A 57,671-nucleotide genomic window follows, 5' to 3' on the forward strand; every position below is an offset into this window, starting at 1 on the left:
GGGCCTGGGGGGCGCCGGGCGGCGGAGGGGGCGCCTGCGGGTAGCCGTACCCGGGCGCTGCCGGGGGCTGCTGCGCGGGAGGCCCCGGCGGCATGGCCGGCGGGGCGCCGAAGGCGGGTGCCGTCGGGGTGGGTCCCTGGGGCGCGCCGAAGCCGGGGGCGGCCGGGGGCGCGCCCTGCGGAGCGCCGAAACCGGGCACGGTCGGGGGCGGATCCTGCGGAGGGCCGAAACCCGGCGCCGTCGGGGAGGGTTCCTGGGGCGCGCCGAAGCCTCCGGCCGGCTTCTCCGGGGGCACCCCCTGCGGCGGCTGAGGCGGCTTGGGCGGCTGTGACATCAGCTTTCCTCATTTACGCGCGGAAGCCGCGGCCCGACCTGCCTCCCCCGCGATCCCGGTGGCGAACGGCCATCGGGAAGGAGCGCATCGGGTGCGGATCCCGCCAGTGAGCGGCAGGCGAGCGGGGGTTCTTTGTATCACTCTGCACCGACGGCGCACGGTTGGGCGGCGGGGGCACGGACCCACCGATACCGGGCTGTGACGAGACCGTTGTGCCTTCGATGAGGGGCATCCGATCGCCGGGATCGCCGCTCACGCGCGGCGGGGCGGGACGGTGGTCCGTCCCGCCCCGCCGTGCGAGGACCGCTCCGGGTCACGCCTCGTCGGCCAGCTCCAGCCAGCGCGTCTCCAGTTCCTCGCGCTCGGAGGCGAGTTCGCGCAGCTCGGCGTCGAGCTTGGCCACCGCCTCGAAATCGGTGGCCTGTTCGGCGATGCGCGCGTGGAGCTTCGCCTCCTGCTCGCTCACCTTGTCGAGCCGGCGCTCGATCTTCTGGAGCTCCTTCTTGGCCGCGCGGGCGTCGCCCGAACTCTTCTGCTTCGCCGCGGCCGCCGCCGCGACGGGGGCGGGCGGCGCGGCGGCGTCCAGGACGGCCTGCCGGCGCTCCAGGTACTCGTCCAGGCCGCGCGGCAGCATCCGCAGGAAGCGGTCGCCCAGCAGCGCGAACACCCGGTCCGTGGTGCGCTCGACGAAGTACCGGTCGTGGCTGATGACGACCATCGAGCCGGGCCAGCCGTCGAGCAGGTCCTCCAGCTGGGTCAGGGTCTCGATGTCGAGGTCGTTGGTGGGCTCGTCGAGGAAGAGGACGTTGGGCTCGTCCATCAGCAGCCGCAGCACCTGGAGCCGGCGGCGCTCACCACCGGAGAGGTCGCCGACGGGCGTCCACTGCTTCTCCTTGGTGAAGCCGAACTTCTCGCACAGCTGTCCCGCGGTCATCTCCCGGCCCTTGCCGAGGTCGACGCGGTCGCGCACCTGCTGGACGGCCTCCAGCACCCGCAGCGCGGGGTTGAGTTCGGTGACCTCCTGGGAGAGGTAGGCGAGCTTGACGGTCCTGCCGACCACGACCTTGCCGGCCGCGGGCTGCTTCTCGCCCTGTGTGCGGGCCGCCTCGGCGAGGGTGCGCAGCAGCGAGGTCTTGCCCGCGCCGTTGACGCCGACCAGGCCGATCCGGTCGCCGGGGCCCAACTGCCAGGTCAGGTGCTCGATGAGGACCTTCGGGCCGGCCTGGACGGTCACGTTCTCCAGGTCGAAGACGGTCTTGCCCAGCCGCGAGCTCGCGAACTTCATCAGCTCGGCGCTGTCACGCGGCGGCGGCACGTCCGCGATCAGCTCGTTGGCGGCCTCGATGCGGAAGCGCGGCTTGCTGGTGCGGGCCGGGGCGCCGCGGCGCAGCCAGGCGAGCTCCTTGCGCATCAGGTTCTGCCGCTTGGCCTCCTCGGTCGCGGCGATCCGCTCCCGCTCGGCCCGGGCGAAGACGTAGTCGCTGTAGCCGCCCTCGTAGTCGTGCACCGTGCCGCGCTGGACGTCCCACATCCGGGTGCACACCTGGTCGAGGAACCAGCGGTCGTGGGTGACGCAGACGAGCGCCGAGCGGCGGGCCCGCAGATGGCTCGCGAGCCAGGAGATGCCCTCGACGTCCAGGTGGTTGGTGGGCTCGTCGAGGACGATGAGGTCCTGCTCGGCGATCAGCAGCTTGGCGAGCGCGATGCGGCGGCGCTCGCCGCCGGAGAGCGGGCCGATGACGGTGTCCAGGCCCTGTGGGAAGCCGGGCAGGTCGAGGCCGCCGAAGAGGCCGGTGAGCACGTCCCGGATCTTGGCGTTGCCGGCCCACTCGTGGTCGGCGAGATCGCCGATCACCTCGTGCCGCACGGTGGCCTCGGGGTCGAGGGAGTCGTGCTGGGTGAGGACGCCGAGCCGCACGTGGCCCGCGTGGGTGACGCGGCCCTTGTCGGCGTCCTCCAGCTTGGCGAGGATGCGGATGAGTGTGGTCTTGCCGTCGCCGTTGCGGCCGACCACGCCGATCCGGTCGCCCTCGTTGACGCCGAGGGAGACGCCGTCGAGCAGCGCACGGGTGCCGTACACCTTGTCGACGGCTTCCAGATTGACCAGGTTGGCTGCCATTCCGCTCCTCGCTCCGCGGTCTCCCCGTCAGGAGTCCTGTGGTCCTCCCTTCAGGATCCCACGGCCGCCGGGAAGTCCGGCCGGGGCGTCGCTCCCCTCACGCCTTCGCCGCCTCCACCGGGCGGGCGCGCAGGGCGGCCCAGGTGGGGACGAGCGTCGAGGCGAGCGTCACGACCCCGGCGGCGGCCACCACCGTGAGGTAGATCGAGAGGGGCCCGGACGGCAGGCAGGTGTCCGAGACGGACAGGTTGAACGGCACGAGCGTCGTGGCCGCCGCTGCGGTGCCGAGGATCAGGCCGACCGCGGTGACGTACAGGCTCTCGACCGACATCATCCGCAGGACCTGGCCCTTGGTGGTGCCCGTGAGCCGCAGGAGGGCGAATTCCCGGCGGCGGTTGCCGACCGAGACGACCGTCGAGTTGATGACGGAGAGGGTGGTGTAGGCGACGAGCATGCCGACGATGAGGTAGTTCGCCCACATCTGGGTGCGGGTGTTCTCCTCGCGCTGGGCGTTCACCGCGTCCCGGTCGCTGACCTTCAGCCCGGGGTGCCGCGCGGCCAGCCGGTCCAGCTCGTCCATGAGCCGCTCGGCGGGGATGCCGGGCGCGGCCTTGACGAGGATCTGTGACGGCAGTCCCGCGGTGGTGTGCCGGGCGAGCAGTCCGGCGCTGGTGAGGGCCGTCTCGAAGCCCTCGCGGGCCGGGAAGAGGGCCACGATCCTGACCTTCACGGAAGCACCGTCGCCCATCCGCAGCCCGACGGTGTCGCCGATCCCGCGGTGCATCCGGCGGGCGGCGGCCTCGGGGAGCGCGATGGTGTTCCCCTTGAGGTCGGCGAGCCGGCCGGCGGTCGGCCGGGTCGCGAGGACCTGCTCGGCGCCCTCGGCGTCCACCCCCTGGAGAGTCGTGCCGCGCTTGTTCTCCCCGCCGTCGTGCGGGTGTTCGGTGTACGCGGTGCTGGTGACGGACGCGCTCGCGCCGGCGACGCCGGGCAGCCGGCGCACGGCGGTCACCAGCGACGGGTCGACGCCGCCGGCCGCCGAGGTGATCACCGCGTCGGCCCGCAGGTTCTCGGTGAACTCCCGGTCGGTGGCGGCGGCCACGCTGGTCTGGAGGTAGAGCATGCCGGTGGTGATGGCGGTCGCCAGCATCACCGGGGTGGCGACGGCCGCCGTACGGATCGCGCTGGACCGGCAGTTGAGGGCCGCCAGCCGGCCGGACGCGCCGGTCAGCAGGCGCACGGGCCAGTGCAGCAGGACGCTCACCAGCCTGGCGAACCACGGGCCCAGCAGCGAGAGGCCGATGACGCAGCACATCACCGTCGGGCCGGCGGTGCTCGCCGCCACCGGGCCGCGCAGGACGAGGGCGGTGACCAGCGCGAGGGCGGTGGCGCCGGCCAGGAACAGCAGCCCCAGGCCGAGCCGCACCGGATGGAACCAGCTCTGCCGCACGGCCGCCTCGCCCAGCGCCTCGACCGGCTTGGTGCGGACGGCCCGCAGGGTGCCGACGAGGGTGCCGACGACGGACGTCAGCAGGAGGGAGCCGTACGCGGGCATGGCCGGTATCCAGCCCTGGCTGAACTCGACGGTCTCCGGGATCAGACCGGTCGCGGCCATCCGCTCGAACAGCCACCGGCCGAGCGCGGGTCCCGCGGGCCAGGCGGCCGCCCCGGCCAGCGCGGCGACCGCCAGGGTCTCGCCGAGCAGCATCCGGCGGACCTGGCCCGTGGTGGTGCCGACCGCCCGCAGCAGGGCGAGCTCCCGGAACCGCTGCTGGGCGGAGAGCCCGACGGTTCCGGCCACGACGAACATCGCCACGGTGACGCCCAGCCCGCCGAAGACCCCGGAGATCGCCACCATGCCCTCGGCGCCCTCCACCGCCTCCGGGTGCTCCACCGCGCCCCGGTCGTCTCCGGTCAGCAGGGAGACCGGCTGCCCGTCGAGCGCCGCCTCCACGCCCTTGCGGACGGCGTCGACGTCCGCGCCGCGCTCGGTGACGACCGCGATGCCGGCAACCGTGCCCGGGTGGGCGGCGAGCCGGTCCGCGTCCGGCGCCGAGAAGAACAGCGTCCGCTGCGGCACCTCCCGCCCCGCGGCGGGCCGGGCCACACCGCTCACCCGGTACTCGGCCGCCCCGCCGTGGGCCGCCACCCGCACCCGGTCACCGGCCTTCACGTGCGCGCTCCGGGCGAGGGCCGCGTCGAGCACCACCTCGCCGCGGCGCGGTGCGCCGCCCTCGGCGAACGCGTACGGCGTCAGCGCCGCCGACTCCCAGGCATGCGCCTGCGCCGTCCCTCCCCCGTCCGGCAGCGCCACGTCGAACGTCCGCTCCCCCACGGCCGTGCGCACCCCCGGCACCGCCTCGACCTCGCCCGTCAGCGCCGCCGGCAGCTCGACCCGCTCCGCCAGCACCAGCTGCTTCTTCTTGCCCGGCTGGTGGTGAATCCGGTCGCCCGTGACCAGGATCTGCGCTCCGGCGAGGCGCTGCGGCGGGACCTTGTTGCGGATCCCCGTCTCCATCAGGCCGCCACAGGCCATGACGATGGTCGCCCCGATGAACAGGGCGAGGAAGGTGGCGAGGAAGCCGCCGGTTCTGTGGCGGAGGGAGCGCAGTGCGAGCTTGCCGATCATGTCCCCGACAGTAGGTTCGGGGGTGGGGGGCGGCCTATGGGAGCAGCGGGTGGGTGTGGGGTGGGGTTTTCCCCAGTCCCGCCCTTTCACCGCGCGCGTCCTCAAGCGCCGGACGGGCTGAAGTGCGGGCCCGGGCGCGAAATCCAGCCCGTCCGGCGCTTGAGGACAACCGCGCGGAGCGCGGTTTCAGGGGGCGCGGGGCCCTCCCCGCAGAAACGGTGAAAGGGCGGGCCCGGGGCCCACAACCCCCTCACCCCACCCGCAGCACCGCCGCCACCACCGGCCCCGCCGAATCACCCCCATGACCACCCCGCGGAACAACCGCCGCCGCGGCGACATCACCGCGGTAGCCGGTGAACCACCCATTGGGCCGCTCCTGATTGTCGACCTCCGCCGAACCGGTCTTGGCGCCCACGACCCCGCCGAGCCCGGCCATCGCGTTGCGGCCCGTGCCGGAGACCGCGGTGAGCCGCATCATGGCGCGGAGGTCGTCGGCGACGGGGGCGGGCAGGGAGCGGGAGGAGCGGGCCAGGCGGAGGCCGAACTTGTCGGGGTCGACGAAGTGGGGCTGGCGGAAGGTGCCGTCGCGGACGGTGGCGGCGACGGAGGCCATGGTGAGGGGGTTCATCTGCACCTGGCCCTGGCCGATCATCGCGGCCGCCTTGCCGGCGCCGCCGTCGGCGGGCACCTTGCCGTCGAAGGTGGTCACGCCGGTCTGCCAGTCGCCGCCGATGCCGAAGACGTCCCGGGATTCGGCGGCGAGGTCGCCGTCGGATATCCGGCCGGCGAGGGAGACGAAGGCGGTGTTGCAGGAGGCGGCGAAGTCCTGGGCAAAGGTGGCCCGTTCGTTCTCGCTGTCCTCCAGGTTGTGGAACTGCTTGCCGTAGGTGACGTACTTGGGACAGGGAAGGGGCTGGTTCGCCCGGGCCTTGCCCCGCTCCAGCAGCATCGCGGCGGTGACGACCTTCATGGTGGAGCCGGGCGCGGTCCGGCCCAGCAGGGCCGCGTTGAACCCGGCCTTCCGCGCGCCGGTGTCGGCGACGGCCAGGATCTCCCCGGTGCTCGGCCGGAGGACCACCACCGAGGCCTCGGGCCGCGCGGCCACGGCCGCCTCGGCAGCCCGCTGCACCCGCGCGTCCAGGGTCGTCCGCAGCTCGGCCTTGTCTCCTTCACTCACCACGTGCAGCGTCTTCCCGTCCCCCTGCGCGCCGGGCGCCTCCGCCCGCACCTCCACGTGCGGCCGCTTCCCGGTCGCCTTCTCGCCGAACCGCTTGCGCAGCTCGGGCAGGACGGCCGTGAGCGAGGGGTGGTCCTTGGGGTCGAGCGCCTTGCCGTCGCGGTCGGTGACGGTGATCCGGGACGCGGGGCCAGGACCGGTCGTCAGGGTCTCGCCGCGGGCGAGCCGGGGGTGCAGGACCGTCGGCTGCCAGTCCACGACGGCCCGTCCGCTCGTCCGGCCGCGCACGACGGCGAGCGAGGACGCGTACGTCCACGTCGAGGTCTGTTCCTTGTGGACGACCTCGGCGGTGACGGTGAACGGCACCTTCGACCCCGTGGCGGCCCCCTGCCCGAACGTGACCTTCCGTACGTGGGCATCGTCGCGGTACCCGGTCAGCGCGGCCGAGGCCGCCGGGGTGTTGTCGGTCAGGGCCGCGGCCTCGTCGACGTTCCCCCGGGACCACGCGGCGAGGAACTCCTTTGCCGTCCGCTCGACTTCCGACGCCTTCGGTGGACCGGTCTCCGCCGGGGCCGCCTCCCGGCGCGTGGTGCCCTCGACATCGTCCACCAGGGTGTACGCCGCGTACCCGGCGCCCCCCAGCACCGCCGCGGCCACCACGCCCACCACTGCCTTCGCTCTCGCACCCATCGCGGGTCCCCTCCCCTTCCGCGGCCCGGACGGCCGCGGATCCCTCTTGACTCAGCACAGTACGGGAGGGCACTGACAACGCACCCACAGTGACGGCGGTGAGTAGCGTCACGCAACTGACTTACGGGGAAGGGGAGATCGTCAGATCCAGGTGTCGAGCCACATCCGGTTGCGCCACGCGTCCAGGGGGATCGCCTGGCCCGTGTAGATGGGGAAGAAGTAGATGAAGTTCCAGGCGATGAGCAGGAACAGGGCGCCCGCCCCAACCACTCCCGCCACCCTCCGGCGTTCGGACGAGTTCCGTGGTCCCGCGATCACCCCGAGCATCATCGTCACCGCGAGACACAGGAAGGGCACGAACACGACGGTGTAGAAGTCGAAGATGGTCCGCTCCTGCCACTTGAACCACGGCAGCAGGCCCGCGGCCACTCCGCAGAGGATCGCGCCCCCGCGCCAGTCGCGGCGGAAGAACCAGCGGTAGAGCAGGTACACCAGCGCGAAGCAGGCGGCCCACCACAGGATCGGGGTGCCCAGCGCCAGGACCTCGCGCGCGCACTTGTCGCCGGCGTCCACCGGACAGCCGTCCGTGCCGGGGCTCGGCGACTCGTAGAAGTAGGAGACGGGACGGCCCTGGACCAGCCAGCTCCAGGGGTTCGACTGGTACGTGTGGGGCGAGGAGAGGGTGGTGTTGAAGTGCCACACCTCGTGCTCGTAGTGCCACAGGCTGCGCAGCGGGTTGAGGACGCCGTCGAGGAACCCGTCCGTTCCGTATCCGCCCTCGGTCTCCGCCCAGTGCCGGTAGTAGCCGCTGTGCTGCCACCCCTGCTCCTTGCTGTACGTACCGCTGTGGGCGAACCAGCCCGCCCAGGTGGCGAGGTAGGTCACGACCGCCACCGGCACGGTGGCGAGGAACGCCCACGGCGCGTCCCGCCGCAGCATCGCGCGCCACGGGCGGTGGGCCCCGGCCAGGCGGCGGGAGCCGACGTCCCAGAGGACGATCAGCACCCCGAACGCCGCCAGATAGACCGCGCCGTTCCACTTCGTGGCCGCCGCCAGGCCGAGGAACACCCCGGCGGCGATCCGCCACGGCCGCCACCCGAGCCGGAGACGGCCGCCGACCAGCGGGTCGGGGCGCACCTCGCCCTCCCCGAGCTCGGGCGCGTCCGGCAGCGCGGCGGCCAGCCGCGCCCGGGTCCGGTCCCGGTCGACCAGCACACAGCCGAACGCGGCCAGCACGAAGAACATCAGCACCAGGTCGAGCAGCGAGGTGCGGCTCATCACGAAGTGCATGCCGTCCATGGCCATCAGCGCGCCCGCGACACAGCCCAGGAGCGTGGAGCGGAAGAGCCGCCGGCCGATGCGGCACAGCATCAGCACGGACAGCGTGCCGAGCAGCGCGAGCATGAAGCGCCAGCCGAAGGGCGTCAGCCCGAAGAAGTGCTCGCCCAGACCGATGACCCACTTGCCCGCCGGCGGGTGGACCACGTACGAGGGCACGTCGGCGATGTGGTCGTAGCCCCGGATGATCCGGTCGTTGAGGTCCTTGTCCTCCGGCCACTTGGCCTCGTAGCCGTACTTCCAGAGCGCCCAGGCGTCCTTGGCGTAGTACGTCTCGTCGAATATCACCGCCCGGGGGCTGCCCAGGTTGTGGAACCGGGCCAGTCCGGCGAGCAGCGTGACCAGCAGCGGCCCGAGCCAGCCCAGGGAGCGCGCCAGCAGCCGGGCGGGCCCCGGCGGCACCCCCAGCGCCGCCCACACCCCGGCGCCCGGCTCGCGGTACGGCGGGACGAGCCGCTCCCGCACGCCGCCCGGGCGCTCGGGGGCCACGTAGCCGAAGCGGCGCAGCCGGTTCTGCCACGGGGGCGGCTGTCCGGCCGCCGTGCGGCTCGGCCGGCCTTGGGTAGCGGTGTCACTGGTCACCGCGCCATCGTAGGGAACCGGCCGGTGCGGACGCCGGGGAGCGCGCGGTGGCGGCCCGGCGCCCCGGGGCGCCCGGGGGGCGCCTGCGAGGATGGGGGCGTGACTGGAACGCTCGTACTCGCAGGAACCCCCATCGGCGACGTCGCCGACGCGCCGCCCCGGCTGGCCGCCGAACTCACCGCCGCCGAGGTCATCGCCGCGGAGGACACCCGCAGGCTGCGCCGCCTCACCCAGGCTCTGGGGGTGCACACCACCGGGCGGGTCGTCTCGTACTTCGAGGGCAACGAGGCGTCCCGGACGCCCGAGTTGGTGGAGGCGCTGACCGGCGGGGCGCGGGTGCTGCTGGTCACGGACGCCGGGATGCCGTCGGTCTCCGACCCCGGGTACCGCCTGGTGGCGGCCGCGGTCGAGCGGGGAGTGAAGGTGACGGCCGTCCCCGGACCGTCGGCGGTGCTGACCGCGCTCGCGGTGTCCGGGCTGCCGGTGGACCGGTTCTGCTTCGAGGGCTTCCTGCCGCGCAAGGCCGGGGAGCGGCTCGGACGGCTGCGCGAGGTGGCGGCCGAGCGCCGCACCCTCGTCTACTTCGAGGCCCCGCACCGCCTGGACGACACCCTGGCCGCCATGGCCGAGGTGTTCGGCGGGGAGCGCCGGGCCGCGGTCTGCCGGGAGCTGACCAAGACCTACGAGGAGGTCCGGCGCGGCCCCCTGGCGGAGCTGGCCGCCTGGGCCGCCGAGGGCGTCCGCGGCGAGATCACCGTCGTCGTGGAGGGTGCCGCGCCGCCCGGGCCGGAGGACACCGACGCGGCCGAGCTGGTCCGCCGGGTGCGGGTCCGCGAGGAGGCCGGGGAGCGCCGCAAGGAGGCGATCGCCGCGGTCGCGGCCGAGGCCGGGCTCCCCAAGCGGGAGGTCTTCGACGCGGTGGTCGCCGCGAAAACCGCCGGGAAATCCGCGCGAGCGGAACAGTAGGCGCCGGAAGAAGGCTCTCCGGGAACCGCGGGAGTGAAGCCCGGAATCCGCTCCGACAAGCGGTTCCCGCACTGGCACGGAGTAGCCGGTCCGTCACGAAATGCCGCCTGCCGCGTCCCGCCGTAAAGTAAAGGGCTGGAGCGAAAAGCAAAGGTCAGACCTCGCTCCCGGGCTCTTCGGGCATGTAGCGGTTAAGTTTGCCCCAATTCGAGGAATGGGCTGCTGCGTCGAGGCGGGAATGGGCGTTCCCTGGATGTGGGACGTCCGATCCCGATGAACGTCCGAACGGACTGGGAAATGTCCGGAGGACAAGAGGAGCTGCCATGAGCGAGACCGCAGGGACCTCACGTGGCGTGGAGTCCGGAACCGCCACCCGCACGGCGACCGAACGCGGTGCGCCGGCCGTCCGGACGGGCCACGACACGGTCCACGAGTCGTACGCCTTCGCCTGCATGAGGTGCGCGCACAGCTGGGAACAGTCGTACGAGATAGAGCACCACGTGGACCCCGAGGGCCGGCCCTTCGTGACGTACCACGCGGACGGCGTGCGGGTGCCCTCCCCGCTCACCCGTCCCACGTGCCCCAACTGCGGGGCGCACGTCGTCCGCATCATGCGCTCGGGCCAGGTCTCCCAGATCGCCGACGCCCTGCACCTGGCCTCCCGGACGACCGTGTCGCCCGCCGCCCCCACCGGGCCGTTCATGAGCGGCGGCATCGCGGTCGGCGACGAGCCGGGGGAGGCCGCCGAGCGGGAGCGGCGCCACCACTGGCACCTCTCCGACCTGCTCCACCCCTTCCACCGGAAGTAGACCTGCTCCCCCCTTCCACCGGAAGTAGGGGGCCCGGGGGGCCGGGACCCCGCCCGGTCCGGCGCGGTCCGGGAGCGGTCCTTAGAATCCCGACCATGGCGGCGACAGCATCGAACAGCGGCTCGGCGGACGGCGGGCGGAAGAAGAACGACGACAAGGACGTCCCTCCGCCGCCACCGGCGCCGCTGAACGTGCCCGTGGCCGACTCGCACACCCATCTGGACATGCAGGGCGGCACCGTCACGGAAGCCCTGGCCAAGGCCGCCGCCGTCGGAGTGACGACCGTGATCCAGGTGGGGTGCGACCTGGCCGGTTCCCGCTGGGCGGCCGAGACGGCCGCCGCCCACGACGGCGTCTGGGCCACCGTGGCCCTGCACCCCAACGAAGCGCCCAGGATCGTCCTCGGCGACCCCGACGGCTGGTCCCGCCAGGGCGCCCGCGGGCCCGGCGGAGAGGCCGCCCTCGACGCGGCCCTGGACGAGATCGACGCCCTGGCCGCGCTGGAGCACGTCCGCGGCGTGGGCGAGACCGGGCTCGACTTCTTCCGCACCGGCCCGGAGGGCGTGGCCGCGCAGGAACGCTCGTTCCGGCGGCACATCGCGATCGCCAAGCGGCACGGCAAGGCCCTGGTCATCCACGACCGGGACGCGCACGACGACGTCCTGCGGGTGCTCGCCGAGGAGGGCGCGCCCGAGCTGGTCGTCTTCCACTGCTTCTCCGGGGACGCGGCGATGGCCAAGATCTGCGCCGAGGCCGGCTACTACCTCTCCTTCGCCGGCAACGTCACCTTCAAGAACGCCCAGCCGCTGCGCGACGCGCTGGCGGCCGCGCCCCTCGACCGGATCCTCGTCGAGACCGACGCGCCCTTCCTCACCCCGGTCCCGTATCGCGGACGGCCCAACGCGCCGTACCTCATTCCGGTCACTCTCCGGGCGATGGCCGCGGTGAAGGGCGTGGACGAGGACGCCCTGGCCACGGCGATCGCCGCGAATACCGCACGGGTATTCCAGTACTGACCCCTGGTTCACGACACAGGGTGACGGGCGGACTTTGGAGAGTCACAGAAGCTCCGCTACAGTCCTGGCCCGTCAGCCGACCCAGTGGAGTGTCGTGAGCCATCCGCAGGGCAGCCCCCACGCTGCGCGCCGCGGTGCGGCAGAGCCGTCGCCGTACGGCCCGTACGCGCCCCACGAGGTCTACGGGACCTCCGACCCCTACGGGTCCCACGGGAGCCGTGACGTTCGCGAGCCCTACGAGCCCTACGAGGCGTACGTGCCCCGGCAGTCCTCGGGGTCGCCCGGGACCGCCGCGGAGCCGCCCTCGGGCACCGTGCTGACCGGCGTCGTCCACACCCCGTACGACCATCACCCGTACGAGGGGTACGCGCCCGCCGTCGTCGAGCCGGAGCCCGGTGAAGCCGGCCGGAGCGGCCCGTTCAGCGGCATCGACGACGAGGAGCCGCCCGAGGACCTCTACGGCGAGGCGCCCCCGCCCGGCCGCGCGGGCGGACGCCGGGCCGGGCGGCGCAAGCGGACGGCGGCCCGGCAGCACGGCGACCCGCTGCGCCGGCTGCTCCCGCAGGCCCTGGTCGTCGCGTTCCTGGCGGGCGGCACCTCCGCCTTCGTCGCCGGCGACAAGGCCGTCGAGCTCAGCGTCGACGGCGCCCCGCGCACCCTGCACACCTTCGCCGACGACGTCGAGGAACTGCTGGCCGACGAGGGCATGGCCGTCGGCGACCACGACATCGTCGCCCCCGGCCGCCACCACGACCTGGCCACCGGCGACCGGGTCATCGTCCGCTACGGCCGGCCCGTCACCCTCACCCTCGACGGCGAGCGCCGCCAGGTGTGGACCACCGCGAGGACCGTGGACGGCGCCCTGCGCCAGCTCGGCGTCCGGGCCGACGGGGCCTACCTCTCCGCCTCCCGCTCGGCGCCCATCGGCCGGACCGGCCTGGACCTGGACGTCCGCACCGAGCGCACCCTCACCTTCATGGCCGACGGGCGCACCCGCACCATCCGCACCAATGCCGCGACCGTCCACGAGGCCATCGAGCAGGCCGGCATCTCCCTCCGCGGCGAGGACACCGCCTCCGTCGACCCGGACAGCTTCCCGCGCGACGGCCAGACGATCTCGATCATGCGGATCACGGGCGGCCAGGAGGTCCGCGAGGTGCCCATCGACTTCACCACCGAGCGCCACGACGACCCCGCCCTCACCAAGGGCACCGAGGTCGTCGCCCAGCGCGGCGAGAAGGGCGTCGAGCGCGTCACCTACGCGCTCCGGACGGTCAACGGTGTCCGGCAGCGGCCCAGGAAGATCTCCTCGGAGACCGTCCGCAAGCCCCGCACCCAGATCATCAGGGTGGGCACCAAGAAGATGCCCACCGCCGTGCAGGGCGCGGACGGTCTGAACTGGAACGGTCTCGCCCAGTGCGAGGCCGGCGGCCGGCCGAACGCGGTGGATCCGTCCGGCACCTACGGCGGCCTCTACCAGTTCGACGTCCGCACCTGGCAGTCCCTCGGCGGCAGCGGCCGGCCGCAGGACGCCTCGGCCGAGGAGCAGACCCTGCGGGCCAAGAAGCTGTACGTACGCCGGGGGGCGAGCCCGTGGCCCGTGTGCGGCCGTAAACTTCACGGGTGAGCTCCAGCCCCAGCACAGACGAGTCCGGCGCCCTGCTCGGCCCCGCCGACATCCGCGAACTGGCCGCCGCCCTCGGGGTGCGCCCCACCAAGCAGCGCGGTCAGAACTTCGTGATCGACGCCAACACGGTGCGGCGCATCGTCCGCACCGCCGAGGTGCGGCCCGACGACGTGGTCGTCGAGGTCGGCCCGGGGCTGGGGTCGCTGACGCTCGCCCTGCTGGAGGCCGCCGACCGGGTCACCGCCGTCGAGATCGACGACGTCCTGGCCGCCGCCCTCCCGGCGACCGTCGCCGCCCGGCTGCCCGGCCGCGCCGACCGCTTCGCCCTCGTGCACAGCGACGCCATGCGCGTCACCGAACTGCCGGGACCGCCGCCCACCGCGCTGGTCGCCAACCTCCCGTACAACGTGGCCGTGCCTGTGCTGCTGCACATGCTGGAGCAGTTCCCCAGCATCGAGCGCACCCTCGTCATGGTGCAGGCCGAGGTCGCCGACCGGCTGGCCGCCGCCCCCGGCTCCAAGGTGTACGGCGTGCCGTCCGTCAAGGCCGCCTGGTACGCCGAGGTCAAGCGGGCCGGCGCCATCGGCCGCAACGTCTTCTGGCCCGCCCCGAACGTCGACTCCGGCCTCGTCTCCCTCGTGCGGCGCGCGAAGCCCATCGAGACCACGGCGACCAGGAAGGAGGTCTTCGCGGTCGTGGACGCCGCCTTCGCCCAGCGCCGCAAGACCCTGCGCGCCGCCCTCGCCGGCTGGGCGGGCTCCGCCGCCGCCGCGGAGGCCGCGCTGGTCGCCGCCGGGGTCTCGCCGCAGGCGCGCGGCGAGTCGCTGACGGTGGACGAGTTCGTGGCCATCGCCGAACACAAGGCGGCCTGAGCGGGTCTCTGCTGTTCCTGTGGCTTTCTGATGTCCCGCCCGCCCCGACCCGAGGAGCCGTCCTCCGTGACCGCGCAGTCCGTCACCGTCCGCGTGCCCGCCAAGGTCAACGTCCAGCTCGCCGTCGCCGGTCCGCGCCCCGACGGCTTCCACAACCTGGCCAACGTCTTCCTCGCCGTCTCCCTCCACGACCGCGTCACCGCCACCCCGGCCGACGAACTGCGGATCACCTGCTCCGGCCCCGACGCCGACCAGGTCCCCCTCGACCCCTCCAACCTCGCCGCCCGCGCCGCCCTCGCCCTCGCCTCCCGGTACGGGCGCGAGGCCCGCGTCCACCTCCACATCGACAAGGACATCCCCGTCGCCGGCGGCATGGCCGGCGGCAGCGCGGACGGCGCCGGCGCCCTCCTCGCCTGCGACGCCCTCTGGGGCACGCACGCCTCGCTCGATGAACTCCTCGCCATCTGCGCCGAGTTGGGCAGCGACGTACCCTTCAGCCTGCTCGGCGGCGCGGCGCTCGGCCGCGGGCGCGGTGAGCAACTCACCCCCCTGGAAGTCGGCGGCACCTTCCACTGGGTCTTCGCCGTCGCCGACGGCGGGCTCTCCACCCCGGCCGTCTACGCGGAATGCGACCGCCTCCGCGCCGCGGCGGGCACCGACCCGGGCCCCGACCAGCCCCCGGCTTCCACCGCCCTGCTCGACGCGCTCCGGGGCGGGGACGCGGCCGCTCTGGCCGACGCCGTTTCCAACGACCTTCAGGCGGCGGCCGTTTCGCTCCGTCCTTCGCTTGCGGAGACCCTCGCGGCCGGCTCCTCTGCCGGTGCGCTCGCCGCCATGGTCTCCGGGTCGGGGCCGACCACCGCCTTTCTCGCCAAGAGCGCGGAGGAGGCGGAGCGGGTGGCCGCGGCGCTGCGGAGTTCGGGGACGTGCCGGGCCGTGCGGGTGGCGACGGGGCCGGTGGACGGGGCGACGGTCGTCGGCTGACGAGTTGAAGTCAGCCTGTCCAGCGTTTGAGGGGCGCGCCGCAGGCGCGCTCGGGGGGTACGGGGGCTCGCCCCCGCAGAAACGGTGAAAGGGAGGGACCGGGGCACAACCCCCCGCCGGGGGCGCGCAGTAGCGCGCCGCACGCTCTTGCGAGACATTCGCAGTGCGCCCATCATGCGAGCGGTTCACGCCTGAACGACCGGCTCGATCAGAAGGTGGGCACCGACATGCACGTACCGGACGGATTCATCGACCTCCAGACCTCCCTCGCGGCCGGAGCCGCCGCCACCGCCGCCGTGGTGGTAGCCCTGCGCGGCGCGCGCCGCGAGCTGAACGAAGGAGCCGCACCCCTCGCGGGTCTGGTGGCGGCGTTCATATTCGCTGTGCAGATGCTCAACTTCCCGGTGGCGGCGGGCACCAGCGGCCACCTCCTGGGCGGTGCCCTGGCGGCGGTGCTGGTCGGCCCGTACACGGGGATGCTATGCGTCACCGTGGTCCTGCTGACGCAGTCGTTCCTGTTCGCGGACGGCGGTCTCACGGCGCTCGGCGTCAACGTCACGGACATGGCGGTGACGACGACGCTCGTCGGGTACGGCCTGTTCCGGGCGCTGCTGGCGATACTGCCGCGGGGGCCGCGGTCGGTGACGGTGGCGGCGTTCGCCGGGGCGCTGGTGTCGGTGCCGGCGGCGGCCTGTGCGTTCACCGTGCTCTACGCGCTGGGCGGGACGACCGACGTGGCGGTGGGCACGGTGTTCGCGGCGATGACGGGTGTGCACGTGCTGATCGGCGTCGGCGAGGCGGTGATCACGGCCCTGACGGTGGGCGCGGTGCTGGCCGTCCGCCCCGACCTCGTCCACGGAGCCCGCGGCACCGCCCGGCCGCTGCTGCTGCGCGGCCCGTCGGGGCAGCCCCTGCCGACGGCGGCACCGGCTCCCTCCCGGTCCCCCCGCCGGTTCGCCGTCACCGCCATGGCCGTGACGCTGGTGCTCGCCGGGTTCGTCAGCTACTACGCGGCGACCACGCCCGACGGCCTGGAGAAGGTCGCCCAGGACAAGGGCATCGACCGCGCGGCCGAGGAGCACGCCGCCAAGGACTCGCCGCTCGCGGACTACCAGGTGAAGGACGTAGGGGACGAGCGGGCGTCCGGCGCCCTCGCCGGGGTGGTCGGGGTCGGCGTCACGTTGGTGGCCGGCACCGGGGTCCTCGTCGTGCTGCGCAGGCGCCGGGGCCGGCGGGACGACCCGCTGCCCGAGGCCCGGCGGACCGAGGCCGTCTGACGTGGGGGCGGGCCACGGCACGCTGTACCGGCCCGGGAACTCGCCGGTGCACGCACTGCCCGCGCACTGCAAGATCACGGCCGTGTGCGGCTTCGTGCTCGTCGTGGCGTCCACGCCGCGCACCCACCTGTGGGCGTTCGCCCTCTACGCGCTGCTGCTCGCGGCCGTCACGTCGGCCGCGAGGCTGCCCGCCGCCGTCGTGCTGCGCAGGCTGGTGATCGAGGCGCCGTTCGTGGCCTTCGCGGTGCTGCTCCCGTTCGTCGCCCGGGGGCCGCGGGTGGACGTCCTGGGCCTGTCGCTCAGCGAGTCCGGGCTCTGGGACGCGTGGAACGTCCTGGCCAAGGGCACCCTCGGGGTCGCCGCCTCCGTCCTGCTGGCCTCGACCACCGGGCTGCGGGACCTGCTGCTGGGACTGCGCAGGCTGCGGATGCCCGCGCTGCTCGTGCAGATCGCCTCGTTCATGATCCGCTACGGCGACGTGGTCACCGACGAGATGCGGCGGATGCGGATCGCCCGGGAGTCCCGGGGCTTCACCGCCCGTGGCGTGCGCCACTGGCGGGTGCTGGCCACCTCCGCCGGGGCGCTGTTCATCCGCTCCTACGAGCGCGGCGAGCGCGTCCATCTGGCGATGGTCAGCCGCGGGTACACGGGCACGATGCCGGAGACCGCCGCGTCGGCCGCGACCCGGGCGCAGTGGGCGTCCGCCGCCGCACTGCCGCTGGCCGCGCTGGCGGTCCGCCTGACGACGGAAGGAGTCCTGCTGTGACGACGGAAGGGGTTCCGCTGTGACGGTTCCGCCCTCACTGGAGGTGTCCGGGCTGGCCTTCGCCTACCCGGACGGCCACCAGGCGCTGTACGGCGTGGACTTGACGATCCATCAGGGCGAGCGGGTCGCGCTGCTCGGTCCCAACGGCGCCGGCAAGACCACGTTCGTCCTGCACCTCAACGGCATCCTGGGCGGCGGCGCGGGAACGGTACGGGTGGCCGGGCTGCCGGTGGCGAAACCGCACCTCGCCGAGGTCCGGCGGCGGGTCGGCGTCGTCTTCCAGGACCCGGACGACCAGCTGTTCATGCCCACCGTCCGGGAGGACGTCGCGTTCGGCCCGGCGACGGCCGGCCTGCGCGGCGACGCGCTGGACGCGTGCGTGCGCCGGGCCCTGGAACGGGTCGGCATGACGGACTTCGCCGACCGGCCCCCGCACCACCTGTCGTACGGGCAGCGGCGGCGGGTCGCGGTCGCGACGGTCCTCGCCATGGAGCCCGAGATCCTGGTCCTCGACGAGCCCTCGTCCAACCTCGACCCCGCCTCCCGCCGCGAACTCGCCGATGTCCTGCGGAGCCTGGACGTGACGGTGCTCATGGTCACCCACGACCTGCCCTACGCCCTGGAGCTCTGCGAACGGTCCGTCGTCCTCAGCGGCGGCGTGATCGCCGCGGACGGTCCGACGGGGGCGCTGCTCCGCGACGAGGAGCTGATGCGGGCGCACCGGCTGGAACTGCCCTTCGGCTTCGACCCGCGAGCGGTGCCGGCGCGGCCCGCGCCGTGATCCGGGTCACGGCCGCGGACGATCACGGCGGTACCGGGAAAGCGCGGAAAAGGCCTCGGGGAGCGGGAAACGCCCGTCCGCCCATGCTGCGGCGGTGGGTGCCCCCGTCACGGGGACCGGCGATCGCGATGCACCATGGAAGGACATGCACAGCGTCGGACCGGTGGGAGCGGAAGAACAGTGACGGACGTCCAGGGCACGGTGGCGGACGGTTTCCAACCGGTCCGGGACGCCTTCGCCGACAACTTCGCGCGCCGCGGCGAACGCGGCGCCGCCGTGGTCGTCCACCAGGGCGGCCGCAAGGTCGTCGACCTGTGGGGCGGCACCCGGGACGCCGACGGGACCGCGCCGTGGACCCGCGGCACCGCCCAGATCGTACGGTCCGCGACCAAGGGCGTCGCCGCGGCCGTGCCGCTCCTGCTCCATCAGCGCGGACAGGTCGACCTCGACGCGCCCGTCGGCACCTACTGGCCCGAGTTCAAGGCCGCGGGCAAGGAACGCGTCCTGGTCCGGCACCTGCTCGCGCACCGCGCGGGAGTCCCCGTCCTCGACACCCCGCTGACCCCCGCCCGGGCCCTCGACGGGGTGAGCGGCCCGCGGGCCGTCGCCGCCCAGGCGCCCGTGTGGGAGCCGGGGACGGACCACGGCTACCACGCCCAGACCTTCAGCTGGACCGTCGGCGAACTCGTCCGGCGCGTCACCGGGCGGACGATCGGCGCGTGGACCGCCGCCGAGCTCGCCGGACCGCTCGGCCTCGACCTGTGGATAGGACTCCCGGCGGCGGAACAGCACCGCGCCGGACGCCTCGGCGCCGTCGAACCGCCCGCCGGAACGGCCGCGCCCGGCCTGCGGATCCGCCCCAAGCAGTCCGTCTCCGACGCCTACCGCGACCCCGGCTCCCTCACCCGGCGCGCCTTCGGCGCGATCGACCCGCTGCCCGACGAGAACGACCCCGCCTACCGGGCCGCCGAGCTCGCCGCCTCGGCGGGCGTCGCCACCGCCGAGGCGCTGTCCCGCTTCTACGCGGCGCTCATCGGCGACGTCGAGGGCGGCCGGCGGCTGTTCGCGCCCGCGACGCTCACCCTGGCCCGCACCGAGGAGTCCGCCGGGCCCGACCGGGTGCTCATGGCGAAGACCCGCTTCGGGCTCGGCTACATGCTGCACGGCCCCGCCTCGCCGCTCCTGGCCCCCGGCTCCTTCGGCCACCCGGGCCGCGGCGGATCGCTGGCCTTCGGCGACCCGGAGTCGGGGATCGCCTTCGGCTACGTGACCAACGGCATGCAGAAGAACGTCACCGCCGACCCGCGGGCGCAGGCCCTGGTGCGTGCGGTTGCGAAGTCGCTCGCGGGGTAGGGAACAGGCCCCGGGCGGGCAACAGATGGTGCGGGTGGGGCGCCCGGGACGGACCCGGCGAGAGGAACTGCCCATGACCCGACGGTTCGACGGCTGGTCCGTCCTCATCACCGGCGCCGGGCGGGGCATCGGCGCCGCCACCGCGCTGCGCCTGGCGGGCGAGGGCGCCCGGGTCCTCGTCACGGACGCGGACGGCGACCGGGCCGACCGCACCGCCCACGCCATCCGGGAGGCCGGCCTCACCGCCGAGCCCCACACCTGCGACGTCACCGACCGGGAGGCCGTGGACGCGGCCGTCGCCCACGCGGCGGACCGCTTCGGCCGCCTCGACGTCCTCGTCAACAACGCCCTCTCCTGCGGCCCCGACCCCGCCCTCTTCGAGGACTACCCGGACGAGCTCTGGCAGCGCGACCTCGACGTCACCCTCGGCGGCGCCTTCCGCTGCGCCCGGGCGGCCCTGCCGCACCTGGCCGCCGCCGGCGGGCGCGGCGCGATCGTCAACATCGGCTCGGTCAACGGCGAGCAGGACTACGGCAGCCACGCCTACAGCGCCGCCAAGGCCGGTCTCGCGAGCCTCACCCGCACCCTGGCGGGCCAGGCCGCGCCACGCGGGGTACGCGTCAACCTCATCGCCCCCGGCACCGTCAACACCCCCAACTGGGACGGGCGCGAGGACGTGTTGCACCGCGCCGTCGACCACTATCCGCTGGGGCGGGTGGGGCGCCCGGAGGACATCGCGGCGGCCGTCGCCTTCCTGGCCTCCCCCGACGCCTCGTGGATCACGGGCGTGACCCTCCCCGTGGACGGCGGGATCCTCGTCGCCAACCTCGGTCTGCGGCGCGTGCTCCAGGGGCGTTGAAACCGCCCTTCGGGCTCAACCGGCGTGCAGCATCAGCCCTATGCCCGCCACCAGCAACGCCGCCGCGGCGACCCGGGGAGCGCCGAAGCGCTCCTTGAACAGCACCGTCCCGATGGCCGCGCCGACGATGATCGAGGACTCCCGCAGGGCCGCGATCGGCGCCAGCTCGGCGCGGGTCTGGGCCCAGAGCACCAGCGCGTACGCGAGCATCGACAACAGTCCGCCGAGCAGTCCGCGCACCGCGTACGGCCGGGCCGCCTCCAGGGCCGTACGGCGGCGCACCGCCAGGGCGTAGAGCGGCACCGGCAGCCCCTCCATGATCATCAGCCAGGCCGTGAACCCCATCGACGAACCGGACGCGCGCACGCCGACGCCGTCCACGACCGTGTACCCGGCGATGGCCAGCCCCGTACCCGCCGCCGCCCCCACCGCCGCCCACCGCGGCGCCGTCCCCGCACCCTTGATCCCCCACAACGCCACCCCCGCCAGCCCCGCCGACGCCACGGCCACCCCCGCCAGCTGCCACCCGTCGGGCAGCTCCCCCGCGAAGACCGCTGCCAGCACCGTGACCACCACCGGGGCCGTACCCCGGGCTATGGGGTACATCTGCCCGAAGTCGCCCAGCGAGAACGAGCGCATCAGGAGCGCCGTGTAGAGCATGTGCAGCACCCCGGAGAGGGCGAGGCAGCCCCAGGAGGCCGGGTCGGGCATCGCGACGAACGGCAGCATCAGCAGGCCGCAGGCCACGTGGCCCGTTCCCACCAGGGTGAAGGCGGTCAGCTGGTCGCGGATGCCGTGGGCTATGGCGTTCCAGGTGGCGTGGGTGACGGCTGCGGTGAGGACGGCGAGGACGACCAACGGGGACATGGGGCGACGCTAGCGCTGTGGGGGTGGGGTGAGCAGTTGTTTCCGTCACGGTGGGGGTGCCCCATCCCCGCCCTCTCACCGTTTCTTGCGGGGGCAAGCCCCCGCACCCCCAGAGCGCGCCTGCGGCGCGCGTCCTCAAACGCCGGACGGGCTGAATAGCCCCTACAGCGCCGCCCGGCTCCCCGTACTCACCGCCCGAGTAGCGGCAGCTCCCCGCCGCGCATCCTCCGCAACCTGCTCGGCGGTCAGCACATACCCCGTCTCCACGTTCGCCGTCGACCGCGCGAACACCACCCCGTACACCTTCCCCGCCGGAGTCAGCAGCGGCCCGCCCGAGTTCCCCGGCCGGATGGTCGAGCGGACGGAGTAGACGTGCCGGGTGGCGACGCCGTCGCCGTAGATGTCCTGGCCGTTGGCGCGGAGTTCGTTGGCGACGGTGGCGGCGCGCAGGTCGAGGCCGCCGTTCTCGGGGAAGCCGGCGACGACGGCGGGGTCGCCGCGCTTGGCGGTCTTGTCGAAGGGGAGGACAGGGGCGTCGAGGCCGGGGACGTCGAGGACGGCGACGTCGACGGCGGGGTCGAAGAGGACGACCTTGGCGCGGTAGGGGCGGCCGACGCCGCCGACGCGGACGGTCGGGTCGCTGACGCCGGCGACGACGTGGGCGTTGGTCATGACGTGCTGCCGGGCGTAGACGAAGCCGCTGCCCTCCTGGCCGCGCCGGCCGCCGCCGACGTCGGCGACGCCCTCGACCTTGACGACGGAGGTGCGGGCGGCGCGGGTGGCGGCGGCGGTGACGGCGTCGCCGGAGGGCTTGGCGACGCTGGTGGCGGGCTCGTTCTCGAAGGGGTTGAAGACCTGGGGGAAGCCGGCGCCGGTGAGGGCGTCGGTGGTGCGGCTGAACCAGGTCGGCGCCTGCTCGGGCATGGCGTCCTGGACGGCGCCGAGCAGCCGCGAGTCGCGGATCTGGCCGGACAGCAGGGTGGAGTTGGCCGAGACGAGGACGCTGGCGGCGACCCAGGCGACCAGCAGCGCGGCCAGCGAGTTGACGGCGGCGCCGGCCGCGCCGTCCACCCCGCGCACGGGGGCCCAGGTCAGCCGCCTGCGCAGATTCCAGGCGAGCCGGCCCGCCAGGGCGTGGCCGATCACCGCCGGGACGAGGACGACCAGGACGGCCACCACGGCGGCGGTCGACGAGCCGGCCTCGAAGTGCTCCACGACGGTGGGCAGGACCCAGACGCCGAGGACGGCGCCGCCGAGGAAGCCGGCGAGCAGGACGGCGCTCGCGACGAGGCCGCGCCGGTAGCCGGAGACGGCGTAGCCGAGGACGACCAGCAGCAGAAGCACATCGAGCAGGTTCACCTGTGGAGCCCTTTCTTTCACGCGCGCCCCCGACCGCGGCCACGGTCGCATGCCCCCGTGGACTAGGGAAAACGCACGTTCCCGTGCGGACGGTTCCCCGGCGTGGGCTTCGCCACGTTTTCCCCGGGCCGGGAACGCCGGGAGCCCGAGCCCGGATACGCCGGGAGCCCGGCCCCTCCGCCGTGGGCGGGGACCGGGCTCCGGGCGGGCGGTCGGCCGGATTCAGACGCGCGTCAGCCGCGGGTCGGCGTCCGGGTCCGGGTCGCCGGAGGCACCGGCGCCGCCGCCCTCCGCCGCCGGGGCGGCCAGCCGCTTCTGCAGCGCCTCGCCCTCCACGTCCACGTTGGGCAGGATCTTCCCGAGCCAGGCCGGCATCCACCAGGCCGCCTTGCCCAGCAGGGCGAGGACCGCCGGAACGATGGCCATACGGACGACGAACGCGTCGAAGAACACCGCGATGGCGAGGCCGAAGCCGATCATCTTGATCATCGACTCGGAGGAGCCGATGAACCCGGCGAAGACGCTGATCATGATGACCGCGGCCGCCGAGACCACCCGCGCGCCGTGCCGGAAGCCGGTGACGACGGCCTCGCCGGGGCTCTCGCCGTGGACGTACGCCTCGCGCATCCGGGTCACGAGGAAGACCTCGTAGTCCATCGCGAGACCGAAGACCACACCGACCATGAAGATCGGCATCATGCTCATGATCGGGCCGGTCTCCTCGACGCCGAAGAGCCCGCTGAGCCAGCCCCACTGGAAGACGGCCACGACCGCGCCGAGCGCGGCGACCACCGAGAGCAGGAAGCCCAGTGCCGCCTTGAGCGGGACGAGCACCGACCGGAAGACGACGATCAGCAGCAGGAAGGCGAGGCCGACGACCAGCGCCAGATAGGGCAGCAGCGCGTCGTTCAGCTTCTCCGAGACGTCGATGTTCATCGCCGTCGTGCCGGTGACCAGCACGGTCGCGCCGGTCTCCGCCTTCAGGGAGTCGCCCTTGCCGCGGATGGCGTGGACGAGGTCCTCGGTCTCCTCGCCGCTCGGCTTGGACTTCGGGACGACGTTGAAGACGGCCGTGTCGCCGTCCTTGTTGGGCATCGGGGGCGTGACGGCGGCCACGCCGTCCATGCCGCCGACGACCCGGGCCACCGTCTGCGGGGCCTTGGCGTCCTTCGCGCCCTTGGCGTCGACCACGACCATCAGCGGCCCGTTGTAGCCGGGGCCGAAGCCCTCGGCGATCATGTCGTACGCCTTGCGCTGCGTGGTCTTCACCGGCTGCGAGCTGTCGTCCGGCAGGCCGAGCTGGAGCGACGCGGCGGGGGCGGCGAGCGCGCCGAGGCCGACGACACCGGCCAGCAGCACCCACACCGGGCGGCGCAGCACGAGGCGGGCCCAGCGGGTGCCCATGTTGGGCCTGTCCGCGGCCGGGGCGCCGTCCTTGGCCTTGCGAACCTTGCGGGCCAGTACCTGGCGGCCCGCGAAGCCCAGCAGCGCGGGGATGAGGGTGAGGGCGATGAGGACCGCGATGACCACCGTGCCGGCGGCGGCCATGCCCATCTTGGTCAGCATCGGGATGTTGACGACCGCGAGGCCGACGAGGGCGATGACGACGGTGAGGCCCGCGAAGACGACCGCGGAACCGGCGGTGCCGACCGCCCGTCCCGCGGCTTCCTCGCGCTCGCGCCCCTCGGCCAGTTCGGCCCGGTAGCGGGAGACGATGAACAGCGCGTAGTCGATGCCGACCGCGAGGCCGATCATCATGGCGAGCGTCGAGGTGTTGCCGGACAGGTTCAGCGTGGACGCGAGCGCGGCGATCGACGAGACGCCGATGCCCACGCCGATGATCGCGGTCAGCAGGGGCAGGCCCGCCGCGACCAGCGAACTGAAGGTGATCAGCAGGACGATCGCGGAGACGATGATGCCGATGATCTCCGTGGACCCGGTCTCGGGCAGCTTCTGGAGGGCGCTGCCGCCCATCTCGACGGTCAGCCCGCTGTCCCGGCCGTGTTTCTGCGCGTCGTCGAGGGTGTCGCGCGAGGCGTCGGTGAGCTCGTTCGACGCGACCTTGTAGGTGACGAGCACGTAGGCCGTCGACCCGTCCTTGCTGACGGTCTTCGCCTGGAACGGGCTGGGGGCGGAGGCCACCTGGGGCCCGGTCAGCTCGCCGACGACCTTGTCGACGGCGGTCTTGTTCCTCGGCTCGGTGATCTTCTGGCCGTCCGGCGCCTGGAAGACGACGCGCGCGGAGGCGGCGTCGGCCTTCTTGCCGGGGTAGCGCTCGGCGAGCAGGTCGAAGGCGGTCTGCGCCTCCGTGCCGGGTATGGAGAAGCTGTCGTCGGTGGACTTGGACGCGGTGGCGGCGCCGGCGCCGGCGAGGCCCAGCAGCACCACCCATATCAGGGCGACGTACCAGCGGCGCCGGAAGGCGAGCCGGCCGAGTTTGTAGAGGAAGGTGGCCACGAGGAGATCTGCTCCCGTCGGATCGGAGAAACGAGCAACTGGCAGGGGGAACCAGCCCGACGACGAGAGCGGCGTGTCAGGTGGAGCCTTCGGTTTCTCTGCGGTTCTGGTGGGGGGTGGGGTTCAGGTCACCGGCCGAGGGCGGGGAGGACCACGGCGTCGACGAAGCGGGTGAGGTAGGCGGCGTCCACTGGTTGATCCTCGATCAGCGGACGGGCGATGAAGGCGCCGAGCATGGTGTGCGCGACGAACTCCAGCGCGGGGGTGTCCGGGGAAACCTCACCCCGGTCCACGGCACGGTCCAGCAGCCGCCCGAGGGCGGCCTTCTCGGGTTCGATCAGCAGTTCGCGCAGGGCGCGGTGGAGCTCGGAGTTGCAGTGGATGGCGTGCCCGAGCCCCCGCATGAGGGCCGCGTCCCGCTCCATCTGCGCCGGGTCCGCGACGGCGGTCAGAGCCATCAGATCGCCGCGCAGGGTCCCGGTGTCGATATCGGCGACCTTGATCGGCTTGCTGTGCCGGAGCGCGCTCGCCACCAGCTCGGGCTTGCCCTTCCACTGGCGGTAGAGGGTCGCCTTGCTGGAGCGGGTGCGGGCCGCCACGGCGTCCATGGTCAGGGCCTCGTAGCCGACCTCGCGGAGGAGCGCGAGGACGGCCTCGTAGAGCTCGCCCTCGCGTTCGGGCGTGAGCCGGGTGCGGCGGACCGACGGGGTGGGGGATTCGTCCGGCATGCCGCGTCTCCCTTCCTGCTTCCTGGACGTCGGGGCCGTGTCCGGTTCCGTCGCGATGGACGCTTCCGGCCGACGCCGGTCCAGCGCCGGTCCAACGCCGATCCAGCGAACGAAACGGTTTCGTACAGTACGAGGGTACGTCCCCCCGGAAGCGAAACGACGCCGTTTCGACAGTGGTGTGCGTCACGGCCCGGGTTGCCGGGGCGCGGACCGGTGGAAACCATGAAGTGGTGAGCGATGCCTACCTGAGGTACCCCCATCTGCACGGCGATCTGCTCTGTTTCGTCGCCGAGGACGACCTGTGGCTCTCCCCCCTGCCGGGGGCGGACGGCGGCAAGGACCGGGCCTGGCGCCTGACCGTCGACCGGACGCGGCTGGGCCACCCGCGGTTCTCCCCCGACGGCGGCCGGATCGCCTTCACCAGCTGGCGCAGTCTCGATCCGGAGGTCCATCTCGTCCCCGTGGACGGCGGCCCGGCCCGCCGGCTGACGTACTGGGGCAGCACCGACGCCCGCGTCTGCGGCTGGACCCCGCCGGACCGGGACGGCACCAGCGACATCCTGGCCGTCTCCTCGCACGGCCAGCCGTTCTCCTACTTCTCCTGGGCCTACCGGCTGCCCACCGACGGCAGCCCCGGCCTCCGGCTCCCCTGGGGCCCGGTCTCCGACATCGCGATGCACCACCGGCAGGGCCAGGGCGACGCCCCCGGCGAGACCCTGCTGCTCACCGGGAAGCCCCCGCACGAGCCGGCCTCCTGGAAGCGGTACCGGGGCGGGGCCATGGGACGGCTGTGGCTCATGGGCACCCGGCTGGTGCCGGACCTGGGCGGCCACCTGGACTCGGTGATGTTCGTCGGCGACCGGATCGCGTTCCTCTCCGACCACGAGGGCGTCGCCAACCTCTACTCCTGCCGCCCCGACAGCTCCGACCTCCGCCGCCACACCGACCACGCGGACTTCTACGCCCGGCACGCCTCGACCGACGGCAACCGGGTCGTCTACCAGTGCGCGGGCGACGTGTGGCTGGTGGACGACTTCGGCCCGGACGCCGTCCCGCGCCGGCTCGACCTCCGGCTCGGCGGGCCGCGCGCCGGGCGGCGCACGTATCAGGTGCAGGCCGCCTCGCACGTCGACGCGCTGGCCGTCGACACCACGGGCCGGGCGAGCGCCGTCCAGGTCCGCGGCAGCCTCTACTGGCTCACCCACCGCGACGGCCCCGCCCGGGCCATCGCCGACACCCCGGGCGTCCGCGTCCGGCTGCCCGAGATGCTGGGCTCGACGGGCCGGGTCGCGTACGTCACCGACGCGGAGGGCGAGGACGCGATCGAGATCGCCCGGCTGCCCAGCGCGGCGGGCTCGGCGGAGCACCGGCGGGTGGCGGCGGGCCGGATCGGCCGGGTGCACGAGACGCTGTCGTCCCCGGACGGCTCCCGGCTGGCGGTCGCCGCCCACGACGGGCGGCTGCTGCTGGTGGACACCTCCCCCGAGGGGGACGGCTCAGCCGAGGGGGACGGCTCAGCCGAGGGGGACGGCTCCTCCGAGGAGGACGGCGAGGTGAGCGAGCTGGTCCGCTCCGACAACGGACCGGTCCGCGACCTGGCGTTCTCCCCCGACTCGGGCTGGCTGACCTGGTCCCACCCGGGCGTCGGCCGCTCCCTGCGGCAGATCAAGGTCGCCCGGCTGTCCGACCGGATGGTCGTGGACGTCACCAACGGCCGCTTCGAGGACGAGCAGCCCGTCTTCACCCGTGACGGCCGCTACCTCGCCTTCCTCTCCTGGCGCGGCTTCGACCCGGTGTACGACGTGCACACCGGCGACCTCTCGTTCCCGCTGGGCTGCCGCCCCTACCTCGTCCCGCTCTCCTCGGCCACCCCCTCCCCGTTCGCGCTGACCGCGGAGGGACGCCCGGCCGGCGGCGGGCTCGACCTGGACGGCAACGAGGGCGACGGCGCGGTGACCGTGGAGACGGAGGGGCTGGAGAGCCGGGTGACGCCCTTCCCGGTGGCCGCCTCCAAGTACTCCCACCTCCACCCGGTGCACGGCGGCGGCCTGGTATGGCTGCGCTGGCCGATCTCCGGCGCGCTCGGCGAGACGTTCGCCAACCCGGCCGACACCTCCGGCCGCCCCACGCTCGAACACTTCGACCTGTGCAAGGCCAAGCGCACCGAACTCACCAGCTCCCTCGACTGGTTCGCGGTCAGCGGCGACGGCAGCCGGCTGGTCGTCAACGACGACGGCGACCTGCGGGCCGTGCCCGCCACCGAGTCCGGGGACCCCGACTCCGTCGTCCACATCGACATGCGGCGCATCCTGCACGAGGTGGACCCGGCCGCCGAGTGGCGGCAGGCGTACGCGGAGGCGGGCCGCATCGTCCGCGCCTACTTCTGGGAACCGGGCATGGGCGGCGTCGACTGGGACGGGATCCTGGAGCAGTACCGCCCCCTGGTCGAACGCGTCGCCTCCCCCGACGACTTCGCCGACCTGCTCCGGGAGGTCCTCGGCGAACTGGGCACCTCCCACGCCTACGTCATCGGCTCCCGCCGTAACGAGGGCCCGCCGCACTACCAGCGCGCCATCGGACTGCTCGGCGCCAACCTCACCCACCAGAAGGACGGCAGCTGGACCGTGCGGCGCGTCCTGCCCGGCGACTCGTCCGACTCCAAGGCCCGCTCCCCGCTCGCCGGTTCGGGCATCCGCGAGGGCGCCGCCCTCACCCACGTCGACGGTCGCCCGGTGGACCCGGTCACGGGCCCGTACCCGCTGCTGGCCGCCGCCGGCGGCACCACCGTCGAGCTGACCTTCGGCCCGCCCGGGGGTGACGGCCCGCCGCGCCGGGTGGCCGTCGTGCCCCTGATCGACGAACGCCCCCTCCGCTACCAGGACTGGGTCGCCAAGCGCCGCGCCGTCGTCCGCGAACTCAGCGGCGGCAAGTGCGGCTACCTCCACATCCCCGACATGGGCGGCTCCGGCTGGGCCCAGTTCAACCGCGACCTGCGGATGGAGATGTCCCGCCCCGCCCTCATCGTCGACGTCCGCGGCAACGCCGGCGGCAACATCAGCGAACTCGTCGTCGAGAAACTCACCCGCACCATCATCGGCTGGGACCTCACCCGCGGCGCCCAGCCCGTGAGTTACGCCTCCAACGCCCCCCGCGGACCCGTCGTCGCCATCGCCGACGAAATGACTTCCTCCGACGGCGACATGATCACCGCCGCCTTCAAGCTCCAGGGCATCGGCCCCGTCGTCGGCCTCCGCACCTGGGGCGGCGTCATCGGCATGACCGGCCGCCACCGCCTCGGCGACGGCACCGCCATCACCGTCCCCATGAACGCCGCCTGGTTCGACGCCTACGGCTGGGGCGTCGAGAACCACGGCGTCGAACCCGACATCGAGATCGACCGCACCCCACTGGACTGGGCCGAAGGCCGCCACAAACAACTCGACGACGCGGTCCGCCTGGCCCTCGACCTGCTCGAACGGCACGGCTCGGCGACGCCGCCGGATTACTCGGGGGTGCCGGAGCGGGGGCGGCCGGCGCTGCCACCGCGCTGATTCAGCCCGTTGGGGGCGCCCCCTCCGGGGGGTTGAGTACAGCGCGCGCAGCGCGGCTCGGGGGTGCGGGGGCGTGCCCCTTTCAGCCCGTCCGGCGCTTGAGGACGTCGCGCGCAGCGCGGCTCGGGGGTGCGGGGGCCTTCCCCCGCAAGAAACGGTGAAAGGGCGGGGCCGGGGCACAAACAAGGAGGGGCGCGCCTCCACAAGGCGCACCCCTCGTGCACAACCGCCGCGTCAGCGGGCAGACATCAGCGATCGTCGAGATCATCCCGAATGTCGTCGAACGACTGCTGACGCCCCTGCTCCTGCTTCTCCCGCAACTTGTCCTGCGCCTCCTGCCCCCGCTCCTGCGCCTCCCCCTTCTTACCCTGCATCTTTTCCTTCGCCTGCTGCGCCTTGCCCTGCATCTCGTCCTTGATGCCCATGGCTGTTCACTCCTACCGAGATCGGTGATCGGGCCGCGACCAGCCTCACACGCCAGGACAAACCCCGCATTTCGATCAGTGACGCTCCGTATCCACCGGCCTCGCCGCATCAGCGGCGCCACCCGCCCCCAGCAACCCCGGCCCCTTCAAGTCCCGGAACCGGGAAGCGACACGCCGCATCTCACGCCGCCCGCCCAGCGCGATAAGCCCCGGCAGCAGACCGCGCACCGGCTGGCTTCCGCGCAGCCACCACTGGGCGTACGCATGGGCGGAGCGCCGCTCGATGCCGGTCACGAGCCGGTCGACGGCCGGGCCGGGCGGGTACGTGCGGTTGGCCGGCCACGGCAGCCGCCGCCGCATCTCGCGCATCACGTCGCTCTCGTCGGCGCCACGCACCATGTCGGTGTCCGTCCAGCTCAGGTAGCCCACCCCGACGCCCACCCCCCGGTGGCCGACCTCGGCGCGCAGGCTGTGGGCGTAGGCTTCGACGCCCGCCTTGGAGGCGCAGTACGCGGTCATCATCGGCGCGGGCGCGACGGCGGCGAGCGAGGCGATCTGGAGGAGGTAGCCGCGGCTCGCGGTGAGGGCGGGCAGGAAGGCACGGCCGGTGATGACGGAGCCGATCAGATTGACCTCGACCACCCGCCGCCAGGTGGCGAAGTCGCAGTCGTCCAGCGGCCCGCCGGTGGCGACACCGGCGTTGGCGACGACCACGTCCACCCTGCCGAAGCGTGCCCGGACCTCCCGCGCGACGCGCTCCATCGCCTCCTGGTCGGTGACGTCGGCGTACCAGTGGGCCGCCTCGGTCCCCAGCGTCCCGGCGACCCGGCGCAGTTCCTCGGGCTCCAGCCCGACCAGCGCCACGCGGACGCCACGCTCCGCGAGCTTGCGGGCCAGCAGCTCCCCGATCCCGCGGGCCGCGCCGGTGACGACGGCGACCCGGCCCTCAAGAACGTTCCGGCGGCTCATCGGGCCACCACCCCTTCAACCCCGGCGACGGCCGTACGTCGGGCCCGCGGCAGCCGCAGCACCTGGTACTCCTGGAGGTCCACCCGCCGGGTGACCTTGCGGAACTCGGCCGTCGTGCCCGGCCAGGCGGTGGTGTTGCGCCCGGCGGAGTCCAGGTACCAGCTGTCGCAGCCGCCGGTGTTCCACACGGTGTGTTCCATGCGTCGCTGGAGCATCCGGTTCCACGCGTTGACGGCGGACGGCCGGGCGGCGAGGGCGGCCCGGCCGCCGAGGACGTCCAGCTGGCGAAGGTAGTCGGCCATGTAGTTCAGCTGCGACTCGATGATCAGGATCATCGAGCTGTTCCCCAGCGCGGTGTTGGGCCCGATGACGAAGAGGAAGTTGGGGAACCCCGCGGCGGTGCTGCCGCGCAGGGCGGCCATGCCGTCCTTCCACTCCTCGGCGAGCGTCGTCCCGTTCGCGCCGGTGACCCGGTGGCCGATCGGCATGTCGGTCACCCGGAACCCGGTGCCGAAGACCAGGACGTCCGCCTCCGTCCGCGTCCCGTCGGCGGCGCTCAGTTCGGACCCGCGCACCTCGCTCAGGCCGGACGTCACAACGTCGACGTTCGGTCTGGTCAGAGCCGGGTAGTAGTCGTTGGAGAGCAGGATGCGCTTGCACCCGATGCGGTAGTCGGGGGTGAGCCGCGCGCGCAGCTCCGGGTCCTTCACGGACCGCCGGAGGTGCGACCTGGCCATCGCCTCCACGAAGCCGAGCCGCTCCGGCCGCTTGGTGAAGGCCCCGACCTGCACCTCCCGTATCCCCCACAGCAGTCCGCGCCGCACCACCCGCGTCGCCGGGACCCGGGTGTGCAGCCACCGCTCCGCCCCCGTGATCCGGCGGTCCATCCGGGGCAGAACCCAGGCCGGGGTGCGCTGGAAGACCGTGAGGTGCCCGGCCTCCGGCTGGATGCCCGGGATGATCTGGATCGCCGACGCCCCGGTGCCGACCACCGCGACGCGCTTGCCGCGCAGGTCCGTGCCGTGGTCCCAGCGGGCCGAGTGGAACACCGGCCCGGGGAACGTATCGAGCCCGGGGACATCCGGGAGGCGGGGGTCGGCGAGCGGTCCCGTGGCGGAGACGACGACGTCCGCGGTGTAGGCGCCGGACACCGTGTCGAGCTCCCAGCGCAGCTCGCCCGAATCCCACCGGGCGCTTCTCACCTCGGAGTTCAGCCGCAGGTGGGGCCGGATCCCGTAGGTGTCCGTGACACGCTCCAGGTACTCCCGTATGTGCGGCTGACCGGAGAAGTTGCGCGGCCACTCGGGGTTGGGGGCGAACGAGAACGAGTAGAGGTGCGACGGCACGTCGCAGGCGCAGCCGGGGTACGTGTTGTCGCGCCAGGTGCCGCCGACCGCGTCGGCCCGTTCCAGGACGACGAAGTCCGTCACTCCCTCCCTGCGGAGCCGTACGGCCGCCCCCAGCCCGCCGAAGCCGGAGCCGATCACTGCCACTCGTACGTGTACGGCCATGCCACTGCCTCCCGGATCGCTCCGTCATTGCGCCAGTGATGACTGGCACAGTGCGAGCGTAGGGCGAGCGGCCTACCGGGCGGTAGGGGTGTGACACAAGGAAGTTACCGCCGGTCGCAGGGGTCCCGTCCTGCACCCGGACAGCTCCGGGAGCGGCCGGGAAGCGACCGGCGAGGCCCTACGCTGCCCGCGTGAGCACCGACGAGACCGAGGGAGCCGGGGGACAGGACGCCACCCCCGGGAAGCACGAGTACCGGATGGCGGACCTGGCCCGCGAGGCCGGCATCACCGTCCGGACGCTCCGCTTCTACCGCGAGCGCGGACTCGTCCCGCCGCCCCGCCGCGCGGGCCGCATCGCCTGGTACAACGAGGACCACCTCACCCGGCTGCGCACCATCGCCGCCCTGCTGGAGCGCGGGCACACGCTGGGCGGCATCGCGGACCTGATGGCCGCCTTCGAGGGCGGCCGGAGCGTGGCCGAACTCCTCGGTCTCGGCGGCCTGTTGCCCTCCCCCTGGTCCGAGGAGACCCCCGTCCGCCTCACCGCCGGCGAACTGGCCGACACCTTCGCGGGCCAGGTGACGGCCGACAACCTCGCCGCCGCCCTCCACATCGGCTACCTCGCCGTGGACGGCGAGGAGTTCGTCCACGTCAGCCGCCGCCTCCTGGAGGCCTCCACCGAGCTCATCCGCGCCGGCATCCCCCTCGCCGCCGTCCTGGAGGCCGGCCGCCACGTCCGCGCCCACGCCGACGCCCTCGCCGAGATCTTCACGACCCTCCTCCGCACCCACCTCCTGGAGGACACTCCCGCTTTCGACCGGCTCCGGCCCGTCGTGCAGACCGTGGTCGACGCGGAGGTCTCCATGGCGATGGACCGGCGGATGAGGGCGGACGCGGCGGGGCCCGGGGAGGACGGGGATCAGCGCTCCACGACGTCCACCTGAAACTCGCGGAGCAGCGCCACGGCCTCGTCGTAGAGGCGGTAACTCCCTCCCTGCGGGGAGAGTTGCCGCCCGAGGGCGCGCCGGGCGACGTCCGAGTGTTCCCAGACGAGCGTGAAGGGCGCGGTCGCGCCGAAACCGCCGCCCAGGCAGTCGTCCAGGGCGGCCAGGCAGCCGCCGAAGTATCCTCCGGGGCCGTTGACCGCTTCGCCGAGGGCCAGGTGGAGACCGGGCTCGTCGGTGACGTAGCGGCCGTCCAGGTGGTACGTCCGGCCGGGTGGCGGGCCGGGGCGGACCGGGAGCCGGCAGCCGTGCGCCCGCACGAGGTCGAGCCAGGCCTGACGCTCCCGCGTCCCGTACGGGGCCCACGAGTTGACGCCCGTGGGCAGCCCGCCCCGACGGCGCTCCCACTGCGCCCGCGCGTACGGGAAGGGCCCGCACCAGGAGTCGCCGACGACATCGAGGTCCAGCAGCCCGCCACCGAGCACCGAGGGCCGCCGGCCGGCCACCTCGACGTTCACATAATGATCCGCGTACCCCCCTCCCCGGACGTCCAGGGCCGTCAGGTACACCCGCCCCAGCCGCAGTGAACGCCGCGTCCCGAGGGCGAGCGCGTCCCGCAGCTCCTTCTCGGGCGCGACGCCGAGCAGTCGCAGACGGCCGCCCTCCGGCCCGTCGTCGACGGCCGGGACGACGTCCCTGAGGTCCGCGCACCGTCCGAGCCACCGCCGCTCGTCGTGCAGCCGGATCCCCGCCCCCACGTACGGGTCGTCGGGCGGCTCGTGGAAGCCCTCCGCCGCCTCGACGGTGATGTCGAGGAGCCCGCCCCCGCCCGCGTGCGGCCGCCACCCGGTGACCCGCACGTCGCACACCTGCCATACGTCGAGCCGCTCCGACCCCTCGGGGACGTCCGCGTCGGCCTGCGGCACGACCCACACATCCCCGAGCGGTGCCGCCTCCGCCCCACCGCGCCCACCGCGCAGCGCGGCGGCGGCCAGCGGCCCGTCCGGCTCGCAGCCGATCAGCTCATAGGGCCACCGCGGCGGCCCGTCGAAGAACTCGGGCACGTCCGCGCAGACGCCCCAGAACGTCTCCTCCGCCTCATCCCCCACCAGAGCAAACCGCGGCCCCTCCGACCGCTCGACGCCCTCGGGCCACCCGTACCTCACCATCTGCCCAAGATCGCAGACAGCCGTGGCTCGGACGAGGTCGCCCCGTCCCGGGCGGTCCCGCGGTTCGGGTCCTGGCCGTCGTCACTACCGCCGGCTTCGCCGCCATGCAGGCCGCGGCCTCGCACAGAGCCGGCGACGCTCGGGCTCCTAACCCGAGGCGTTCGGACCGGACGCGGCGGGGATGCCGAGAACGTCGAGGAAAGCCGTCGCCGCGGGCGTCCGCCCGGCGCGGCTGCAGATGACGTACTCGACGCGGGCCGGCGCGTCGGTGACCTCGACGGTGGTGACGCCGGTGAGCTGGGACGCGTAGGCGGACGGGAGCATGGCGATGCCCAGGCCCTGCCCGACCATGCGCACCAGGAAGTCCGCGTTGGTCACTTCGAAAGCGACGTCGCGGCCGAGGCCGGCGGCCGAGAAGGCCTGATCGGACTGGACTCGTCCGGCCGTCTTGGCGGGCATGTCCACGAACACCTCGGAAGAGAGCCTGCGCAGGTCGACTGCCGGTTCCCCGGCGAGGGGATGGTCCGGTGCGACCACGGCGACGAGCCGGTCACGGGCGAGCTCACGGGCGTCGACGCCTTCGGGCCGTGCGGTGATCGGCAGACCGAGGAAGGCCACTTCGAGGGCCCCTTCCTTGACCTGCTCGACGAGTTCCTCGCTCGCGCCCACCCGCAGGCTGACGCGCACGTCCGGGTACCGCCGGCGGAAGTCGCGCAGGGCGCCCGGGATGTCGACGGCGGCGACGCTGGGAATCAGACCGACGGCGAGCCGCCCGCGTACCTCACCGACAGCCGCGGCGACCTCGGCCGCCGCGCGCTCGGCGGCGTCCAGACACTGACGGGCGGCGGGAAGGAACGCCGCACCGGCCGGAGTGAGACGCACCCGGCGACTGGTGCGCTCGAAGAGTCTCGCGCCCAACTCCTTCTCCAGGCGGGCGATCTGGTGGCTGAGGGCGGACTGGACGACCAGACACCGCTCGGCGGCCCGGGTGAAGCTGTTCGTCTCGGCGACGGCGAGGACGTAGCGCACCTGTTGGAGCTCCATGGGTGCATGTTCTATCGAGATCGGTGCGATGACAATCATGCGTTGGACTCATTGATCATCGCTGGTTGAGACTGCGTGTATGACGAGTCCAGCAGTACAGAGAGAGTCGACCGGGGCCGGCGGCCGGGTGACTCGTTCGAGTGACATGGCGTTAGCCCGAATGACGGGCAGGAAAGCCTCCGATCAGGCCTGAAACACCCTCCCGGGACGTCCTGATCAACAGACCACGCGGTCACGTGCGCAGACACCGTCGGCCGCGAACGGACAGAAAGGGCCCGCCATGCGGCGCATGCTCCGCCCGCTCACCGCCACTGCCCTGCTGGCTCTGCTCATCATCGGCGTCGCCGCCCCGGCCCAAGCCGCCCCGACTCCCCCGGCACCCCCGGCACCCCCGGGAGGCAGCAGCAGTTCCAGCGGCAGCCTCCTCGGCCTCGACAGCGTCCTCGGCGGACTCCTCGACGGTCTCGGCGTCAGCGGCCTCCTCGAAGGCCTCGGCCTCTGACGGCTGCGGGAATTCTCGGCGGCGCCGGCCGGGTCCGTACCGGGCCCGGCCGCTGCCCATGGGCTCAGGCCGCGTCCCGGGAGCGTGGCGACCACAAGATCACCGGCGTCTTCCCGGTCACCTGACCGCACCGCGCATCGCCTGGCCGGTGCGCTGCGCCGGAACCACCCGGCGGAACCGCTGACGTCATCGCGGTCCCTGGCGCCGTCGCGCGCGACCCGGTCCAACCAGCCGAGTTCTGCCTCTCGTCGCCGCAATCGTCGCGGGACGCTGCCCGCGCCCACCCACCCTCGCGAACTGTCCCTCAACATAAGGATCTCGTCATGCCGAACAACAAGACCGTGCTCGTCACCGGTGCAACCGGCGGCCAGGGCGGCGCCGTCGCCCGCAGGCTGCTCGACAGCGGCCGGGCGGTACGCGCCCTCGTCCGTGACCCGGGCAGGCAGGGGGCCAAGGACCTCGAAGCGCTCGGTGCGGAACTGGTCTGCGGCGACCTCGACGACCCGCGGTCGCTGCGCACGGCGGCGCAGGACATACACGGCGTCTTCAGCGTGCAGCCGGCCGACATGACCGACCCGCGCCGCGGCCGACACCGTGGGCCTCGCGATCGCGGCCGTCAAGGTCACTGACCGGGCTCCGTGCGGGCTGCCACGTGGCGGACGTCGGACGCCTCTTCCAGGAGCGCTTTGGCTTCGGCCGGGTCGGTGCACTCGTAGGCGGCGCGGCGTTCGAGGCCGGTGACACGGGCGTCGAACTGCGGGTCGCGGGCGATCGCGTACTCGCCCCACCACCGGGCCATGAAGGCCGGCACGGTGCTGATGTCGTACGCGTCGGAGACGTACCGCTTCCAGTGCACGTCGAAATCGGGCAGGAGCACCGTGCCGCAGATGCGAGGCGCCCGCCCGGGCTAGAGCTCGTACACCGCCGTCACCGGCGCGTGATCGCTCCACCGCTCCGCGTGCGAAGCCGCCCGCTCCACGTACGCCTTCAGCGCGCGCTCCGCGAGGCCCGGCGAGGCGGCCTGGTAGTCGATGCGCCAGCCGGAGTCGTTGTCGAAGGCGCGGCCGCGGTAGGACCACCAGGAGTAGGGGCCGTCGACGCCGGGGTGGAGGGTGCGGACGACGTCGGTGTACTCCTCGAAGACCTTGGTGAGCCAGGCGCGCTCCTCGGGGAGGAAGCCGGCGCTCTTGCGGTTGGCCTTCCAGTTCTTGAGGTCGGCTTCCTGGTGGGCGATGTTCCAGTCGCCGCAGACGAGGACCTCGCGGCCGTCGGCGGCGGCACGGGCCTTCAGGGCGACCAGGTAGGGGAGGAACCCGGACATGAAGCGTTCCTTCTCGTCCTGGCGCTCGGTGCCGACCTCGCCGGAGGGGAGGTAGAGGCTGGCGACGGTGAGGCCGGGGAGGTCGACCTCCAGGTAGCGCCCACTGGCGTCGAACTCGGCGGAGCCGAAGCCGACGCGCACCGCGTCCGGCTCGCGCCGGGCGTAGACGGAGACGCCCGCGCGGCCCTTGGCCGCGGCGGGGGCGTGGAAGGCGTGCCAGCCGTCGGGTTCGCGCACCTCGTCGGGGAGCTGGTGCGGCTCGGCGCGGACCTCCTGGAGGCACACGACGTCGGCGTCGGTCGCCGCCAGCCACTCCACGAAGCCCTTCTTGGCGGCGGCGCGCAGGCCGTTCACATTCACGCTGGTCACAGTGAGCATTCCGGCACGATACCGACTTCCGAGACACCCCTGTCGCGGCCGGTTCCTACGATCGTACGATCGCGGAATGCGGATTCTGCCCGTCGCCTACGACCATCCGGATGCCCTGAGACTCAACGACGAGGTGCAACTGGAGTACCAGCGGCGCTACGACGACGAGGGGGATCTCACCCCGCTGGAGCCGTGGCACTTCGCCCCGCCGCGTGGCCTATATCTCATCGCGTACGAGGCGGACGGCACCCCCGTCGCCTCCGGCGGCTGGCGCGCGCAGGAGCGCAACGGGGAGGGGTACGCGGACGGGGACGCCGAGTTGAAGCGGATGTACGTGGTGCCGGGCGCGCGGGGGCGGGGGCTGGCGCGGCGGATCCTCGCGGTGCTGGAGGAGGACGCGCGGGCGGCCGGGCGGGTGCGGATGGTGCTGGAGACGGGGATCATGCAGCCGGAGGCGATCGGGCTCTACACGTCGAGCGGGTACGAGCCGGCGGCCGCGAAGTTCGGGCTGTACCGGGAGTACCCGTCGAGCCGCTGCTTCGCCAAGCCGCTGCGGGTGGAGGGGCGCGCGCGGGTGCCGTCACCGGCCCGTTCGGCGGCCGGCACGGAAACCCACGCCTGACCTCTCACCTCACCGCTGAGCTCCCTCGGCGATCGCCGCCTCGACCGCCTCCCTGACCCGGTCCGCCGGATACCGCACGGGCGTCCCGTAGGGGGCGAGCGCGTCGTCCGCCGCCTCCGGGCCGTCCTCGGCGATCTCGGCGACCAGGACGGTGCTGCCGGGCGGCACCTCGTCGGCCAGCATCTCCAGCGCGGCGTTGGACGCGGTGGCACGGAGCGCGTCGTGGGCGCCGCCCAGCAGGCCGCCCGCGCCGAAGCCGACCATGACGCCGAGCGGGCCGCCGAGGATCCCCAGCAGACCGCCGAGCAGACCGCCCATGGCGAAGGCGCGGGCGGTGCCGGTGTTGTCGACGGCGTCGGGGAAGTCGACGGTGCCCTCCGCGTCCCGAGCGATCACCGCTGCCTCGCGCAGCTTGAGGTGGCCGTCGGCGTGCGCGCGGCGGAGGCGGTCCAGCGCGCGGTGGCCGGTGCCGGCGTCCTCGGCGGTCATGAACAGCACGTTCTCCACACGACTCATGCCATCCACTGTCGGGCGCGGTCGCGGGGACCGCACGTCAGGCCCGCACCTCAGCCCCGAGGGTCACCCGTCGACGGCGCCGCCCGGCACCGGCCCCCGTACCGCCCCCCGCAGGTCGAGCAGCGCCTCCGCGCCGCCGTCCGCCGGGTTGGCGAACGTGAGCGGGGCGCCGAGCACCCGCGCCTGTCCGGCCGCGATCGTGAGGCCGAGGCCGAGGCCCGCGCCGGACTCCGTGCGGAACCGCTGGGGGCCGTGGGCCAGCAGGGGCTCCGGGAAGCCCGGGCCGCCGTCGCGGACGCGTATGACGCCGTCGTCGACCTCCGCGACCACGGGCTCGGCGCCGTGCCGGTAGGCGTTGGTGACGAGGTTGGTCAGTATCCGCTCGACGCGCCGCGCGTCCGTCTCGACGAGGCAGTCGCGCACCACCCGCACCTCGGCCGTCGTACCGCCGGGTCCGGCCGCCGCGCCCGCCGCCCGGCGGGCCAGGTCGCCCAGGGCCCGTACGTCGGTCTCCACCTGTTCGGCGTCCGCGTCCAGCCGGGCGACCTCCAGGACGTCCTCCATGAGGGTGTGCACCCGGTGAGCCCGTTCCTGGACCATCTCGGCGGCACGGCCCGGCGGCAGGAGGGCAGCGGCGGCGACCAGTCCGGCGACGGGGGTGCGGAGTTCGTGGGCGATGTTGGCGGTGACCTCGCGTTCGGCCTGGAGGCGGGCGGCGAGGGCGTCGGCCATGGTGTTGACGGCGATGGTCAGCCGGGCGATCTCGTCCTTGCCGCCGCGCGGCCGGAGCCGCGCCGTGAGGTCGCCGTCGGCGATGCGCTCGGCGGTGCGGGCGGAGGCGTTGAGCCGGCGTCCCGCGAAGGTGGCGAGGGCGACGCCGACGATGCCGGAGAAGGCGGTGCCCAGGCCGCCGGCCGCCCAGAGGACGTCGTCGAGGTCCTCGATGTTGCGGGTCTCGCGGCGGTAGGGCCGCTTGAGCACGATCATGTCGTCGCCGAGCCGGCTCGCCGCCCAGAGCACGGGCTCGGGGCCGCTCCGGTCCAGGTACGTGGCGCGCTTGCCGTCCTCCGCCGCCTCGCGCAGCGGCTCCGGAACGCCATCGGGGTTGACGAGGGTGTGCGGCCGGTCGATGCCCGCCGCGTGGTCCTCGACGGCCGAGGTCAGCCGGGCCTCGATGGTCTCGCGGGCGGTCGCGAGCTGGTTGACGACGGTCCGGTGGTGCACGACGAAGCCGATGAGGACGGCGACGAGCGCGGCGGTGACGGTGATCGCCGCGCCGATCTTCGTTCGCAGTCCCATGGCTCCAGGCTCCTCGACAGCTGACGCTCGCGGCTAACGCTTCGGAACGTGGAGCCGCAGTTCGCGCAGCTCGTTGTGCTGCTCGGACGGGAGCCCGTCGACGACGACGGAGACCCGGCTGTAGTAGGCGTGACGATCCTGCCCTACGCGTCCGGAGAAGCTGACGCGGGCCCGGTGGCGGGCCCGGCAGGACGGCCCGCACCACGGCCCGGAGACCTCGCCGACCGCCTCGGCGGCCGGCCCGCCCCAGGACTTCCAGCGCAGCCGGGTGAGCCGCACGGTCCCGGCGATCTCGAAGGTCGCGGGACGGCGCAGCCCCGGCCGGCCGGGGCCCTCGCTGACCCGTACGGGCAGTTCGGCCGGCGCCGGGGACCGCGCGGGCCCGCTGACCTCCAGGCCGCCGGGTTCCGCGCAGCCGGTGACCAGCCCGCCGGGCAGCCCCGTGACGAGGACGGAGAGGAGGCCGGAGACGGCGCTGCGTCGTCGCACGGGACACCTCGGGGGCGAGAAGGGCGGGAAGGGAAAGAGGGGTGGGGGAAGCGGGAGGGACAGGCCTGCTGAGAGGAATCTCGGCGAACGGAGGTGTGACGGTGGAGGCCAGGGTGGTGGCAGTGGCCGGGCGGGCCGAACGGGGGACGGAACACCGACCCGATTGGGGCCATTCGCGGTAAATGTTACCGGTGTGACTGATTCGCCTGGGGCGCTCTTGACGCCCGACAGCCGCAGGCTCATAGGATCTCGGCGCTCAAGTGGTCCAGGCCGGTAGCCGCAGCTGCCTCGGAGGTCACTCATGCCCATCGCCCGCCGCTCGGTCCTCGGCGCCCTCGCCGGCTCCGCCGCGCTCGGCGCCATAGGCGTCCCGGCCGCGACAGCCGCGACAGCCGCCGCGGCCTCCGGAGCCGCACCGGGAGCCCCGGACGCCCCCGGCGCCCCGCCCGCCACGTCCGGCACATCCGACGCCTCCGAAGCGTCCGGCGCCTCCGGCGGTGGTGCCGCCGCCGCGGCGCTGGCCCGGCTGCTGCCCCGCCACCACGGCCAGGTCACCTTCCGCACCGTGCCCCGCCGCTCCGGCGCGGACGTCTTCCGGGTCACGGGCCCGGCGGGCCGCATCCTCGTCGAGGGCAGCACCCCGGCCGTCCAGCTGGCCGGCTTCCACCGCTATCTGCGGGACGTCGCCCACGCGCACTTCTCGTGGAGCGGCGAGCGCACAAGCCTGCCGGCCACGCTCCCCGCCGTCCGGGGCAGCGTCACCGCCGCGGCCAACGTCCGCCACCGCTTCGCGCTCAACGACACCAACGACGGCTACACCGGCCCCTACCGGGACTGGGCCTACTGGGAACACGAAATCGACGTCCTCGCCCTGCACGGCTTCAACGAAGTGCTGGTCTACGCGGGCGCCGACGCGGTCTACCATCGAACGTTCATCGAACACGGTTACACCGACGCTGAAGTCCGGAATTGGGTTCCCGGACCGGCCCACCAGCCCTGGTGGCTCATGCAGAACATGAGCTCCTTCGGCGGCCCCGTCTCCCGCTCCCTCCTCGACCGCCGCGCCGCCCTGGCGAAGCGGATCGTGCGGCGGCTGCGCGAGCTGGGCATGACGCCGGTGCTCCCCGGTTACGCCGGCACCGTCCCGCCCGACTTCGCCCGGCGCAACAAGGGCGCCCGCACCGTCCCGCAGGGCGACTGGGCCGGCTTCCGCAGACCCGACTGGCTCGACCCGCGCACCGGCCACTTCACCCGCGTCGCCCGCACGTTCTACCGGGTGCAGCAGGAGCTCTACGGCGCCTCCGCGATGTACAAGATCGACCTGCTGCACGAGGGCGGCACCCCGGGCCCCGTCCCCATCGGCGCCGCCGCGAAGGCCGTCGAGAAGGCGCTGCGCACCGCCCACCCCGGGGCGACCTGGGCCATACTCGGTTGGCAGACCAACCCCCGCCGCGAGATCCTCGACGCCGTCGACCGCTCCCGGATGCTCGTCCTCGACGGCATCCCGGACCACTACCCGCACGTCACCGACCGCGAGAAGGACTGGGGCGGCACCCCGTACGCCTTCGGCACCATCTGGAACTTCGGCGGCCACACCGCCCTCGGCGCCAACACCCCGGACTGGGCGGCCCTTTACCACCGCTGGCGCACCAAGAAGGGCAGCGCCCTGCGCGGCATCGCCCTGATGCCCGAGGCGGCCGACAACAACCCCGCCGCCTTCGCCCTCTTCTCCGACCTGGCCTGGACCGCCGGGCGCGTGGACCTCAAGGACTGGTTCGCGCGCTGGCCCGCCCAGCGGTACGGCGCCACCGACCGGAACGCCGTCCACGCCTGGGACGTCCTGCGCCGCACCGCCTACGGCACCTCCCGCTCCGACGGCTGGAGCGAGGCGGCCGACGGGCTGTTCGGCGCCCGCCCCGACCTGGCCGTCAACCGGGGCGGCGCCTGGTCCCCGCGCGCCCTGCGCTACGACGCCGCCGAGTTCGCCGAGGCGCTGCCCGCGCTGCTCGCCGTCGCCCCCGCGCTGCGCGGCAGTTCGGCCTACCGGTACGACCTCCTCGACGTCGCCCGGCAGTGCCTCGCCAACCGCAGCCGGCTGCTCCTCCCCCGGATCAAGGCCGCGTACGACGCGGGCGACCGGGCGCGCTTCCGGCTGCTGACCCGGCAGTGGCTCGACCTCATGGACCTCCTGGAGGAGGTCGTCGCCACCGGCGACCGCCACCTGCTCGGCCGCTGGATCGCCGAGGCCCGCGCCTGGGGCTCCAACGCCGCCGAGCGCGACCGCCTGGAGCACGACGCCGTCTCCCTGCTGACCGTCTGGGGCCCGCGCGCCTCGGCGGACGGCGGCAAGCTGCACGACTACGCCAACCGCGAATGGGCGGGGCTGGTGGGCGGATTGTACCGGCTGCGCTGGAAGACGTACTTCACGGAGCTCGACGCGGCGCTCACGGCCCGGCGGAAGCCGAAGCCGATCGACTGGTTCGCGCTGGAGGACCGCTGGACGCGCAAGCGGCCGGCGTACCCGGCGAAGCCGGCCGGGGACATCGTCGCGGTGGCGCGGAAGGTGGCGGCGAGGCTGTAAGCGCCGGGCGGGCCCTGACAGATCGCGGCCGAGGAGGTTATGCTCCCCGCGATGACGACTCATTCTGCACACAGATTGGGGGACCCGTCCGCGCAAGGTGAGTGCTGATGCTCACTCACACCGCGAACGGGAACTCCCGCCCCTCCTCTCCCTGGTTCTCCCTTTCCTTCTGGCCGCGCGTGCGCGAGTTCGCCGTGCCGCCCTCCATGATCGAGACCGCCACCGCCCGCCGCCTCGCCGGGGACTGGGCGGGGGCCTGTGCCGCGGCGGGCGTAGACGTTGATTTTGACGCGCGCTCCGTGGCACGTACCCACGGCCGGGACGCTGCCGCCCAACTCCGCGACGATCTGCGCCACTTGGCTCCGGACCTGCTGCGCTGGCACATGCCGAGGATCGCCCCGGACGGGCTGCTGCGCCCGGGCCTCACCCTCACGCTGGCGCGGTACGGCACCGCGGGGCGGGACGGTACGCGCCCGGTGCACCTCGTGGTCCGCACCCCGCCCGCCTGGGCGGACGCCGGGCAGCGGATCAGCCTCGCGCTGTGGGACGGATCCCGCACCGGCGCCGGCCGCCACCCGCACCCCCGTCCCAGCCGACGGTTCCGGCTCGACCTGCACCGCCATCTCTGGGACGCGCGCAGGAGCGCCGAGCTGCGGACCCGGTCCGGGACCGGTGCCGGTGAATCCCCGGCCGACGGCCTGACGGCCCGGGTGCCGCCCGGCCGCTGCGCCGTCGACCGGTGGGCGGCCGAGGCGGAGATCCTGCTCCGCGCCGAAGGGCGGGGCGCCGGTGGCGTCACCGTACGGCTCGGCGCTCGGCACCGACTGGTCCTGGAACTGGACTGGTTCGCGAGCCGGGACGGCGTCGGTCCGCCCGCGGCGCGGATCGCGGAGGCGCCGCCGGACGGCGACATCTCCACCCTGCCCGTCCTCCCCGACGCGGCGACCTGGGTGCCGCCCGACCGGGAACTGCTCCGCACCGGCATGATCGGGGCCGGCCGGCTGCACCCGCTGGTCGCCGCGGCACTGGCGCCCGGCCTCCCGCCCGCCGGTGCGTCCGGGGCTCCGGACCGGACGGGACACCCACACCTCGTGGAGTGCCGGGGAGCCCGGCACCGGATCGCCATGGTCGACGGGATGCTGGCCCCACTGGACCACGACCCGGCCGAGATCCGGCGGGAGGAACTGCTGGCCGAGCTGGGCGGTACGCCGCTTCCCTGCCTGCGGATCATCGACGAGGCGCACCGCCGTCCCGACTGCCTCCCCGGTATCCGCGAACGCCTCCGCCATGGCGACACCGCCGGCGCCCTGGCCGTCGTCGAGGACCTGCTGGGTCCCGGCGCGGTGCTGCGCGACGGCGCTCTGCGCGACGCGCTGGAGACGGCGGCGCGGCGGCGGATCCTCCACGGGCTGTACCGGGCGGGGCTGGCCGGACCCGGCCGCGTCCCCGCCGGTGACCGCCGCCCCCGCGACCGGCGCTCACGCCGACGCGACGCCGTCCACTTCTGACCCGGGCCCTTCGTCCCCCTCACTCCCTTCACGCCCTTCATCCGGTCTCGGCTCCACGAGCCACGTCCATCACCGGCCGTGGCCGCGTGCCCCGCTCGCGACCACCGCCTCCACAACTGACGCTCAGGCCCTGGCGCTTCACCTTCACGCTCTCCTCACTCCTTCCACTCCCTTCGGCTCCACGAGCCACGCCCGCCACCGGACCCGGCCTCGTCCCCGCGCGACCACCACCTCCACAACCAGCGCCCATGCCCGCACCCTTCGCCTCTCCCCCCTCAGCTCCACGAGCCACGCCCACCACCGAACCCGGCCCCGGCCCCGCGCGACCACCACCTCCACAACCGGCGCTCACACCCGGGCCCTTCACTCCTTGGGGCACCAAGAGCCCCACCCACCAACGCCCACCTCGAACCCACAGGTGATCACCATGCCCATGTACACCCCGTTCCCCGCGCCCTCCGAGACCTCCCTCACTCCCCAACTAGACGTCGCCGGTGAGCTGCTGACCCTGCTGAACGACACCTCCACCGAACCGCGCCCCGACGACCAGCTGGAGGCCCTGACCCTGGCCGTCGCCGCCGACCTGCCCGTACTCCTCTGGGGCGAGCCGGGGATCGGCAAGACCGCGGCCCTGACGCAGCTGGCCGCGACGCTGGACCTCCCTCTCACCACGGTCATCGCCAGCGTGCACGAACCGTCCGACTTCTCGGGCCTGCCCGTGATCGGGGACGACCCGGCGGAGCAGGGCGTCCCCATGGCCCCGCCGGACTGGGCGGTGCGACTGGTCCGGGCCGGCCGGGGACTGCTGTTCCTCGACGAGTTGTCGACCGCGCCACCGGCCGTCCAGGCCGCCCTGCTCCGCCTGGTGCTGGAGCGCCGGATCGGCGCCCTGCGCCTGCCGCCCGGCGTCCGGATCGTGGCCGCCGCCAACCCGCGTTCCTCGGCGGCCGACGGCTGGGAACTGAGCCCGCCGCTGGCCAACCGGTTCGTCCACCTCCAGTGGACGCACGACCATGATGTCGTGGTGCGCGGCCTCGGCGGCACCTGGCCCCGGGCCGAGCTGCCCCGCCTCGACCGGGAACGGCTGCCGGAGGCCGTGGCGTTCGCCCGCCGCGCGGTGTGCGGGCTCCTCTCCGCCCGCCCGGGGCTGGTGCACCGGCTGCCCGGCAACGAGGCCCGCAGGGGCGGCGCCTGGCCGTCACCCCGGAGCTGGGAGGCGACCCTGCGTCTGATCGCCTTCGCGACCGCGGCCGGCTCCTCCCGCGACGTCCTCTCCCTGCTGGTCAGGGGCACGGTGGGGGACGGCCCCGGGCTGGAACTGCTGGCCGCCCTGGACCGGATGGACCTCCCCGACCCCGAGACGCTCCTCGCCGACCCGGCGGCCGCCGTCCTGCCCGAGCGGGGCGACCTCCGTCAGGCCGCGCTCGACGCCGTGGTGTCCGCCGTCCGCAAGCGCCCGGAGCGGTCCCGCTGGGACGCGGCGTGGGCGCTCCTGGTCCGGGCAGTGGAGACCGGCGCCCCTGACGTGGTGGTCGTCCCCGCGACCACGCTCGCCACGCTGCGCCGGGAGGACTGGGACGTCCCCGCGTCGATCGAGCGGCTCGCCGGAGCGGCGTCCCTCTCCCGGCGGGCGGACGACGCGGCGGCCCGGGCCGCGCTCGCCGCGCGGGGTGGCCGGTGAACGCGGACGGACAGGGCACGACGCCGCGGGCGCTCGACCGCGACAAGCTGTTCGCCGCCCGGCTCCACGCCGCCCGGGCCCGGCCCTACCTGGCGACGGCGCTGTTCGCCCTGCACACCGTGGAGTCCCGGCGGGTGCCGACGATGGCCGTCGACCGGCACTGGCGGTGCTACGTCTCACCGGCGTTCGTGGACCGGACGCCGGTGGAGGAACTGGCGGGGGTCTGGGTCCACGAGGTGTCGCACCTGCTGCGCGACCACCACGGGCGCAGCGACCGGGCCGCCCGGGAGCACGGCCTGACCGGCCCGGGCGACCGGCTGCGGATGAACATCGCCGCGGACTGCGAGATCAACGACGACATCTACGGCGACGGACTGGTCCGGCCCGAAGGCGCCGTCCGGCCGGAGACCTTGCATCTGCGCGACGGGGAGCTGATGGAGGACTACCTGCGCCAGTTCCGGCTCGGCCCGCTGGCCCAGGACCTGGTCTGGCTGGACTGCGGCAGCGGCGCCGACGGCCTGGACCGGGAGTGGGAACGCGGGCCGGACGGCGCGCACGGCCTCGGCGCGCACGACATCGACGCCGTGCGGTTCCGCGTGGCGCAGGGCATCACCGCCCGCCCCGGTGACGCCCCGGCGGGATGGCGGCGGTGGGCCGAGGAGGCGTTCCATCCGCCGCAGCCCTGGCGGGAACTGCTGGGCGCGGCGGTCCGTTCGGCCGTCTCCGGCTCCGGCGCGGGCGAGGACTACACCTACGGCCGGCCGTCGCGGCGCTCGGCCGGAGTGCCGGGCGCCGTGCTGCCGAGCCTCCGGCGCAGGCCGCCCCGGGTCTCCGTGGTCATCGACACGTCCGGGTCGGTCAGCGACGCCGAACTGGGCAGCGCCCTCCTGGAGGTCGCCGCCATCTCCCGCGCCGTGGGCGGCCGTCGCGACCTGGTCTCCGTGCTGCCGTGCGACGCGGCGGCCCAGGCCGTGCACCCGCTGTGCCGCGCCGAAGGGATACCCCTGGTGGGCGGCGGCGGCACGGACCTCCGCGCCGGCTTCGCCCGCGCGCTCCGGTCCCACCCCCGCCCGGACGTCGTCGTGGCCCTCACCGACGGGCAGACGCCGTGGCCGGACACCCGCCCGCCGTGCCGGACGGTCGTGGGGCTGTTCCCGCGGCTGCCGTCGACGTCATGGGACGAGGACGACCCCGACTACCGGCCGGACGTGCCGCCGGCGTGGGCGAGGGTGGTGGAGATCGGGTCGGGTCCTGCTGCGCGATGAGCGCCCGGGCCCGGGCGGGCGTGCGGGCGTGCGTCTCCGAACGCCTAGTCGGCTTCCGCCCCGTACTCCTGGACCACCTTGTCCCCGTTGTCCTTGTAGTACACGTGGGTCACATTGCCGTACTGGCCCGCACGAAACGTGCGGTGCCGGTTGTGACGTTCGGACGCCCGGTTGGTGGTCACCGTGTAGGTCCAGCACGCATTGATCGTGATCTCTTCCAGGTGCTTCCCATAGACGTCGAAGTTGTCCGGGCATGCTTCCGCGTAGTCCTCGTCGAGGTAGTACCTGAACCTCCTGACCTCGGAATCGGCGGCGATCGCAAGGGTGTCCACCTTGACGAGACAGTCATGGAACTCCAGTATCCGCAGAGGCTGTTCCTTGTCGACGACGATCGGAGAGCCGCCGACATACTTCGACTCCCGCAGGCGCAGATCGACCAGAGCCGGATGGGCGAAAACCGAGTCGTTGAACGCGACGCGCTTGACGTCCAAGGTCCTGAGGTTCGGGCAGCTCGCCGCGAAGTCGATGTGCTGCAGCTCGCCGTGACCGTTGATGCCATAACCGGACTGCACCTTCAGACTGCGGACAAGGTTGCCGTGCTCGCCGAGAAAGCGCGCCAGGCGTGCGTATCCGGCTGCGTCAAGGCCCTTCGCGTGCAGGCTGACGGATCCCGGCTCGATACCGGCCACCTTGTCGAGGCTCGCGATGTTCTGGGGATATATACGGCGGGAGACAAGCTTGGGAGGCATCAAGCAACCTTTCGGAACGGTTCAACTCCAGGTGTCTGCACGGACGTTAACACCGGCCTACGACAGGACAGCTCTGCCCGCCACCGCCCCGCGTCCGAGCCGGCTCGGTGCCGGACCGGGCGGTGACGGGCGCAGCGTCCGTCGCGGCGATGGCGTCGGCGCCGCCGGAACGCGAAACGCCGGACGGGCCATCAATCAGCCTCGTCCGGCGTTTCCTGCTGCTCCTGAGCCCTTCCGGGCCCCTAACCCTTCCGCGGCTTCGAGCCCGCCAGCTTCCACTCCCGGTGCAGCCCCGGCAGCGGCAGCTTCCGCTCGAAGACTGGGGTGCCGAATATCTTCAACTGGAGCTGGAGCGCGCCGTTCAGGTCGACACCGCCGAACGCCCCCCACGTCCCCTTCAGTGACTTCTTCCCGTCGCTCGACGCGGTCGCCCGCACGTCGCCCTCGGCCCGCAGGTACGGCGAGAGGTTGCCCGTCACGCCGACCGTGCCGTAGAGACCGACGGTCGCCTCCGCGCCCAGCGCGGCCTTCACCCGGCCGCCGGCGGCCACCGAGGCCCGTACGGGCGAGCCTTTGAGGGAGGATTTGCTGACGGGGGCCCAGCCCTTGGCGCGGCTGTAGGAGCCGCCGACCGTGAAGTCGCCCTTGACGTCCTGCTTCACGTCGACGCTGATCTTCCCGTCGGCGTCCACCTGGAGGTAGCAGGTGAGGTCGGCGTTGACCACGACCGGCACCGGGCCGACCTGCACGACCGGCGTCGCGTGCAGGGTGGCGAACGGAATCCGCAGCGGCGCGGCCTCCGTGGACGCGGCGGCCTGGCCCTTCAGCTCCCACTGGGCCGACCAGTCGCCGGCCAGGGCCAGGGACGCGGTGCCGGGCGCGCGGCCGTCCGTGCCCCGGCCGTCGTAGGCGAAGTCGACCTCGGGGGCGAGCTGGACGAAGCCGTCGACCGACGCCTTCGCGGACGCCGGGGCGCCCTTGGCGGTGGCGATCGCCGTCGCGACGTCGACGCGCAGGCTGCCCAGGGGCAGCTTGGCGCCCTGCGGACCGAAGCGCGGGAACCTGCGCTTCGGTCCGCAGGGCGCCAGGCTGCCCAGGGGCAGCTTGGCGCCCTGCGGACCGAAGCGCAGGTTCCCGCGCTTCGCCCAGGACACCTTGACGCCGGGAACGAGCGGCTTGACCTTGACGGCGGCCGGGTCGACGGCGACCTTGCCCTTCGCCTCGGAGGCACCCAGCAGCGCGGGGAGCGTCGCCGGGGCGGTGCGGATCTCCAGGCCCTTGTCGGTCTTCCCGACCACCTTGGTGACCTTGGCCAGCACGCCGTCCGGAGCGCCGGGCGTGGGGGCGCTGGCGAAGACGTCACCGACGGCGACGGGCTTCGCCGGGGCCGCCGGCCGCCCGGAGCCGGGCTTCCCGCCGCCCTCGCCGCTCCCTCCCGAGGCCGAGATGACGGCCCGTCCGCTCTTCCGGTCGTACGAGGCCACCTTCAGCGCCGACTTGCGCGGCTGCTGCTGCCGGGGCGCGGCCGACGTCCCGGACGTCGCGTCCGGGGCGACCACGGCGGCGGCGCCCGCGGGGGCCGCCGCGACCGCGAGTTCCTGCGGGGCCGACGGGGCGGGGGCGGCGGGCGCCGCGGCCCGGTCGTCGGTCTTCTCGGGGGGCGGACCGCCGGACGACGAGCATCCGGTGAGGGCCAGGGACAGGCCGGTCAGGGCCGTCAGGGCGGGGAAGAGCACTCTCTTGTGGCGCTTGCGCAAGTCTGATCCTCGGGGGCGTGCCTGCCGCATGACAGCGGGACGAACTGCGATTACTCACTGGTAAGGAACCGCATGATCGTGTCATGCACGCCGCGAACCGAGAATCGATCGCCCGGGGCTCAGCGGATGATCTGCGTCACAGGCGCCGGGTGGATCACGGGCGCCGGGGCGCCGGAACGTTCCGGCCCGCCTCGGGGCCGGTGCGTCACAACGGCCGGAACACCGAGACGCGGCAGGAGACGGTGACGCTCAGCGGCAGGTCCAGCCGGGCGATGCGGGACCGCAGCTCCTCCGGCGTGACGTGCCGCGCTGACGGGCCCATGAGCACCAGGTTCTCCACGTCCGCGGCCGGGAGGCCGACGGTGTACTCGTGCGTGGCGGACCCGTCGGGGGCGAAGCGGTCGCCGAGCGTCCGCCGCAGCCGGTCCTCCTTGTCCGCGTCCACCGTGAGCAGGCCCAGGGACTCCCGCAGCCCGGCCAGGTGACGGGCGGTCGGCGTCACGACCACGAGCGCGCCGCCCGGCCGCAGGACCCGGTGGAACTCCTCCCCGTTGCGCGGCGCGAAGACGTTGAGCACGACGTCCACGGACCCCGAACGCACCGGCAGCGGCCGCCACACGTCCCACGTCGCCGCCCAGGCCCGCGGATGGGCACGGGCCGCCTGGCGCAGCGCGAACTTGGAGGCGTCGAGCCCCAGTCCGACGGCCCCCGGCAGCACGTCCAGCGCCGCGGCGAGGTAGTGACCGGTACCGGCACCCGCGTCCAGGAGCGTGCCGTCGGCCGGGCACAGCGACGCCACGGTCCGGGCCAGCTCCCGGGTCAGCGGGTCGTAGTGACCGGCCCCCAGGAACGCCGAGCGCGCCCGCACCATGTCCGCCGTGTCCGCGCTGCCGCCCCGCACATTGCCGGTCAGCAGACCGACGTACCCCTGTCGCGCGATGTCGAACGAGTGACGCCCCGCGCAGCGCACCACCCCCTCGTCCAGCGCCAGCCGGTCGCCGCAGTGCGGGCAGGTCAGGACGGAGAGGAGGCGGAGCCGCACCTCACGGGCGGCGGGAAGGGCGGGCATACGTGGTCCTCCGCAGCGGTCGGCCGCGTGTCAGCAGTGAACGGTCGGGATCGTCGGCGGCCGGACGAACGAGCGCCGTGGCGTGACCCCGCCTCAGCGGAAGACGAGAGGACAGCTGGAGAATGCCATGGCCACGAGGCTAACACGGGGCCGTGCAGGGGCTCCTGGGCAACGACGGGGCACCTGGGAGGGCTGGTCGCGACGGGGAGCAGGGGCCGCCCGGGGCGGTGCCGGATCCGCGGACGGAGCGGGGGCGACAGACCCGGCGATCTCCCCGGGGACAAACGATCCGCGCGAAGCGACAACCCGCCCGCCCCCGCACCACCGGTCACGTCACCCCGCGGCGCGCCCGTTCCCGAAGTGGCCGGCGGAGTCCCCCTTCCACAGCAGGGCGACCGCGACGAGCCCGGCGGCGCAGGGGAGCAGCCCGGCCACGGTCATCGGCGTCGGATGCGGCTGGGTGAAGTTGTAGACGGAGAGAAAGGTCGCCAGCACGAAGACCGCAGTCGAGGCGGCCCGCGCCCACCGTTTTCCCCGGCGGCCGGCCCACGCCAGCCAGGTCCACAGAACGAGGCCGGCAACAGCGAGGGTGAAGAGATAGGTGAGGATGCCGGACTCCGCCGCGTCGAGCCGGGACGGGTCGTGCGGATAGGCGCTCCGCAGCCGGTCGGCGAGGGAGTCGGAGGTGGCCTGGTCGATGACCGGGAAGGCGGCGGCGATCAGCGTGAGCACCGCTCCCGCGTACATGGCGTTGATCGCCTTCCGCACGGAGGCGGGCACCGGCCGTCGTTGCTGGGTCTGGGCGGACATGAGTCTCCTCGTGGTGCGTCATTGGTAGCGTGTACCGGACTTCGGACGTGGAGTTACGGATATCAAACTTGGAACATGGTGTCTCAAGTTCTTGATCGAGAGGCTACACCCGTGCGGGACGAGCAACCACCCACCGGCCTGGCCCGGCGCCGCCGCAGGCTCTCCGACGAGGAGACCGCGCAGCGCATGCTGCGGACCGCGCTGGCCATGGTCAACGAGACCGGTCTGACCGTGAGCCTGGAACACATCGGCTTCGAGGACGTCATCCGCGAGGCCGGGGTGTCCCGCAGCGCCGTCTACCGCCGCTGGCCCTACAAGGACCTGTTCTTCAGCGACCTCCTCAAGGAGCTCGCCGGAGCCACCGGCCCCGCGGCCCTCGCCGAGGCCCGGTCCTCCGCCCTCGTCCGGCGCGTGGTGCTGGAACGCCTCGACTGGCTCGCCACCCCGGCCCAACGGCACGACCTGTGCGTCGAACTGCTGCGCCAGGGCGCGCTGGGCGACTTCGAGACCATCCACGGCTCGACGGAGTGGCGCACCTTCATCGCCCTCCACGCGACCTTCCTCAGCCTGGCCGACGGCGAGCTCCGCGAGGAGGTCCGCTCGGCGCTGGCCCGGACCGAACGGGGCTTCGTGGAGCGGATCTCCGGAACGTACGCCCGCCTGGCCGGCCTCCTCGGCTACCGGCTGCGTCCCGGCTTCGACGCCACCTTCGACACCCTGGCGACGCTCGTCGGCGCGACCATGCGGGGACTGGTCATCACCGCCCTCACCAGCCCCGGCATGGCCGACCGCCGCGTCCGGGCCAACCCCTTCGGCGCGGCCGGCACCGCCGAGTGGTCCGAACCGGCGCTGGCCGTCGCCGGAGTCGCCCTGTCCTTCCTCGAACCCGATCCCACGGTCGTCTGGGACGAGGCCCGGATCGCGGACGTCCGCGGGGCTCTGGAGGCGGACGAACGGGCAGGCAGGCGTGAGAGCACGGAGGAAGCACGGGCAGCGGGCGGCCCCTCGGACGGCTGAGACAGCCTCCTCAGTCGTACCGCTGCCACGTGAACATGGCGCGGTCGAACCGCCGTTCCGCCAGATCCCGCGGGCGTATGAGCCAGTAGAGGCAGCCGTCGCTCATGGCGAACTGGGCGAGCAGCGTCCACCCCCCCTCCCCCAGGTCCGGTGCGAAGGCCTCCTCGGCCACCGGGTGCCAGGGATCGGGCACGGACGCCTCCAGCCGGACGGACAACGGCACGCGCGGAATGGCGTCCGCCCCGGCGGACGCCTCGTCCCCGGCCTCTGCCCGGACCAGGCGGGCACAGGGCCGGAGCAGCGAGATCCAGCGCTCCGCGGCAGCGGCCGGAAGGTGCGCTCGGGCAACGGCACGCAGCTCGTCGGCTGCGCTCTGCGACGTCATGCTCCGATGATGCCGGGCACCACTGACAACGGGCCCTGACCTGCGCCGGAATGGCCCGCACCCGCCCCAACTCCCCTACCGCACCAGCCCGGACGACGACCGCGGGGCCGGAGCCGGCGCATCCGCACCGACTCCGGCCCCGCAGGGACCCCGCACTCAAACGCTGCCTCCCGGTCAGCGCCTCGTCAGGGCCTCGAAGGTGGTGCCGCGCTGCTCGGCCCACGTCTCCAGAACCGTGCGGCACGCGTGGTCGAGGTGGCGCAGCTGGGACAGGTCCAGTTCCACGGGACGGTCCTCGGGGAGCGCTTCGAGCGTTTCGAGCATGCGGGGCAGCCGGAGGAAGGTGGCGTTGCCGCTCGCGGTGACCGTGAGCCGGCCTTCCACCGTCTCCTGTACGTCGAGGTGGATCTGGGACGTCTCCCAGGCGGCCTTGACGACGGCGAGCAGCAGCCCGATGAGCACGCCTTCGAACATGTTGGTGACGATGATGGCGATGGCGGTGACCGCCAGCACCACCGCCTCGCCGCGGTGCTGCCGCCAGAGCGGCAGGATCTGCTTCACCGGGACGAGCTTGCAGCCCGCGTGGACCAGGACGCCCGCGAGTGCGGCCAGCGGGATCACGCCGACCGCGGCCGGCAGGAGCGCGGCGAACAGCAGCAGCCACGCGCCGTGCAGGATGCGCGCGGTCCTGGTGCGCGCGCCCGCCTGGACGTTGGCCGAACTGCGGACGATCACGGCCGTCATGGGCAGGGCGCCCAGGATGCCGCAGACCGTGTTGCCCACGCCCTGGGCCATCAGCTCCTTGTCGTACTCGGTGCGCGGCCCGTCGTGCATCCGGTCCACCGCCGCGGCGCTGAACAGGCTCTCCGCCGAGGCGATCAGGGCGAAGGCGAGGATCGTGGTCAGCGCGGCCATACTGCCCAGGGACCGGAAGTCGCCCGCGCCGGGCGGCTGCACCGCGTCCAGCAGCCCATTGAACTCCACGTGGGCCACGGACACCCCGGCCAGGGCGGTGACGGCTGTGGCGAGGGCCACCGCCGCGAGAGGCGCGGGCACCATCTGTGCCCTGGCCGGGAGCTTCTTCCACAGGACGAGCACGACGATCGTGCCGACGCCCACCATGAAGGGGGTGAGGGCGTCACTGTGGGACGCCACGGTCTTCAGCAGCCCCGGCACCCCGGTGATCTTGTCGACCCCGGACCGGGGTTGCTTCTCCCCGGCCATCGTGTAGAGCTGACCGAAGAACAGGACGAGCCCGATACCGGCCAGCATGCCCTGCACGACCGCCACGGACACGGCCCGGAACAACCGCCCGAAGTGCAGGGCGCCGAGGGCTATCTGGATCAGGCCGGTGGCCAGGACGAGGGCGCCCAGGGCGCCGAGGCCGAACTCGTTGACGGCCTCCAGGACGAGCACCGTCAGACCGGCCGCGGGGCCGCTGACCTGGAGGGAGCTGCCCGGCAGGAAGCCGACGACCAGGCCGCCCACGATGCCGGTGATCAGCCCGAGTTCCGCGGGGACCCCGGAGGCCACCGCCACCCCCACGCACAGGGGGAGGGCCACCAGGAAGACGACTAGCGAGGCGAGGATGTCCCGCCTCAGGTTCACTGGGTCTTTGAGGGTCGAGTACATGGGTGAGGGTTCCTCAGCTGTGGGGGGATGGGGACGGTGATCGCCCGAGCGGTGGGCGAACGCGTGTCACAGCAGGTGGAATCGCCCATCGGACCGGTGCTCCCTGACCGCACCGGTGTGCACTTCGTAGTACCAGGCGTGCACGCCGAGGGTTCCGGCGTCGAGCCGCTCGCGCACGCACGGGTGGGTGCGCAGCCGTTCCGCCTGGGACACCGCGTGCCGCTGCACCGGCACGGCGAGGTCCGGCGTGCCGGACCCCACCGGCTCGTTCAACGGCCAGGCGACCGTCCGCTCCAGCCAGCCCCGCACGGCCGGCACGGCGGACAGGTCGTCCCCGCCCACCAGCGCCTGGACGGCGCCGCAGTGGGAGTGGCCGCAGACGACGATGTCCCGGACGCCCAGCACCCGGACCGCGTACTCGATGGTGGCCGTCTCGCTGGTGGGATGGTCGCCGCTGTACTCGGGGACGATGTTCCCCGCGGTGCGCAGTTCGAACAGCTCGCCGGGCCGGGCGCCGGTGATCAGCGACGGCACGACGCGCGAGTCGGAGCAGGTGATGAACAGCACCTCCGGGCGCTGTCCGGCTTCCAGGGCGCGGAATTCGTCGGCGCGCTCCGCCACGTGGGTGACGAAGGACCGGGCGTTGTCGATCAAGGACCTCATGGTGGCCTTTCTCCTGCGCCCGCCCGATTCCGGGCAGGGCGCGGTGTGTTCAAGGTCAGCACTGGGTGTGAGATGCCGACGGCCCGTCCACGGGCTGTCGGCGTATGCCGCGCGTCGTCCTTGACGCGGGAATTGAGCAAGGGCGGGATGTTCGGGAACGCGGAAGCCGTCTCCGAACGACCGTACGACCAACCCGAACAACCGGGCGTCCGGGCTTCCATGGACGTTCGGATGTTCGGACGGACGACGGGAACGCGGGTAAGAGGTACTGCGGGAGGAACAGGGTGCGGGTGCCCGACTACCGCGCCACACGCACCGCCGTGGTGCGGCGGTACGACCGGGACTCCACATCCCGGTGCGGCTGTTCCGGCAGGCCTGCGGCCCTGCTCCGGACCCGTCGTTCCATCAGTACACACTCCCCCGAGTAAGTGAACCGTCGATCGCAGGCATCTCCGTGCCCTCGCGCGAAGGCGGCTTCGGTGCCGGAGGTTTTCCAGCGGCCTTAGCAGCCCTTGGCCTCCACGCTACCCGCAGTGTTGGGTCAAAAGAAAGCCAAATCCTGCCCTCGACTGAGTAATTGGCGCTCGACGTCCATGAAAACAACGGGAGCGCGCAACGGGGGCGCGCGGAAAGGCCATTACGCCTGCACAAAGCACCACACAACCCGCTCTCGGCCCCTGGAAACAAAACAAGCCACCCCGGAGCCGGGATGGCTTGTTCTTTACCTCAGGAATGGATACGGATCACCGCTTGCGGCTGTACGTCCTCACGAGAACTCCGTTATCGAACACCCGGACAGACTCCAGTGTGAAGTCCGTCACCGAGAATCCGGCTCCGAACATCGGCATACCCGATCCGTACACCTGCGGGTACGTTTTGATGACCAGTTCATCGACCTCGTCGAGCAGTTCACCGGCGATCTGCGAACCACCGCACAGCCAGATCCCCCGCTCGCTCTCCTCCGCCTTGAGCTCGCGGACGGCGGCGACGACATCGCCGGACACCAGCGTCACGTTCGGGTCGGGCGACTCCGTCAGAGTGCGCGAGGCGACGTACTCGCGCAGGTGCCCGTAGGGGCTCGCGATGCCCGCGTCCAGGGCGAGCCGGTAGCTGCCGCTCCCCTGGATCACCGTGTCGAACCGCTGGTTCTCCAGGTCGTTCAGGCCGAGGAGGTTGCGCCCCTCGGCGGAAATCGTCTCCGGGTACTCGGTCTTCAGGAACTCCAGGAACTCCTCGTCGAGGAAGGCGAACATGGAGGATGCGTCACCACTCGGGTCGCCGATGAACCCGTCGATCGAGCAGGCGACGAAGTAGGTGAGCTTGCGCAAGTCGGTCCTCTTTCGGATGGCGATGGGGCGGAGTGGCGCTCCCGGCCGGGACGGCCCGGAGAACCACTTCGCACATAGTGCATCATCTGTAGTGGTTGTGCAATACCCTGCGGGAAGACATTTCCGAGGGCCCGGAGCAGCCCCGAGAGCAGCGGAGAGAGGACCAATGGCCAAGAACCCGGAGCGCAGGACGGCACTGATCGACGCCGCCATCGATGTACTGGCACACGAAGGGGCGCGCGGCCTCACCTTCCGCGCCGTGGACGCCCGGGCGGGCGTCCCGGTCGGCACGGCGTCCAACTACTTCTCCTCCCGGGACGACCTCTTCACCCAGGCCGGCAGCCGCATCCACGTCCGTATGGCGCCCGACCCCGACCTGGTCCGCGAAGCCATGCTCCCGGCCCCCTCCCGCGAGCTCGTCACCGAGCTGATGCGCTGGCTGGTGCGCCGTATGACGACCGAGCGCACCGGCTACCTCGCCATGCTGGAACTCCGCCTGGAGGCCACCCGCCGCCCCGCCCTCCGGGCCGAACTCCACCGCACCGTCCGCGCCGCCCACGAGGAGTCCGTCCGCTTCCACCTGGACGCCGGCCTCCCCGGCGACGCGGCCACGGTGTCCGTCCTCCAACTCGCCATGACCGGACTCCTCCTGGAGCACTTCACCTTGCCCGAGGTGCTCTCCGACACCGAACTCGACGAGCTCGTGGAAACGGTCGTCGACCACATCGTCCCGGCCCGCTGATCCCCGCGTGCGGCACACGACACCGCTGTAGCGTGCACGCATGACCGAGCGCAGGCGATTCCCCCCGCACCCGATCCGCGGCGTGCACATCCTCCGCAAACCCCGGGGAAACTGCGCTCCCTACATCAACGTCACCCTCGACTTCGAGCCCGCCCCCGAAGGC

General features: G+C 73.4%; 49 protein-coding genes and 1 pseudogene (1 of these 50 running past the window's edge). 23 read left to right on the top strand and 27 right to left on the bottom strand.

Translation table 11 applies throughout. The annotated features are described in order from the left end of the window. The 5 genes and pseudogenes from HN013_RS32375 to HN013_RS15560 form a co-directional block, all read right to left on the bottom strand. Positions 1-334 (bottom strand): annotated as a pseudogene (locus HN013_RS32375) (hypothetical protein); the annotation flags it as partial. Positions 335-647: 313 nt separating this feature from the next. After that, the gene (locus HN013_RS15545) at positions 648-2,453 is read right to left on the bottom strand and encodes an ABC-F family ATP-binding cassette domain-containing protein (protein ID WP_171166734.1); all 1,806 of its coding nucleotides are present in this window, start codon (positions 2,451-2,453) and stop codon (positions 648-650) included. A 97-nt stretch (positions 2,454-2,550) separates the two neighbouring features. Continuing rightward, entirely contained in the window at positions 2,551-5,082 is a 2,532-nt protein-coding gene (locus HN013_RS15550) for an FtsX-like permease family protein (RefSeq protein ID WP_212764392.1), read from the bottom strand. Positions 5,083-5,332: 250 nt separating this feature from the next. Continuing rightward, on the bottom strand, positions 5,333-6,949 hold the full coding sequence (locus HN013_RS15555) for a penicillin-binding transpeptidase domain-containing protein (protein ID WP_171166735.1): 1,617 nt from the start codon (positions 6,947-6,949) through the stop codon (positions 5,333-5,335). A 141-nt stretch (positions 6,950-7,090) separates the two neighbouring features. Further along, positions 7,091-8,869, bottom strand: a complete 1,779-nt coding sequence (locus HN013_RS15560; protein ID WP_171166736.1) for a phospholipid carrier-dependent glycosyltransferase — start codon at positions 8,867-8,869, stop codon at positions 7,091-7,093. 99 nt (positions 8,870-8,968) lie between these two features. Here HN013_RS15560 and rsmI point away from each other — a divergent pair, with 99 nt between their 5' ends. The 11 genes from rsmI (at position 8,969) to HN013_RS15615 (ending at position 20,179) form a co-directional block, all read left to right on the top strand. After that, entirely contained in the window at positions 8,969-9,835 is an 867-nt protein-coding gene (gene rsmI, locus HN013_RS15565) for a 16S rRNA (cytidine(1402)-2'-O)-methyltransferase (protein ID WP_171166737.1), read from the top strand. A gap of 323 nt (positions 9,836-10,158) precedes the next feature. After that, on the top strand, positions 10,159-10,644 hold the full coding sequence (locus tag HN013_RS15570; protein WP_171166738.1) for a hypothetical protein: 486 nt from the start codon (positions 10,159-10,161) through the stop codon (positions 10,642-10,644). A 95-nt stretch (positions 10,645-10,739) separates the two neighbouring features. Continuing rightward, positions 10,740-11,660, top strand: coding sequence for a TatD family hydrolase (locus HN013_RS15575; protein ID WP_171166739.1), 921 nt, complete (start codon positions 10,740-10,742; stop codon positions 11,658-11,660). A 94-nt stretch (positions 11,661-11,754) separates the two neighbouring features. Beyond that, complete coding sequence (locus tag HN013_RS15580; RefSeq protein WP_171166740.1) at positions 11,755-13,287, top strand: resuscitation-promoting factor; 1,533 nt, start codon at positions 11,755-11,757, stop codon at positions 13,285-13,287. Continuing rightward, the gene (gene rsmA / locus HN013_RS15585; RefSeq protein ID WP_171166741.1) at positions 13,284-14,159 is read left to right on the top strand and encodes a 16S rRNA (adenine(1518)-N(6)/adenine(1519)-N(6))-dimethyltransferase RsmA; all 876 of its coding nucleotides are present in this window, start codon (positions 13,284-13,286) and stop codon (positions 14,157-14,159) included. The genes HN013_RS15580 and rsmA overlap by 4 nt, the downstream gene beginning before the upstream one ends. 30 nt (positions 14,160-14,189) lie before the next feature. Continuing rightward, positions 14,190-15,143, top strand: a complete 954-nt coding sequence (locus tag HN013_RS15590) for a 4-(cytidine 5'-diphospho)-2-C-methyl-D-erythritol kinase (protein WP_171166742.1) — start codon at positions 14,190-14,192, stop codon at positions 15,141-15,143. A 227-nt stretch (positions 15,144-15,370) separates the two neighbouring features. Next, positions 15,371-16,420 carry an energy-coupling factor ABC transporter permease gene (locus HN013_RS15595; protein ID WP_171166743.1) on the top strand — a complete coding sequence of 350 codons (1,050 nt, stop codon included), beginning with the start codon at positions 15,371-15,373 and terminating at the stop codon, positions 16,418-16,420. Between the two features lies 1 nt (position 16,421). Further along, complete coding sequence (gene cbiQ / locus HN013_RS15600; protein WP_171166744.1) at positions 16,422-17,186, top strand: cobalt ECF transporter T component CbiQ; 765 nt, start codon at positions 16,422-16,424, stop codon at positions 17,184-17,186. Between the two features lie 19 nt (positions 17,187-17,205). Further along, entirely contained in the window at positions 17,206-17,967 is a 762-nt protein-coding gene (locus tag HN013_RS15605) for an energy-coupling factor ABC transporter ATP-binding protein (protein WP_171166745.1), read from the top strand. Positions 17,968-18,102: 135 nt separating this feature from the next. Further along, a complete protein-coding gene (locus HN013_RS15610) occupies positions 18,103-19,320 on the top strand; it encodes a serine hydrolase (RefSeq protein ID WP_171166746.1) in 1,218 nt (405 codons plus the stop codon). A 73-nt stretch (positions 19,321-19,393) separates the two neighbouring features. Continuing rightward, entirely contained in the window at positions 19,394-20,179 is a 786-nt protein-coding gene (locus HN013_RS15615) for an SDR family NAD(P)-dependent oxidoreductase (protein WP_171166747.1), read from the top strand. A 15-nt stretch (positions 20,180-20,194) separates the two neighbouring features. Here HN013_RS15615 and HN013_RS15620 read toward each other — a convergent pair whose 3' ends face one another. The 4 genes from HN013_RS15620 to HN013_RS15635 all read right to left on the bottom strand — a co-directional run bounded on the left by HN013_RS15620 (position 20,195) and on the right by HN013_RS15635 (position 25,590). Further along, positions 20,195-21,046, bottom strand: a complete 852-nt coding sequence (locus tag HN013_RS15620; RefSeq protein ID WP_171166748.1) for an EamA family transporter — start codon at positions 21,044-21,046, stop codon at positions 20,195-20,197. Positions 21,047-21,208: 162 nt separating this feature from the next. Then, the gene (locus HN013_RS15625; protein WP_171166749.1) at positions 21,209-22,405 is read right to left on the bottom strand and encodes a MarP family serine protease; all 1,197 of its coding nucleotides are present in this window, start codon (positions 22,403-22,405) and stop codon (positions 21,209-21,211) included. A 222-nt stretch (positions 22,406-22,627) separates the two neighbouring features. Then, entirely contained in the window at positions 22,628-24,862 is a 2,235-nt protein-coding gene (locus HN013_RS15630) for an MMPL family transporter (protein ID WP_171166750.1), read from the bottom strand. Between the two features lie 128 nt (positions 24,863-24,990). Further along, on the bottom strand, positions 24,991-25,590 hold the full coding sequence (locus HN013_RS15635) for a TetR/AcrR family transcriptional regulator (protein WP_171166751.1): 600 nt from the start codon (positions 25,588-25,590) through the stop codon (positions 24,991-24,993). Between the two features lie 227 nt (positions 25,591-25,817). Between HN013_RS15635 and HN013_RS15640 the strand changes: the two genes are divergently transcribed. Beyond that, positions 25,818-29,141 (top strand): S41 family peptidase, encoded by a 3,324-nt coding sequence (locus HN013_RS15640; protein ID WP_398979809.1) that lies wholly within the window; start codon positions 25,818-25,820, stop codon positions 29,139-29,141. 248 nt (positions 29,142-29,389) lie between these two features. Here HN013_RS15640 and HN013_RS15645 read toward each other — a convergent pair whose 3' ends face one another. The 3 genes from HN013_RS15645 to HN013_RS15655 form a co-directional block, all read right to left on the bottom strand. Next, a complete protein-coding gene (locus HN013_RS15645) occupies positions 29,390-29,566 on the bottom strand; it encodes a hypothetical protein (protein WP_171166753.1) in 177 nt (58 codons plus the stop codon). 75 nt (positions 29,567-29,641) lie between these two features. Next, positions 29,642-30,535, bottom strand: coding sequence for an SDR family oxidoreductase (locus tag HN013_RS15650; protein WP_171166754.1), 894 nt, complete (start codon positions 30,533-30,535; stop codon positions 29,642-29,644). Further along, on the bottom strand, positions 30,532-32,046 hold the full coding sequence (locus HN013_RS15655) for an NAD(P)/FAD-dependent oxidoreductase (RefSeq protein WP_171166755.1): 1,515 nt from the start codon (positions 32,044-32,046) through the stop codon (positions 30,532-30,534). The genes HN013_RS15650 and HN013_RS15655 overlap by 4 nt, the downstream gene beginning before the upstream one ends. Positions 32,047-32,237: 191 nt before the next feature. Between HN013_RS15655 and HN013_RS15660 the strand changes: the two genes are divergently transcribed. Continuing rightward, on the top strand, positions 32,238-32,990 hold the full coding sequence (locus HN013_RS15660; protein ID WP_398979814.1) for a MerR family transcriptional regulator: 753 nt from the start codon (positions 32,238-32,240) through the stop codon (positions 32,988-32,990). Here HN013_RS15660 and HN013_RS15665 read toward each other — a convergent pair. Both HN013_RS15665 and HN013_RS15670 read right to left on the bottom strand, forming a co-directional pair. Beyond that, positions 32,966-34,159, bottom strand: a complete 1,194-nt coding sequence (locus HN013_RS15665) for a barstar family protein (protein WP_171166756.1) — start codon at positions 34,157-34,159, stop codon at positions 32,966-32,968. The genes HN013_RS15660 and HN013_RS15665 overlap by 25 nt on opposite strands. A 147-nt stretch (positions 34,160-34,306) precedes the next feature. Next, the gene (locus HN013_RS15670) at positions 34,307-35,203 is read right to left on the bottom strand and encodes a LysR family transcriptional regulator (RefSeq protein ID WP_171166757.1); all 897 of its coding nucleotides are present in this window, start codon (positions 35,201-35,203) and stop codon (positions 34,307-34,309) included. Between the two features lie 280 nt (positions 35,204-35,483). On the opposite strand from HN013_RS15670, the gene HN013_RS15675 reads away from it, so the two are divergent. Together HN013_RS15675 and HN013_RS15680 are read left to right on the top strand one after the other, a co-directional pair. Beyond that, positions 35,484-35,705: a hypothetical protein gene (locus tag HN013_RS15675; protein ID WP_171166758.1), complete on the top strand. Its 222-nt coding sequence runs from the start codon at positions 35,484-35,486 to the stop codon at positions 35,703-35,705. Positions 35,706-36,028: 323 nt separating this feature from the next. After that, positions 36,029-36,334: an NmrA family NAD(P)-binding protein gene (locus tag HN013_RS15680; protein WP_171166759.1), complete on the top strand. Its 306-nt coding sequence runs from the start codon at positions 36,029-36,031 to the stop codon at positions 36,332-36,334. On the opposite strand, the gene HN013_RS15685 is transcribed toward HN013_RS15680, so the two are convergent. Beyond that, entirely contained in the window at positions 36,328-36,582 is a 255-nt protein-coding gene (locus tag HN013_RS15685) for a hypothetical protein (protein ID WP_312018614.1), read from the bottom strand. The two genes, HN013_RS15680 and HN013_RS15685, sit on opposite strands and share 7 nt — an antisense overlap. 30 nt (positions 36,583-36,612) lie before the next feature. Continuing rightward, complete coding sequence (locus HN013_RS15690; RefSeq protein WP_171166760.1) at positions 36,613-37,404, bottom strand: exodeoxyribonuclease III; 792 nt, start codon at positions 37,402-37,404, stop codon at positions 36,613-36,615. 67 nt (positions 37,405-37,471) lie between these two features. Here HN013_RS15690 and HN013_RS15695 point away from each other — a divergent pair, with 67 nt between their 5' ends. Then, positions 37,472-38,017, top strand: a complete 546-nt coding sequence (locus HN013_RS15695; protein WP_171166761.1) for a GNAT family N-acetyltransferase — start codon at positions 37,472-37,474, stop codon at positions 38,015-38,017. Between the two features lie 9 nt (positions 38,018-38,026). On the opposite strand, the gene HN013_RS15700 is transcribed toward HN013_RS15695, so the two are convergent. The 3 genes from HN013_RS15700 to HN013_RS15710 form a co-directional block, all read right to left on the bottom strand. Further along, positions 38,027-38,533 (bottom strand): DUF1269 domain-containing protein, encoded by a 507-nt coding sequence (locus tag HN013_RS15700; protein ID WP_171166762.1) that lies wholly within the window; start codon positions 38,531-38,533, stop codon positions 38,027-38,029. 63 nt (positions 38,534-38,596) lie between these two features. After that, a complete protein-coding gene (locus tag HN013_RS15705; RefSeq protein WP_171166763.1) occupies positions 38,597-39,832 on the bottom strand; it encodes a HAMP domain-containing sensor histidine kinase in 1,236 nt (411 codons plus the stop codon). Between the two features lie 33 nt (positions 39,833-39,865). After that, a complete protein-coding gene (locus tag HN013_RS15710) occupies positions 39,866-40,321 on the bottom strand; it encodes a hypothetical protein (protein WP_171166764.1) in 456 nt (151 codons plus the stop codon). Between the two features lie 301 nt (positions 40,322-40,622). Between HN013_RS15710 and HN013_RS15715 the strand changes: the two genes are divergently transcribed. The 4 genes from HN013_RS15715 to HN013_RS15730 all read left to right on the top strand — a co-directional run bounded on the left by HN013_RS15715 (position 40,623) and on the right by HN013_RS15730 (position 47,356). Next, complete coding sequence (locus HN013_RS15715) at positions 40,623-42,902, top strand: alpha-N-acetylglucosaminidase (protein ID WP_171166765.1); 2,280 nt, start codon at positions 40,623-40,625, stop codon at positions 42,900-42,902. 107 nt (positions 42,903-43,009) lie between these two features. After that, complete coding sequence (locus tag HN013_RS15720) at positions 43,010-44,410, top strand: hypothetical protein (protein WP_171166766.1); 1,401 nt, start codon at positions 43,010-43,012, stop codon at positions 44,408-44,410. Between the two features lie 427 nt (positions 44,411-44,837). After that, positions 44,838-46,091, top strand: coding sequence for a MoxR family ATPase (locus HN013_RS15725; RefSeq protein ID WP_171166767.1), 1,254 nt, complete (start codon positions 44,838-44,840; stop codon positions 46,089-46,091). Continuing rightward, complete coding sequence (locus HN013_RS15730; RefSeq protein ID WP_312018615.1) at positions 46,088-47,356, top strand: DUF2201 family putative metallopeptidase; 1,269 nt, start codon at positions 46,088-46,090, stop codon at positions 47,354-47,356. The genes HN013_RS15725 and HN013_RS15730 overlap by 4 nt, the downstream gene beginning before the upstream one ends. A 44-nt stretch (positions 47,357-47,400) precedes the next feature. Here the strand turns inward: HN013_RS15730 and HN013_RS15735 are convergent, their stop codons facing one another. From HN013_RS15735 to HN013_RS15750, 4 genes are all read right to left on the bottom strand, one after another. Continuing rightward, the gene (locus tag HN013_RS15735) at positions 47,401-48,105 is read right to left on the bottom strand and encodes a hypothetical protein (protein ID WP_171166768.1); all 705 of its coding nucleotides are present in this window, start codon (positions 48,103-48,105) and stop codon (positions 47,401-47,403) included. A gap of 242 nt (positions 48,106-48,347) precedes the next feature. Then, on the bottom strand, positions 48,348-49,862 hold the full coding sequence (locus tag HN013_RS15740) for a hypothetical protein (RefSeq protein ID WP_171166769.1): 1,515 nt from the start codon (positions 49,860-49,862) through the stop codon (positions 48,348-48,350). 205 nt (positions 49,863-50,067) lie between these two features. Further along, a complete protein-coding gene (locus HN013_RS15745) occupies positions 50,068-50,931 on the bottom strand; it encodes a putative RNA methyltransferase (protein ID WP_171166770.1) in 864 nt (287 codons plus the stop codon). A gap of 333 nt (positions 50,932-51,264) precedes the next feature. Continuing rightward, on the bottom strand, positions 51,265-51,741 hold the full coding sequence (locus HN013_RS15750; protein ID WP_171166771.1) for a hypothetical protein: 477 nt from the start codon (positions 51,739-51,741) through the stop codon (positions 51,265-51,267). Between the two features lie 111 nt (positions 51,742-51,852). On the opposite strand from HN013_RS15750, the gene HN013_RS15755 reads away from it, so the two are divergent. Next, the gene (locus HN013_RS15755; RefSeq protein WP_212764394.1) at positions 51,853-52,758 is read left to right on the top strand and encodes a TetR/AcrR family transcriptional regulator; all 906 of its coding nucleotides are present in this window, start codon (positions 51,853-51,855) and stop codon (positions 52,756-52,758) included. 10 nt (positions 52,759-52,768) lie between these two features. Here the strand turns inward: HN013_RS15755 and HN013_RS15760 are convergent, their stop codons facing one another. From HN013_RS15760 to HN013_RS15775, 4 genes are all read right to left on the bottom strand, one after another. Beyond that, a complete protein-coding gene (locus HN013_RS15760; RefSeq protein ID WP_171166772.1) occupies positions 52,769-53,143 on the bottom strand; it encodes a DUF1963 domain-containing protein in 375 nt (124 codons plus the stop codon). Between the two features lie 174 nt (positions 53,144-53,317). After that, entirely contained in the window at positions 53,318-54,775 is a 1,458-nt protein-coding gene (locus HN013_RS15765; RefSeq protein ID WP_171166773.1) for a SulP family inorganic anion transporter, read from the bottom strand. Positions 54,776-54,841: 66 nt separating this feature from the next. Beyond that, positions 54,842-55,438, bottom strand: coding sequence for a carbonic anhydrase (locus HN013_RS15770; protein WP_171166774.1), 597 nt, complete (start codon positions 55,436-55,438; stop codon positions 54,842-54,844). Positions 55,439-56,181: 743 nt separating this feature from the next. Beyond that, a complete protein-coding gene (locus tag HN013_RS15775; RefSeq protein ID WP_171166775.1) occupies positions 56,182-56,766 on the bottom strand; it encodes a dihydrofolate reductase family protein in 585 nt (194 codons plus the stop codon). A 166-nt stretch (positions 56,767-56,932) separates the two neighbouring features. Between HN013_RS15775 and HN013_RS15780 the strand changes: the two genes are divergently transcribed. Further along, entirely contained in the window at positions 56,933-57,508 is a 576-nt protein-coding gene (locus tag HN013_RS15780) for a TetR/AcrR family transcriptional regulator (RefSeq protein ID WP_171166776.1), read from the top strand. A 40-nt stretch (positions 57,509-57,548) separates the two neighbouring features. After that, positions 57,549-57,671, top strand: the start of a protein-coding gene (locus HN013_RS15785; RefSeq protein ID WP_171166777.1) for a hypothetical protein. It continues 276 nt past the right edge of the window; 123 of the gene's 399 nt are visible here — the first part of the coding sequence; it begins with the start codon at positions 57,549-57,551; its stop codon lies beyond the right edge, outside the window.

Origin of the sequence: Streptomyces sp. I05A-00742 (genome assembly GCF_013055795.1) — a bacterium.
GTDB lineage: Bacteria > Actinomycetota > Actinomycetes > Streptomycetales > Streptomycetaceae > Streptomyces.

Excerpts from the sequence above, each read along its gene's own strand:
- HN013_RS15545 (WP_171166734.1), bottom strand. The coding sequence starts at position 2,453 with ATGGCAGCCAACCTGGTCAATCTGGAAGCCGTCGACAAGGTGTACGGC.
- HN013_RS15550 (WP_212764392.1), bottom strand. The coding sequence starts at position 5,082 with ATGATCGGCAAGCTCGCACTGCGCTCCCTCCGCCACAGAACCGGCGGC.
- HN013_RS15555 (WP_171166735.1), bottom strand. The coding sequence starts at position 6,949 with ATGGGTGCGAGAGCGAAGGCAGTGGTGGGCGTGGTGGCCGCGGCGGTG.
- HN013_RS15570 (WP_171166738.1), top strand. The coding sequence starts at position 10,159 with ATGAGCGAGACCGCAGGGACCTCACGTGGCGTGGAGTCCGGAACCGCC.
- HN013_RS15575 (WP_171166739.1), top strand. The coding sequence starts at position 10,740 with ATGGCGGCGACAGCATCGAACAGCGGCTCGGCGGACGGCGGGCGGAAG.
- HN013_RS15590 (WP_171166742.1), top strand. The coding sequence starts at position 14,190 with ATGTCCCGCCCGCCCCGACCCGAGGAGCCGTCCTCCGTGACCGCGCAG.
- HN013_RS15595 (WP_171166743.1), top strand. The coding sequence starts at position 15,371 with ATGCACGTACCGGACGGATTCATCGACCTCCAGACCTCCCTCGCGGCC.
- HN013_RS15610 (WP_171166746.1), top strand. The coding sequence starts at position 18,103 with ATGGAAGGACATGCACAGCGTCGGACCGGTGGGAGCGGAAGAACAGTG.
- HN013_RS15615 (WP_171166747.1), top strand. The coding sequence starts at position 19,394 with ATGACCCGACGGTTCGACGGCTGGTCCGTCCTCATCACCGGCGCCGGG.
- HN013_RS15620 (WP_171166748.1), bottom strand. The coding sequence starts at position 21,046 with ATGTCCCCGTTGGTCGTCCTCGCCGTCCTCACCGCAGCCGTCACCCAC.
- HN013_RS15635 (WP_171166751.1), bottom strand. The coding sequence starts at position 25,590 with ATGCCGGACGAATCCCCCACCCCGTCGGTCCGCCGCACCCGGCTCACG.
- HN013_RS15645 (WP_171166753.1), bottom strand. The coding sequence starts at position 29,566 with ATGGGCATCAAGGACGAGATGCAGGGCAAGGCGCAGCAGGCGAAGGAA.
- HN013_RS15650 (WP_171166754.1), bottom strand. The coding sequence starts at position 30,535 with ATGAGCCGCCGGAACGTTCTTGAGGGCCGGGTCGCCGTCGTCACCGGC.
- HN013_RS15655 (WP_171166755.1), bottom strand. The coding sequence starts at position 32,046 with ATGGCCGTACACGTACGAGTGGCAGTGATCGGCTCCGGCTTCGGCGGG.
- HN013_RS15665 (WP_171166756.1), bottom strand. The coding sequence starts at position 34,159 with ATGGTGAGGTACGGGTGGCCCGAGGGCGTCGAGCGGTCGGAGGGGCCG.
- HN013_RS15670 (WP_171166757.1), bottom strand. The coding sequence starts at position 35,203 with ATGGAGCTCCAACAGGTGCGCTACGTCCTCGCCGTCGCCGAGACGAAC.
- HN013_RS15675 (WP_171166758.1), top strand. The coding sequence starts at position 35,484 with ATGCGGCGCATGCTCCGCCCGCTCACCGCCACTGCCCTGCTGGCTCTG.
- HN013_RS15680 (WP_171166759.1), top strand. The coding sequence starts at position 36,029 with ATGCCGAACAACAAGACCGTGCTCGTCACCGGTGCAACCGGCGGCCAG.
- HN013_RS15690 (WP_171166760.1), bottom strand. The coding sequence starts at position 37,404 with ATGCTCACTGTGACCAGCGTGAATGTGAACGGCCTGCGCGCCGCCGCC.
- HN013_RS15695 (WP_171166761.1), top strand. The coding sequence starts at position 37,472 with ATGCGGATTCTGCCCGTCGCCTACGACCATCCGGATGCCCTGAGACTC.
- HN013_RS15700 (WP_171166762.1), bottom strand. The coding sequence starts at position 38,533 with ATGAGTCGTGTGGAGAACGTGCTGTTCATGACCGCCGAGGACGCCGGC.
- HN013_RS15705 (WP_171166763.1), bottom strand. The coding sequence starts at position 39,832 with ATGGGACTGCGAACGAAGATCGGCGCGGCGATCACCGTCACCGCCGCG.
- HN013_RS15715 (WP_171166765.1), top strand. The coding sequence starts at position 40,623 with ATGCCCATCGCCCGCCGCTCGGTCCTCGGCGCCCTCGCCGGCTCCGCC.
- HN013_RS15720 (WP_171166766.1), top strand. The coding sequence starts at position 43,010 with ATGCTCACTCACACCGCGAACGGGAACTCCCGCCCCTCCTCTCCCTGG.
- HN013_RS15725 (WP_171166767.1), top strand. The coding sequence starts at position 44,838 with ATGCCCATGTACACCCCGTTCCCCGCGCCCTCCGAGACCTCCCTCACT.
- HN013_RS15735 (WP_171166768.1), bottom strand. The coding sequence starts at position 48,105 with ATGCCTCCCAAGCTTGTCTCCCGCCGTATATATCCCCAGAACATCGCG.
- HN013_RS15745 (WP_171166770.1), bottom strand. The coding sequence starts at position 50,931 with ATGCCCGCCCTTCCCGCCGCCCGTGAGGTGCGGCTCCGCCTCCTCTCC.
- HN013_RS15750 (WP_171166771.1), bottom strand. The coding sequence starts at position 51,741 with ATGTCCGCCCAGACCCAGCAACGACGGCCGGTGCCCGCCTCCGTGCGG.
- HN013_RS15760 (WP_171166772.1), bottom strand. The coding sequence starts at position 53,143 with ATGACGTCGCAGAGCGCAGCCGACGAGCTGCGTGCCGTTGCCCGAGCG.
- HN013_RS15765 (WP_171166773.1), bottom strand. The coding sequence starts at position 54,775 with ATGTACTCGACCCTCAAAGACCCAGTGAACCTGAGGCGGGACATCCTC.
- HN013_RS15770 (WP_171166774.1), bottom strand. The coding sequence starts at position 55,438 with ATGAGGTCCTTGATCGACAACGCCCGGTCCTTCGTCACCCACGTGGCG.
- HN013_RS15780 (WP_171166776.1), top strand. The coding sequence starts at position 56,933 with ATGGCCAAGAACCCGGAGCGCAGGACGGCACTGATCGACGCCGCCATC.